Origin of the sequence: Paenibacillus sp. VTT E-133291 (genome assembly GCF_002264395.1) — a bacterium.
Taxonomy (GTDB): domain Bacteria; phylum Bacillota; class Bacilli; order Paenibacillales; family Paenibacillaceae; genus Paenibacillus_AQ; species Paenibacillus_AQ nitricinens.
The window spans coordinates 1-40,457 of record NZ_NFVA01000064.1; the positions used below are offsets into that span (position 1 = coordinate 1).

Genomic DNA, 40,457 nt, shown 5'->3' on the forward strand with positions numbered 1-40,457 from the left:
AAAGCTTTCCGTAGGAAAGCTCACTTCGTAAGCATAAGCTCTACGGATTTCAACCACGAATAGTGGTTTTAATCGAAGAAATCTGGAGACAACAGCGGCCGGAAGTCCAAACACTCCTCGTAGTTACGACCGATCCCTAATTGTGGAAATGAAAATTTTATTTCAAAGGAGAAGTGATAAATATGAATCAAACGAATACATGGGATAAAGTCGATCAGTACATTACAGAGCGGCTAATTCCGCAGGACTCTGTGCTGGAGGAAGTATTGACCGCTAATCAATTGGCAGGGCTGCCGCCCTTTGATGTCTCACCTAGTCAGGGCAAATTCCTTAACCTATTGGTTCAAATGAAAGGGGCACGCCGGATTCTGGAGATTGGCACTTTGGGTGGGTACAGCACAATTTGGATGGCAAGGGCGCTCCCGTCTGACGGACATATCGTTACTTTGGAGCTAGATCCGTCGCATGCTCAGGTGGCTGGGGCTAATTTCTCGCTTGCTGGGGTGGACGATGTGATAGAACTGCGTATAGGAGATGCGTTGGGGCAATTGTCTCAGATGAAGCAAGAGGGTGTGGAACCCTTTGACTTTATATTCATTGATGCCGATAAACCCAACAACCCTAACTATTTACAATGGGCGCTTCAATTTTCCCGGCCCGGTACGGTGATTATAGGCGATAATGTGATCCGTGAAGGTGAGGTCATTAACAAGAATAGTAAAGATCCTCGTGTTGTAGGCGTTCGCGAATTTTATGATCTGTTGGCTAAAGAGCCTAGGATTTCGGCTACTGCCCTTCAAACGGTGGGGAGTAAAGGGTATGACGGATTCGTATTAGGGATTGTGAATAGCTAAGTTATGTATTGCAATATCCAACAATTGTAATATAATCTATGGAAAATCTAATAGTGAGAGGTACTTTCTATGCAACCTATATTTGAAACACAAAGGTTAACGCTAAGACCGTTTCAATCTACAGATGCAAGTAAAGTGCAAGACCTTGCTGGGGATATAGAAGTAGCTAGAACAACCCTGTCTATTCCCCATCCCTATCCGGATGGAGCGGCTGAATCTTGGATTAGTGCCTGTAGGAGGAGTGCAGCCGAAGGGGATGGGTTTCCATTTGCTTTAATTAGTAGAGAGAGTAATGCCTTACTAGGCTGTATGAGTCTAAATATAGACAAATCGCATAAAAGAGGGGAACTTGCCTATTGGGTAGGCAAACCTTTTTGGGGGAATGGTTATGCGACTGAAGCGGCTAAGAAGCTGATTGATTTCGGATTTGAAGACCTGTCATTAAATAAAATATGGGCAGCGGCAATGACTAGAAATCCAGCTTCCTCTAACGTTATGAAAAAAGCTGGAATGAGATTTGAAGGGGAATTTAAACGGCATATTTTAAAATGGGATAAATTCGAGGATATAGTCTTCTACGGGTTAACTAGAATTGAATATGAAGATAGGAGATAAGTGGTATGATAACAACAAGGGGTTCCTAAGCCATGCTGGCTTGTGGAACCCCTCCTTTTTTAAAGTGACTCTTTAATCACCTTTTTATAGTAGAAAACAGACAGCACTGCAAAGATCGAATACAAAGCCGTGTATAAGAGCATTACCAGAATCATCGGTGTCCAAAGCTCAGTGCCGAAGAAGAACCAGCCTGACTTGACGGCAAAGTAGCTGTGAAGCAGGCCTATAACTAATGGAATCCCGAAATTGAACAATTGTTTCATCTGAATCCCTCTAAGCAAATCACCCTGCGTGAATCCAAGCTTTCTTAGGATCGTATAGTTAGGCTTTTCGTTCTCACTCTCATCCATTTGTTTGAAATAAAGAATACATCCGGAGGTAATTAGGAACGTTAGCCCCAGAAAAGCAACGATAAACATGATCAGTCCCATAGTTTCCTTTTGATTTTTTTTCGTCTCCAGTTGAGAGTCATGCCGGTTGTCTTTTTCAAATTTCATGTTCTGAAAAAGATCATTCGCCTGCTCAACGCTTGACCGATCTTTCATATCGATTCCGATATTAAGAGAGGACTTTCTTTGAAGGGCTGGATCTAGATCGTTTTGTAAGCGTTCGAAGATCGTTTCGTCTACAATAGCAACGGGTAAGCCGCCACCTGTGAAAGATAATAAAATAGGTGCATCCATATTTATTTTTTCATAAGCTTGTGGAATAACCTCATGCAATCCCTTCAATTCAATGGGGCCTTTGTCTTTCATAGCAATCATATTATCCAGTGCACTACTTGTCTTTGTAAAATAGGTCTCATCCGGCGATACATCGATACCTTCAAGTGCCTTTTCACTAATCACAGGAAGGGTCATGATATCAGAGATTATACTAGAGTCCTTTGTATTTTCACCCAGAATCTTCTTCACATTTACATCTACCTGAATGACCTCGGTCTTTTTTTCTGTAAACACTAAGTTCTTCGCAGTTAATACCTCTTTAAATCGTTCGGCTTCATGGATATCGGTAAGAATAAAATCTGACGGAACGTACAGCTTTGCATTTTTCTCAGTAGAGTAGAATGAGATGTAGCTCAAGGATAATAGACCTATTGCTAGTGCCGACACCGTTGTAATGACGGTCAGTAATACGGCGTTTGACTTCATTCGGAACATAATGGAGGAGAGAGACAATACCTCTTTAATGTTCAGATACCCATTTTTCTGTTTACGAATGAGATGAAAGATAAAGCTTACGGAGCCTTTATAGAAAAGATAAGTCCCAATGATAACCGAAGCCAGAATAGTAATCATGGCTATAGATAGCTCAGTCATTGATGTTAAATCTCCACTAAATAATCGAGATGAAATCGAATAGCCAAGTATAATGAATCCAATACCAGCGATCCCGATGATCATTTCGAAGAAGGACAGCTTTTTCACGGTACCTTCTGTGGTTGAGGTCACTCGGAATAAGGACAAAATGCTTTGTCTTTTAATAAAGCTATAGTTCATCAGCATGATTAAGAGATAGATTATAAAAAATACAATCAGCGTTTGGACTAAAGCCAGATTAGAGAAACGAAGGGAAGCAATCGCATCGACCCCAATCGTTTTAAAGAGAATCATTAGAATTAACTTTGAAACAGAAAAACCTACGGCGATTCCTAGAATTAAAGAACCGAAATACAGGATAAAGTTCTCTGCCGAAAGAATCCGGAATATTTTACCTTTGGTCATTCCAATTAACTGGAACAAGCCAATTTCCTTGCCCCGGCGTTTGATGAAGATGGTATTAGCATATAACAGGAAAATGGATACAATCCCGACCAGTAAGACCGAGGCAGCCTTAATTGCTGCGCCCCCTTTGACCGAGCCTTCTACCGCATCCATCGAGGGATCATATTGCAACGTAACAAAGGCGAAATATAAGGCCACGCTAAAGACGAGAGCAAACACATACAGGTAGTAATTTCTGATGTTTTTTCGCAGATTTCGCAGCATCAATACATTAATGCTCATTCTGCACACCACCTAATACACCTTGTGTTTTTATGATGTCGTTGAAGAAGACTTGTCTGGATTGTTCCCCTTTATTTAATTGCGTATAGATCGTACCATCCTTTATAAAAATAACTCTACTGCAATAGCTAGCTGCCACTGGATCATGGGTAACCATAACGATCGTTGCTTTTCGTCTTTGATTTAGTTCACTTAGCTTGTTTAACAAATCAGAAGCAGATTTAGAATCCAAGGCCCCTGTAGGTTCGTCAGCAAAAATGATACTCGGCTCATGAATGAAGGCCCGAGCTGCAGAGGTACGCTGTTTTTGCCCCCCAGAGATTTCATTCGGGTACTTATTTTTTAATTCTAAAATCCCCAGCTCCCTCGCGACGTTTTCGAATTTCTCATTGGCAATTTTCTTAGGGGTGTTGGTAATGGATAGAGGTAACAGGATGTTCTCCTTCACAGTCAGCGTATCCAAGAGATTGTATTCTTGAAAAATAAATCCTAAATGATTTTTCCGAAACTCAGCTAATTGCTTTTCTTTCATAGTAGAAATTTCATTACCTTCGATGGTAATTGATCCATTGCTGATCTTATCTATAGAGGAGAGAACGTTAAGCAGGGTGGTTTTTCCTGAACCGGAAGATCCCATAATGCCAACAAATTCTCCTTCTTCAATAGAAATATCCAGTCCGCTCAACACGGATTGTTTGTTTAATTTGTTTCCGTAGCTTTTATGAATTTTAGTGGCTTCTAGAATTGCCATATTGATTCACTCCCTTTTTATACTCGTTCTTTTTGTATAGCCTTATTATAAAAGGCTTTGCCGTTCTTATCCTTCGATTGCCCGAACAAAATAAAAAAGCATGTGACATTGTTGTCACACGCTTGAGAGCTTCACGAATTCATTTTTAAGGGGAAAGGTTAAAGTGAACGTCGTCCCTGATCCGAGCCTCGACTCAACTCCGATGATGATCAACAAGGATTGTGCTGCTTTTTTGGCTAAATATAAGCCCATACCTGTGGCGGCATTGTCGCGATGCACGGTGGTGGAAGTAAATCCTCTATCAAATATTCGAGGCAAATCCTTTGGATCTATCCCGCGCCCACCATCCTTCACCTCAAGAACGATATGCTCAGCTTGCTGATAGCTACTCACTGTAATATCTGAAGCCTCACTATATTTCACGGCGTTGGTTAGTAGTTGTCGGATAATAAAAGCCAGCCATTTGGCATCACTAAGCACTTCAGCTACTTCCAAGTTCAGTTCAAAGCCGAGTCCCTTCTGAATACACCAGGATTGCAACGTCTTAATCTCCCCGAAAATAAGCGTTTCTAAATCGATATGTTCTATATACAAATCATTCTCAATAAAGGGAATCCGCCTTTGATGGAGCTGCTGGTCCAGTAAGAGATGTATTCGCAGCCATTCATAGGTCAGATTTTTCTTCATTCCGTCATCTTCCATACGTTCAATCATTAGGTGCATCGCGGTCAAAGGGGTCTTCACCTCATGAATCCACGACAAAAGCTCGTCTTTCTCCTGCTCTAGCGTCATTTGATTATGTGAAGCAGTCTGTTTCAACCATCTGGCTTGATTGGTGATGCTCTCTTCAATCATTTTCTCAAATGGACTTTCGGGGGAGGCGATACTGGTTAAATCCAGATCATCCTCTCGCTCCGCCAAGCTTTTATAGAATCTGGTTTCCCTGGGATAGCGAAGGATTAAGAACATTACGAACAAAAACATCGACAAGGAGACCAGATAGAGGACCGAAGAGAATGGAATCGACGGGTCCATATAGGTGACAAAGAGTATAAACAGGTTGGTAAAGAGAACAAGGAGGATCCAGCTGCTTCTTTCCAAGAGATATTTCTTAATCATAGGGTTTCCTCTTCGATGGCCATATACCCTTGTCCCACTTTCGTTTCAATGAAATTACCTAATTCAAGCTCATCCAGCTTCTTGCGCAGCCGATTTACGTTGACGGTAAGGGTGTTGTCACTAATAAAACGTTTATCATCCCACAAGCTATTGATTAATTCCTCGCGGGTGACGATTTTATTCTTTTTTTCAATAAGTAGTTTTAATATATAAATCTCGTTTTTCGTAAGCTCAATCGATCCCATTTCATTCGTCAACAGATTTCTCTCATAATCCACGGTTGCTCCGCACCATGTTTTGAGTTCAATGTTCTCTGTGTTGTAATTGTAGACGCGTCGAAGAATCGCTTGTACTTTGGCAATGAGTACATCGAAATGGAAGGGCTTTTGAATATAGTCATCGGCTCCAAGCTGCATGGACATCACCATATCCGTAGGATGATCGCGTGACGATAAGAAGATAATCGGAAGGTTGGAGTGAGAGCGAATCATTCGACACCAATGAAAGCCATCAAATTTAGGTAATTGGATATCGATGATGACTAAATCAGGTTTGATCTCTATAAATTCCTGCGTGACATTGCTGAAATCTTGAATGCCATACACATCGTAAGACCACTGGGTAAGTCGCTCCTTGATCTCATTAAACAGCGTTGTATCATCTTCTATTAATAATAGCTTGAACACATCTTCACCACACTTTTAGTTAGCTTTACAGCATTTTGGATAATACATCCTGATAATGCTTGAACTCTTTGGCTTCATTTAGATTAGGGCATGTTCTTAAGGATAGCAGAGCGCTTTCGATTAAGAACGCTCTCGGTTCCTTATTATTCATGATTTCTTCTTGGATAAAGTACAACAGCTTTAGATAATTAGTGCGGTTCGTATCACCTGGCGCGAAGGATCTCTCTATTATTTTCTTCAGGCTGATTGTCGCAAAGGATAGATCATTATTGAAAAAATCACTGTATTCCGCTGCGGGCAATAACTTGTCCACATGTTCTGGTGAGATGAGTTGAATGCCCATGTCACTTACTTCTTCAACAACCTTTTGGATAAGAGTAGTGCAATAATCAATGATTTGTTTAGAGGTGATGACTTCATTCATAGCACTGTTGATTTGCAGCATATTCTGCAGAATCCCGTTAAAAATAATGGCTCCATCCAGTAAATAAGGTTTTTTATCCGCAGGAAAAATATGAAGAAAACGTTCATATACCCAAGTGAGCAGGTTGAACTTCGTTTTTTTGATAAATGTAATTAAGTCTGGATCATTGGAGACTAAAGCATCTTCAACGAGCTGTAATAATCTATTTTTTTTATTGATTTTCATGACCAGCTGAACCTGCTCGGCAAATATCTTAATGTCAGAGGGGTCTTGACCAATGAGCATTGAATTTCGCCCTTCTTCAAGCTGAATGTGAATAGATGTGAATACAGCCTTGAAAAGATCCCCTTTGGAAGGAAAATAGTTATAAAAAGACCCTTTGGAGATCCGGCTATGATTCAAAATATCCTGAATGGAAGTGGCGTGGTACCCTTTTTCAATAAATAATTCATGTGCCTTATGAATCACTTGCTCTTTTCGTTTATTAATCATCTGAGATGCCCCTTTAAGCTGGACTCTTTGTTCCAATATAGACTAGCTTATATTTCCTCTTATTACAATTTCAATTTTAAATGAATTTTGTCTTGCCAAGCAGTAAATAAGGGAGTAATATATTCTACACTGGTTTGTAACTAGAGTTCAAATTTGAACCAATAGTATGATTATAGAATGGAGGATTCCAAAATGAAAGCAAAAGAAAATAAAGCGTCCTACGGGATATTGGCAATCCTTATGATTGGTGCATTTGTTGCTTTACTGAGTAATACCCTACTCAATATAGCTTTACCATCGATTATGAAGGATTTTGATGTCAGTGCCTCAACAGTGCAATGGCTATCTACAGGTTATATGCTCGTGAACGGGATCATGATTCCCTCGACAGCATTTTTGATTCAAAAGTATACCGCGAGACGGTTGTTCCTAATCGCCATTGGATTATTTGCGATAGGAACCTTTATCGGAGGGTTCGCACCTAGTTTCCCTGTGTTATTGATCGCCAGAATGGTTCAGGCTTCCGGGGCTGCAATCATGATGCCATTATTAATGAACGTATTGTTCACTACCTTTCCGCCTGAGAAACGTGGTTCAGCTATGGGGATGTTCGGGTTGGTTATGATTTTTGCACCAGCGATCGGACCTACATTATCTGGATGGATTATTCAGCACTATGAATGGCCTGTTCTATTCTTTATGATTGCCCCAATCGCTGTATTGGTGTTCATTCTGGCCTTCTTTAAATTACATGATCCTAAAAAAGATGTGGCGATTAAGATCGATTTCCTATCTGTGCTTTTATCCGCAATTGGTTTCGGGGGTCTTCTATATGGCTTCAGTTCCGCTGGGAATAAAGGATGGGATGATCCAATGGTCTACTCCGCTCTTATTATCGGGGCGATTGGATTAGTAATATTCATTATGCGCCAATTGAAGATGAAGGAGCCTATGCTGAATTTCAGAGTGTACAAATACCCGATGTTTGCGTTATCCTCAGCGATTTCGATTACGCTTAATATGGCAATGTTCTCGGCGATGATGCTGATGCCGATCTACCTGCAAAATATTAGAGGGATTTCACCACTCGATTCAGGACTTCTAATGTTGCCTGGTGCGTTAATTATGGGTGTTATGTCACCAATCACAGGTAAATTGTTCGATAAATTCGGAGGTAAAGTATTAGCACTAGTCGGTCTAGCAATCGTAGTGATTAGTACGTATTTCTTTAGTGATTTGACTGAAATGACTAAATATTCTACACTCATGATTCTATATTCTGTAAGAATGTTCGGGATCTCTATGGTGATGATGCCAGTGATGACTAATGGACTAAATTCTATTCCAGCCAAATATACGCCGCATGGTACAGCGATGAACAGTACGATTCAGCAAGTATCAGGAGCGATTGGTGGGGCACTGCTCGTAACTATTATGTCTAACAGTACCACTTCACATGTGAAGGATATGGTCGCTGATGCTGTAAGTAAATTAACGACTAAACCTTCGGCAGACCAATTGCTTGGTATACAAAATCAAGTTATTGCGAAAGCTACTATTGAAGGAATTAACGATGCATTTTTAGTCTCTGTAGGCGTAGCGATTATTGCATTTATTCTAGCCTTCTTTATTAAAAGAGGCATTCAGCCTAAGGAAACAGCAGAAGAGAAAGTGACTGCGAAGCCAGTAGCTGCCAAGCAGGTTACAACGCATTAATCTATATTCAAAAAGGCGCTCACCTTATAGGTGATGCGCCTTTTTTTGCAAATATAAGAAAGTGTAGATTATTTATAATGATGGGTTAATCTTGGACCATCCTGAATGACTGTGATGGAATTATCGTTCGCGACATATAACCTATTTGTTAGTGGATTCAGGACAATATTTACGCCTGTTACGGAGGGGAATACCGCAATTCTTTTAAACGTGCTGGCGTTATAAACAGACATTCTGTTCTTATTGAAATTACTGACAAATAAGTGATTTGTAATCGGGTTGATGAATGTGCTGGAGGAGGAGGATAACACTCTAGTTGTGATCACCTTATTGGTATTTCCATTAAGCACAAAAAGCTTCCCTTGTTTAACCTGTTGAGCGCTAGACACGTAAACGCGATTGGTAAGCGGATTAAGGATGACCTCACTTTGTAACCTTCCAAGCTGTACATTCTTGAGGAGCTTGTTGGTTCGGCCATTGATCACGGAAAGAAAGCGGCTTAAGTTATTCGCTACATAAATACGGTTCGTAATCGGATTTAATGCTGGTATGGTAATGGGGTTCTTGCCAACCTTTATAGTTGCTATCACGGTTTGTGTACTGCCGTTGATGACAGATACGGAGTTGTTTATCGTATTCGTTACATAAATGCGATTGGTACGTTTATTGATGACGATAGCGGAAGGACGGCCGCCGATGTGGATAGTGGTTCGAATACAGTTCGATCTGCCATCGATCACAGTTACGATGCCAGAGGCACTCGACACATAAATCAGGTTCGTACGAACATTAACGTTAACACTATCAGGGTTTCTGCCTACTTGGAGGGTCTTGATTACACGGTTTGTCCGTCCGCTAATTACAGATACCGTCCCATCGCGGAAGTTGGTGACGTACACACGGTTTGTTCTTGGATTGATGGCTAGCTTGAGCGGAAATCTGCCTACTTGTATGGTTGCAATGATCCGATTGGTCAGGGTGCTTAATACACCAACAGATCCGGCTGTAGTGTTAGGATTTACGAAGTATACCCGATTGGTGATGGGATTTACCTCAATATCTCCGACAGGTACAGATGTAGGAACTGTGGTTATGATGGTGGGTAACGCCATGATATAACCCCCTCTTCAAATGACTAGATGATTCATTATATTTGGGCAAGGGCAAAAGGGTACTACATATATCGTTGCAAGATGTAACTCCGGGGTGTAGAATAATTTTCCTATATACATTTGAAATAGTGTGTAAGCGCTATATTTTAAAGGGAAATGAGATGCACTGGAGGTTGGAGGATAAGATGATGAAATCAGTGTTGTCGGATATTTTACTAACACCTGATAAGTTACAACTTCATAGCGAATTACTTGAGGAGATTGGAAAATACATTACGCAAGAGATCCTAAATCATCCGTTATTGCAAGAAGTTCGTCAGAGGGTAAGCATTATCCTTGATGGATCGACCGCACTAGGGGTGGTAGATGGGCAGTCGGATGTAGATATAATCATTATTTGTGAGGATGAGTCTTACAACCGTATTAATCATCGGTTCGAGGAAGCAGGCCTGATTCCGGAGCATAGTAGTTTTTTTATGGATTTAAGGCTTCCGTGTGGGAAGACAGGGCATTATACACTCCATAAAATATCTGATATCAAAGAAGCTTTAATGAGCGGGGATATGAAATGGCTGTGGAATGCATCAGTGTCCTATATTTACTACGATCTGCTGGATCTGAACTCACTTTTTCATTCCTATGTTCCACTCCAACCTGAAGTGCTAATGAAATTTCGTAAGAATTCATACATACAGCTAAGAAGCTATGCCAGAAGTCTAGATAATCCTGTAGTTCGTGGCGACGCCTTTCCCATCATGTTCTTAGCGGTTTCCCTTTATAAAGAGGCTTTACGCTGTGCAATCACTATTGAAGGTTATCCGTATCCCTATGACAAATGGCTTGTTCCCGTAGCGCAGCAAACGGCCGTGGGACAAAGAATTTTAGAATGTGCAGGAGATTTTTGGAGTTATCTAAGAGAGGATGGATCCTTTGCTCCGATGTATCAGGAGGACAATAATTTTGTCAAAATGGAAAAACTATTTCGAAAGATACTTTTGGAGGAATTCCGCCTGAGAGGGATCGATGAACCTTGGTTAATAGAGTGGTGGAAATTTTCGGATGAATAAACGGAGTAATGAGGGTGACTATGCTTATGGATTACGGTAAGGTATACTGGAATGAACTTTTCAGTAAGAGGTGATTAAATGGCTGGGACAGTCTCTATATTAGGCGTTCCTTTTTCAAAATTAACACTACACGAGACAACACTTCATCTAACAAAACATATTCAAGCCGGAGAACCAAAGCTATTTCATTTGATTACGGCAAACCCGGAAATTACGATAACAAGTCAATCGGACGAGCTGCTTCGAACCATACTCCATGAGGCAGATCTGATTACTCCTGATGGGATTGGCATTGTGCTGGCATCGAAAAGAAAAGGTGACCCTATAACTGAACGAGTTACGGGGTATGAACTACTTCTTGAACTGCTCGCACAAGGGAATAAGCTGGGCTGGAGCTTTTATTTCTTAGGCACGGATGAGTATACCAGCTGTAAAGCGGTTGAAAAGATTACAGAGCTATATCCGAATGTGAAAATTGCCGGAAGACATAATGGTTTTATTACTAAAGAAGAGGAACCGGCCATTGTGGCAGAGATTCAGCACGCACAGCCAGATTTCCTGATTGTCGCGATGGGGGCTCCATACTCTGACAAGTGGGTTTATAAGCATAAACAGGCGCTTTCTCAGGTTAAGGTTGTTTTTGGTGTCGGGGGAAGCTTGGATGTTATAGCGGGAAAAGTGACTCCAGCCCCTGCGATATGGAAGAAACTCAATTTGGAGTGGTTGCATCGGCTGTTATTTTCCCCTGTAGCCAAAGGACAAAAGTCGCGCTGGCGCAGACAAGCCGTTCTTCCTAAATTCGTGTATCGAGCAATGATAAGGAAATGAGGTATAGCAGTAAATAGATAGTCTTTCACGATTTCTGCAATTTGTAGAAGTAGTGAAGGACTTTTTTTTTGGTCGCTTACAGGAAATATGCCCTAAGTATTTAAGGGAGAATATCGACTGATGAAATTCCAATATATTCTTGATTGCTTTTTTAAGAATGTTGTAATAAAATATTATCAAGATAATAAATTATTATCAAAAATAAATTAGACGCAAAACGAAAGGAGTGAAATGCTCACATGATAGAAGATCGCAGCTGTCTAGAGTCCTATTTTCCAATCGCTTCTTTTATTGCTTCAATTATAGGTTCAAAATGTGAGGTTGTTATTCATGATATAAGCAATCCAGAGCGTTCAATTATTTTTATTGAGAACGGATACATTAGTGGGCGTAAAGTAGGAGATAGTTCAACAGATCTCGTGCTTAAGCTGTTGAAAGATGAGTCCTACCGTGAGCAACCGTTTATTGCTAACTATAAAGCGCGTGGTTCGCAAGGTCAGGTATTTCGCTCCGCTACTTATTATATTAAAAACAGCAGCAGCGAATTGGTCGGTATGATGTGTATTAACATTGATGTCACACATATGGAGGTTGCAGCTGAGTGGATACAAAACATTTTGCAAGGAGGATCAACACTTCCACCAGTACCGTTAATACCACAACAAGAGGTTGTAGAGAAGCAGACGGAAGAGTATTTACAAGGAAACGTAGATGACCTACTCCAGCACATGATTGATTCGGTGCTCGGTAAAATTAATGTTCCGGCAGAGCGATTGTCCTCGAAAGAGAAGATTGAACTTGTGAAAGTACTTAACGAGCAGGGCGTGTTTCTACTTAAAGGTGGAGTTTCTCAAGTCGCTAAGACCTTGATGATATCTGAGCCAACCGTTTATCGTTATTTGCAAAAAATTAAGTGAGAATAAACAGAACTCTCAAGAGAGGAAGTGGGCTAGATGACAATAGACTTTGATAAGGTTGTTAGCCGATATGGGACCAATTGCGCGAAATGGGATGGTATGGCGCAAGTTTTGGGCAGAGAAATGATAGCGCTTTCTGTTGCGGATATGGATCTTCAAGCCCCTCCACAGGTGATAGAGCGAGTAACGGAGATGGCGAAGCATGGCATATATGGATATACCGATCCTTTTCCACCTTATTATGAGGCAGTTCAGGGATGGATTAAAAAAGCTTACGATTGGGAGGTTCCGCAAGAATGGATCGTGTTTTGCCCTCGTATTGTGCAAGCGGTTTCTCTGATCATTCAGAACTTCACTCAACCCGGTGATCAAGTGTTAATCCATACGCCAGCCTATCAGCCGGTTGCTAAATCAGTAGAGCTAAATAACCGCGTATTAGTGGAAAGTCCACTTCGTGAAGTGAACGGGCGTTATGAGATCGATTTTGCTGATATGGAGTTGCGGATGCAAGCAGGGGTTAAAATTGTACTGCTCATCTCACCGCATAATCCGGTTGGACGGGTATGGACACGAGCTGAACTAGAACGAATCGTTAGCTTGTGTACAAAGTATGATGCTTATATTGTATCGGATGATATTCATGCCGATTTTATCCATGAAGGTCATGGGCATACGATAATCGGGAAGATATCGACCGAGGCTGAGCAGCGATCCTTTATCTGTACTTCCCCAGGGAAGACCTTCAATCTTGCAAGCCTTGAAATTGCTAACATCGTGATTCCGAATGATCAGTTGCGGGAGAAATTCAGACGTTGTTTACAGCAAGCAGGCTGTCATAACCCCACCTTTTTTGCAGTACCTGCATTAGAAGTGGCTTATACGGAATGCGATGAATGGCTGGAAGAATTACGAGGATATATCACAGCCAATATCGCTTGGGTGAAAGCGTATATAGCTGAATCTATGCCTGAACTTCGTGTGATCGAGTCAGAAGGAACCTATCTGTTATGGGTGGATTGTAGGGCAATCAGTACCAACGAAGCAGAGCTAAAGCAGTGGATCGAGTCGGATGCGAAGGTTAGCGTGAGCTTTGGGACAGGTTTTGGGACATCAGGTGAAGGCTTCATTCGCTTAAATATTGCGACGCCACGGCCCTTGTTGCAGGAAGCTTTTGAACGGCTGAATCGAGCTTATCCATTAAAAAAGTAAAAATAGTAAAAAACAATTGATTAATGACCTTGAAAGACCTCATTAGTAGCTTTTCTCAGATCCATATCAAGGGGGAGAATAACCATGTCCAAATCAGAAACACCAAGAGTCAAGAAACAGCCGACGATGTTCTTAGCACTATTACCGATTATTACAATGATTGTGTTACTTAGTTTAGGGTATGTGTTGTTTGAATTACCACCTGAACCACTTATCATTACCTCTGCGGTTGTTGCTGGTATTATCGCGATTATTCTTGGTTATAGCTATAACGACATACTAGAATCTATCGCTGGCAAGATCGCGAAAACGATGCCTGCCATTCTTATTCTGATCATGGTGGGTTTCATGATTGGGGCATGGATGGTTGGTGGAACGATCCCAATGATGATTTACTATGGATTGAATATCATTAATCCACAATTTCTGCTTATCACCGCATTTATTGCGACAGCTGCCGTTTCACTTTGTACGGGCACGTCTTGGGGGTCAGCGGGAACGATCGGGGTCGCCTTTATGGGTGTTGGCGCGGGTATGGATGCGAACCTAGCAGCAGTAGCTGGTGCTGTTGTTGCAGGTGCTTATTTTGGTGATAAATTGTCACCGCTTTCAGACACAACGAATATTGCTGCGTTAGCAACAGGTGTCAATCTTTATGAGCATATTGGACATTTACTATATACCACACTTCCTTCATTTATCGTTGCAAGCGTTGTCTTTATTATCACAGGCCTAAACACAGATGCTGCCGGTGCTATTGTTCCAGAAAAGGTTGGAACGATCATGGGAACATTAGATACCATTTACGACTTTAATCTGCTGCTATTAGTACCTGTACTAATCATCTTGTATGGTTCTATTACGAAGAAGCCGACCATACCAGTCATGCTGATCTCTTCCATGTTCGCTATGGCCAACGCACTTGTATTTCAGGGATTTACGTTGAATGATGTCGTATCTTCTGTTGTTAATGGATTTAATATTTCTATGGTTCACGTAGCTGGATTTGATTCTGCTAACATTATTGAAGATGTACCCCGTCTCCTAAATCGTGGCGGGATGAACTCCATGATGGGTACACTTCTCATTTGCTTCTGTGCAATCACGTTTGCTGGAACCATATCTCTGACGAAATCCTTGGAATTGATTGTTAATAAGCTTTTGAAGTTCGTCCATTCCACAGGTTCAATGATCGTAGCAACCATTGTTACAGGTCTTACGATGATCGGGGTTACAAGTAATGGTCAGGTATCCATCTTAATGCCAGGTGAAATGCTGCGTGAAGCATATATCCGTCGGGGCTTGCATCCGAAGAATTTGGGACGTACGATCGAGGATTCAGCGGCGATTACCGAGCCTATTCTGCCTTGGACAGCTGCAGGTGCTTATATGGCGGGAACGCTGGGTGTTGCAACGTTAGACTATTTACCTTGGGCTGTTCTCTGTTGGACAGGAATAATCTTTGCGACGATATGGGGCTTCACGGGATTTGGTATCGCGAAGTTAACGCCAGAGCAACAGGCAGAAATGCTAAAGGAATATGACGGTAAAACTAATGAATAAGTTGGATAAAGGAGTCTTTTAAAATGAAAAATATGCATAAAGAAACTGTAATAACAACGGATGCACCAGGTGCAATTGGACCTTATTCTCAAGCTGTAAAGCTTGGGAACGTCCTATATACTTCAGGACAACTCGGACTAGACCCGGTTAGTGGGACTTTTCCTGCTACGGTTGAGGAACAGACGGAACAGTCGTTGCTGAATGTCAAAGCCATACTGGGAGCGGCGGGTACAAGCATGGACCAGGTAATAAAGACGACCGTTTTCCTAAAGGATATGAATGATTTTCTTAAGGTAAATGAGATTTATGGAAGGTTTTTTGCTCAGCCATATCCTGCTCGCAGCGCAGTTGAAGTAGCACGTCTGCCTAAGGATGGGCTCGTAGAAATTGAAGTTATTGCTTATATACCATAAGTGACTAGAAAATAAGGCAGATGGCCGCCCTGAAAAGGGTGGCTTTTTTTGAGTAGTAAGTTGCGGAAATATTGAAAGCAAGAATTTTTATGAAAATTTAAATGAAAATATTCATGAAAATGTAACAGTAAGTATAACTAATTACTAAAAAACCTTCACAAAACAGCATCCTTGCGTTATCATAAATGTGAAAACATTCACAAAGGGGCGTTATAAAGATGAAGAAGACAACAAGTACTGCTCTCATTCTCATTCTCTCTGTCATGCTCGTAATCGCAGGCTGCGGTAACAGTAATAGCAACAGCGCAGGTAATAGTAATGGCAATGAGAACAAAAGTAAGGTAAATGAGACGGCCAAAAATGATAAAGCTGAAGCCGTATCAGGTGCATCAGAAGCTAGTTACACACCACTGGATCAATTAAAAGATAATTATGATATCGTTATTGTCGGTGCTGGTGGTGCGGGAATGTCTGCTGCACTGGAAGCTAAGGCTAAGGGCTTGAATCCGGTTATTTTAGAAAAAATGCCGGTTGCAGGTGGGAATACAAGTAAATCCTCCTCAGGGATGAACGCTTCCCAAACGAAATTTCAAAAAGAGCAAAGCATTGAAGATAGCAATGATAAGTTTTATGAAGAGACGCTAAAAGGCGGTCATGACACGAATGATAAAGAGATGCTTCGTTTCTTCGTTGACAATTCCGCAAGTGCGATCGATTGGTTGGATTCGATCGGAATCAAGCTGAACAATATTACAATCACAGGCGGCATGAGCGAAAAACGCACCCACCGTCCAGAAGACGGCTCTGCGGTAGGCCAATACCTTGTCAAAGGATTGGTTAGAAACGTACAAGAAAAAGAAATTCCACTGTTTGTGAACGCGGATGTTAAAGAAATTACTCAAAAAGACGGTAAGGCTAACGGCGTCAAAGTACTCTTTAACCAAGCTGATGAAAAAACCATTACAGCGAAGGCAGTTGTTGTAACAACAGGTGGTTTTGGATCCAACATGGATATGATATCAAAAGTTAGACCTGATCTGGAAGGATACGTTACGACTAACCAAATCGGCAGTACCGGCGACGGCATCAAGATGATTGAGGCACTTGGCGGAACTACCGTTGATATGGATCAAATCCAGGTTCATCCAACAGTTCAACAAGAAAAATCTTATCTGATCGGGGAAGCTGTACGCGGCGAAGGTTCTATCCTCGTAAATAGCGAAGGTACACGGTTCGTAAACGAATTGACTACACGTGATAAAGTTACCGAAGCGATCAATGTACTTCCTGAAAAAGCGGCAACGCTTGTCTTTGATTCCGGCGTCAAATCACGCGTGAAAGCAATTGAACAATATGACAAAATGGGCTTCGTAATCCAAGCGGATACCATCGAAGCATTGGCGAAAGAAATCGGTGTTCCAGCCGATAAGCTAAAAGCGACACTTGATACTTGGAACAGCGCAGTAAAGAACAAGAACGATGCTGAATTCGGCAGAACAACCGGGATGGACAACGATTTGTCCGTTGGTCCTTACTACGCTATTAAGATCGCCCCAGGGATTCATTACACCATGGGCGGCGTGAAGATCAATACGAATACAGAGGTATTAAATAAAGACGGCGCTGCTATTCCTGGCCTGTATGCGGCTGGTGAAGTTACAGGTGGATTGCACGGTCAAAACCGGATCGGCGGTAACTCTGTAGCAGAAATCATTATTTTCGGCCGTCAAGCAGGGATTAAATCTGCTGAGTTTGTACAAGCACAATAAGATTTAACTGTTATTCTGATTAAAACAAAAGAACCGCTTGGGCTAATTGAAGCCCGGGCGGTTCTTTGTTTAATCTCTTGTTTAAAGTGAGTGGAGTGACCTCTATTCAAAAAGCTACTTCCCGCTCTTAGCCTGTTCTTCGCGCATCCACTGTGACAGCTGGCGTTTGAGCTTAAGGAATTCCGGGGAATCCGTAATCTCATCGCGGCGTGGCCGTGGAAATGGCACGTCAACAGTATGTAGGATGGAGCCGGGGCGGCCCGAGAATACATAAATACGATTCGAGAGCAGCAACGCTTCTTCGATGTTGTGGGTGATGAACAGCACAGAGCGGCGATTCTCCTCCCACAGTTCGAGCAGCCAGCGCTGCATTTCACTGCGAGTTAGGGCATCCAATGCGCTGAAAGGCTCATCGAGCAGCATCAACTCCTGCGGAGCTAGCAATGCTCTGAGAAAAGCCGCACGCTGCTGCATCCCCCCAGACAGCATATGCGGGTAAGCCTGTTCAAACCCGCTCAAGCCAACCTTGTCGAGCCACTGGCGCGCTTCTTCACGAGCTCCATCCTGCAGAGCACCTTTGATTTCCCCGGCGAGCAGCACATTATCCTCAATCGTACGCCAAGGGAAAAGCGCGGGCTGCTGCGGCATATAACTGATTTCACCACGTTGACCTGTAACGACCTTGCCGTTCATGAGGATCGTTCCTGCATCAGGCTTCACTAGTCCGCCGATCATATGGAATAAGGTGCTTTTTCCGCAGCCGGAAGGACCGACGATCGAAACGAACTCTTGCTGCTCTACCTTAAGAGAGACGTTGTTCAGCACGTTCGCCTCGCGGCGGCGATGGGTGAAAGACTTGGAGATGCCGCTTACTTCAAGAGCAGGTGGTGCAGTATGAGCTTCAGGAGAGCTTATGATTTCAGTTGTTCTTTGCCCTATTTGCGTCGCTTGAGACATACAGGCATCTTCCTTTCTATGAATTACGGCGTGGTTTCCAGCGAACTAACCATTTTTCGAGCAACGCGATAATAGCAAAAAGTACAAGACTAAGGAGCACAATAATAACAATAGCGACAAACATCCGATCCGTACGATAAGCGGATTTCTGGAGGAGCATATAATAGCCAATCCCTTTATCTGCGCCAATCCATTCAGCGACCACGGCTCCCATAACCGCATAAGTGGCGGATATTTTCACACCGGAAAATAGTGCCGGTATAGAAGACGGAAGCTCCAGCTTGGTGAAGATTTGCCACTTGCTTGCGCCCGCCATTTTCATATAATTCATCATGACCTGATCACTTTGAGACAAGCCGCCCATTGCAGCGACAGCTACCGGGAAGAAGCATACCAGTGTAATCAGTACGATTTTGGGCAAAAGACCAAAGCCAAACCAGATGATAAGCAGTGGTCCGAGTGCGATAGAGGGAACATTTTGACTCAGAATAATCAGTGGATAAAAAGCGCGTCTAGCCCAAGGCAAAAGATGCAAAAGTAGAGCGACGATCAAGCCTACACCTGTACCAATAGGAAAACCGATTAATGTGAGTCGAAGCGTAGCCATCGTATGAGCCCAAAGACCAGAAGCATTACTGGTGGATTCGCGGGCAATATCAGCAGGACTTGGCAGAATCCAGGATTCGATATGGAATAGAGAAACAGATAACTGCCATACGGTTAAAAAGAAGACGACCGCCACAAGGGGCGGCCATATTAGCTTCCAGGTCGATCTCACGGCCGATATTTCTCCGTCAATTTATCCATGCTGATTCCGTTAGGGTTATGAGCAATTTTGATCTGTGAGATCACGCTTGGACTACCAGCTTCGATCAGCGCCTCCTGCATTTGACGAACAACCTCAAGCAGCTCGCTAAGTTCACCTTCCATCGTGGTTTCCAGCGGGTTCACCTGATGTTTAACGCCGGATTTTTGAATAACTTCAATTGCTTTATCGACGTATGGGATGGAATCCTCATTGTTTGGAGTCTTAGGAATTACTTGAATGCTGAGCAATGTGTTAGCCACAATAATCAATCCTCTCAATTTGTATAGGTAAGTTCAAAAAGCCAACTTTGATAACGAAGTAACGAACTTGGGAAGTCCGGTCTACTCCGCCGGTAAAAAATCATTCGTGAATGCACTAGCTGCATCCAGCGGTTTGTCCAGCAGCTTCAAATCATACATCCAGTCGCCGTAATTCTGCCAGACCTCGGTTTTTTGCTCTCCCCAGCGGGGGGCGTCGTCTTTATATTTCGGGCTAAGCCATTTTTGGCTGGCTAGGACAAGCTCGGCATCAAGGTCAGGCACAGCTTTGGATAATGTAGCGGCAGCCTCTTCTGGATGATCAATCGCATATTGATAACCCTTCGATGTGGCTTTCAGGAAAGCCTTCACCAAATCTGGATTCTCAGAAATCTGCTTCTCGCTCGTGGTCAGCACAGGGGTGTAATAATCGAGCTGAGGCGCATAATCCTTCAAGTACAGCATATCCAGAGGCTCTCCACGCAGTTCGGCTTCAATACCGGTCCAAGCGTAGAAGATCCAAGCGAAATCAATGTCACGTTTGACTGCGGTAAAATAGTCAGCTTCACCAATACTGATTAGCTTCACCTTTTTCACATCGCCACCAACAGGGTCCATGATCGCCTTCATGGCTGCTTCCTCGGCGGGAGAGCCCCAGCCTCCGTAAGTTTTACCCTCAAAATCTTTTGGCGATTTAATATTGCGATCCACTGGAGCGGCGAATCCCGACGTATTATGTTGAATAATGGCTGCAATCGAGACAAGGGGAACGCCTTGTAGACGAGCTAGAGTCAATCCTTCCTGAGCGCTGATCCCAAAAGCAGCTTCCCCAGAAGTAACCATGGTATCGGAGCCTGCTGCGCCAGGTTGAACGATTTCTACATCCAGACCTTCTTCCGCGTAATAACCAAGATCCTTGGCTACGTAAAGACCGGTATGATTCGTATTCGGTGTCCAGTCCAGTGCAACCTTAACTTTGGTAAGCTCTTTTGGAGCATTTGATCCGGTCGCTGCATTCGATTCCGCAGCAGTCCCTTTGTTTCCGGTTGTATTCCCGTTGTTGCTGCCGCATCCGGCAATCGCAAGAATGAGCATACAGATGAGGCTAAGCATGAGTGCTTTTTTGACATGCATGTCTTCTTCTCTCCTTTAAGGTTGCCAGATCCCGTCATCCAACATGAACCATAAAGTGTAGTATGTACATTTCTTCTACATCTTTTGTGATCTACACAAAAAAAGCGCCCCGAGTGATCGGGACGCTGGCTTGGCGCAAGGTTAGTAAAGGTCACAGGGACCAAAACCAATTGGCAATTCCTACGCTGGCATTATCCAGATCAGGTATAAGGGTCAGTATCTTGTGGGATACAATCTCAGCCGGCCAATTCCAGCACCCCTGGTTCTATGAAGTTAACGGGTATTTCCACGTGAAATATAAGTAAGTACAAGCTTTCATCTATACTTTATGTCTTATATTTCTCGCATACGCTGTATTATAGACGGCTGTTCTCGGAATGTCTAGTAGCACGTTCCTAGATTTTTCAAATTTATCTGTCTGATTTCATTCATCCAGATCCTTATGTTTCTTACGATGACGCCGCTTAAGCTCAGTAACCAGAGCACCTAGCGTAAGGACAACACTGACCATGATCCCGCTCATAATCACGAAGAGAGCAAGAAATTCAAAGGGGGAATAGTTAACCATTTTACTCCACTGAATCTTTCCATCCAGATCGTCAATGACTTGATTCATGCCATAAATCCCACTTACCACCGTAAATACAGTGAGGATCATCAGCAGATTATCCCGGCGCTTCGACTGGAATTTATCTTGATACTGAAACAGGTCAGTCAAGGTTTCTTTTACTTCCTCGAATAGAGCGTCGTTCCCGTATACTTTACGCAGCTGAAGAAAAATCTCCCGTCCTTGCGACTGTGAGATTAGCTCTAAGAAATAAAACTTTGCCGAGAATTTATTAATCGAGTAGATTAAATTATCGATCTCATCATAATCGTGGTTTATGCGTAGTCGGGAATGCATATTTGCCAGCTTTAGCAGAACGATTTTGTGGAAAATATTGAGTAGAAATCCGTAATAGTATTGCCCGTACATCTGGTCGGCCAGGCTAATGGCGATCTTTGGTTCAGCTCGGGTAAGGCAGCAAAAGGTCTGCTCATTCATCATATAATACGTGTCTGGGCCCCATCGATTATAAGAATGCTCATGACAATAATTCGCAATATACGCTGGGTCGCTGGCACTGGCATAGGGCTTGCCGTTCAGATCAATTCCATCAAGCTGAGAGGCGCGATAGCGGATATTTACACTAATCTCATCAGAATCTCCTTCATTCTGAAAGCCATAAAAGGCTTGCACCTGCATTCTTTCATCTACGAAAAAGGGAAGGGTCTCGAAATAAGCCCCATTGATATCCGAGTGATCCAGAAAAGGCTCCAAGCCATCTACCAGATTTCGAAAGACAAAATCCTCTACCATCTCATAGGTCTGTTCCCCGCAATGGATATAGGTATAATCATCCTGTACGAAGGTATTCTCAAGCGTCCGGAAGCGGTCCGCGAATTCCAGTGCAATACTAAAGGGAATCGAATCCCCCTCAAGCTGGACACGCATGGTCACAAATCCAAGCTGAAAAGGACATATGAATATATCCGTCGAGAGAATTTTAAAAAATATAGACTGCTGAGGAATCTCTAGGATACAGTCCAGATCATTGACTCTGGAAAAGCGGCGGAAAGAGTCCACATCCTTCTTGCGTGGAAAAAGAATATGTGCAGCAAACGGTAAATAGGTACGCTCCAGCCGTTCATGGGAAACACAGTAGCCTTCTCCGTAATAGGCATTTTCTAGCTCTTTATTATCCAGAAAAAAACGTGTGAAGCCATCATCCTGCAATTGTTGGATGAGCTTCTTAGAATCACCCTTTTTTATTGAAAAGGGAAAAATAAACTGCATAAGCGCAGTATGTAATAAAGGTTCAGTTGAAAGCTTATCCATTCATCGTCCATCCTTGTGCTCAGAATATGCTTATAGATGACATTACCCTAAAAAGATTAGGTTGATACCATGCTAACATTCTAAATACTGGAACTCTTTCTTTGTACTGCTTGCCTGGATTGGAATCTCCATGCGGCAATGCTCAGCAAAAACAGGAAGGCGGCAAAGCCGGCAAGTACCCCAGCAGTTTGTGCTACTTTTAAATGGTCCATAGACCAGCCCATAAATAGGGGCAGCAGAGCTCCACCGACACCTCCAGCAGCGATCATTATGCTGGGTGTTGATTCTTCGGCTCCTGGCAGCATCTTGCTGGAGAAGACTAAAGCTATGGAGAAAATACCGGACATAAATAGCCCAAGTAGCATAATTATGATGAATGCAGCTAATCGATTTTCTGTGAACGGAAAAAGAGCCAACAGTAACAAGGTCAGTAAACAGCTACTTAAAATGTATACACGGTAAGAAATTTTCTCTGCAATCACTCCAGCAAACAATCTTCCCGTAGACATAGCTAGCCAAAAGAAAGTGACTGTCAGCGCCGCCGCAGATTCTGTCATTCCTAGCTTGGCGATAAAGATGGCGGGCATAAAGTTGACCAGACTCATCTCCGTACCTACATAGAGAAAGAAGAAAAGAATGAAGATACCCAGCAGAATCCATTGTTTCCCTCTATACGGAAGCTGTGTGCTGGACTGCGAGGAATGAGGGGATGCTGAGACTTTGCGAGGTGCTCGCTCGTCTAGTATACGTTGCAGATTCCCGAAATGGCCTCTTCCCCAGAGAATGAGGGAAAGTAATGAGAAGCAAGCGACAATTAGAAATGTCAATCTCCATGCTCCGGTAGCAATGAGCGGACTGGCGATAAGAGGCATTAGGAGTGCCCCTACCCCAAAAAGGACTTCAAGTCGGCTCATCGCGATCGCGGTTCCTTCTGTCACAGCTCCGATAATGATGGTGCCGATGACGGCTTCGATCATACCGAAACCAAAGCCAGCCGCAACAGCAATGACATACATCCACTCCCAAGGTGGTAGAAAAGCATACGCAATTTCAGCAGTCAGGAGAAGAGCGGTGGCGATAATGATGCCTCCTCGTTTCCCAAAACGGCGATTGAGTAGGGGAGAGACAAGCACACCAGCCAGAAAACCAGCGAATTGACTAAAGATTAATTGCCCGCCGGCACTATAATTTTGGTCATAATGCTGTAGCAGAACGGGAAGAATAGATCCCAGTACGACATGAGCAAGTCCAATGACAAAGTAGGAAAGACAGCCGATCCAGATCAGTTTTTTCACGAAGTAAGCCCCTTATATTGAAAGTAGTTTATGGAGTAAGGTCGGATTCAATGTGAACCTGAAGGGTACATTATAATAAGCACCATTGTTATGATAAATCCAAACGGTGAGCTTGGATATATAAACTTTTGTTTACATGCTTGAAGGGAGAGATTTACGTAATGGATAACAAACAACTGGAGCAACTCATTATTAAAGCATTGGATGCCAACAAGTTCGGTTCCTTTGGTACGATCGAAGAAGGAAATAAGCCGAAAGTACGTTATATGGCTATTTTCCATGAGGGTTTGAAGATTTATTTAGCTACGAATCGCAAAACTCATAAGGTGGAGGAATTATCGAATAATCCGAACGCCTTTTTGCTGCTTGGATATGAGTCAGGCGGAAGCAAAGATGTGCTGGAGATTGAAGCCACCGCTGCCGTTTCTAAGGATGAAGGGCTGCGCACAAAGGTATGGAACAAAGAGCTGGAGCCATGGTTTACAGGACCCGATGATCCTAATTATGTGATTCTTGAACTTACTCCAACGCGTATTGAGTATGTTGGCAGTAATAAAGAGCACGGCGTGTGGACTCCCTAAACCAATTTAAAATCGTTTCCGAGAGCCTTCCTATCCCCCATGGGTTTAGGAGGGCTTTTTTTAAAAGATAAGTCCCTGAGTATCCTGTTAAAACATGTTATAATGACTTCAACTTTTTACGTAATTTCTCAGGGGAGGACTTAAAATACATGACCGTCACTCTGTTATATATTGAAGATGATCATGAAATCGGCAGCGTCGTGTCTGCGGATTTAAGTGAGCGTGGTTATAGTGTGCGTTGGCTGCGGAGCGGGGAGGGAGCGACGGAGGAAGCTTCGCCTTGTCAATTGGCCATTCTGGATGTAATGCTTCCGGGCCTGGATGGCTTTACTGTCGGACAACGATTGAAGCGGGCGTACCCTAAGCTTCCGATCTTGATGCTCTCCGCACGAACTTCCATTGATGATAAACTGCAGGGGCTTGAATTCGCGGATGATTATTTGACGAAGCCTTTTCATCCGGATGAATTGGCAGCCAGAATTGAAGTGCTGCTCAGGCGGAATGGGGCATCTGTTCAGGATTCGCTCACGCTTAAGCACCTAATCGTATATGAAGGAGATAACCGAGTAATAAATGCTCAGACTCAGGAAGAAGTCATGCTTACGGGTAAGCAATTTCAGATTTTTTCTTATTTGCTGCGTCATCTCGGCCAGATTATGACGAAGGAGCAGATTTATGAAGCCGTCTGGGGAGAAGCCTATCTCGAAGGGGATAAAACTTTGATGGTACATATACGATATTTGCGCGAAAAGTTAGAACTTGATCCGGGCAATCCGGAAATTATAGAAACTGTCCGGGGGATTGGATATCGGGTAAGAGCATGAGGGGGTTAGGGCGCATTCGTAAGCAGCGCAACTCCTCTTTGCTGTCGGGATATTTGCTTATTATCGTTTCTGCACTGCTTTTTATCCCTGTGGTTCTGCCGTTATCTTTTGTTCTCTACAATATGGTTAATGAAGTGACTAAAGGGGCTCCACCTGTAGATACCTCTTTGTATTCGAGTGTTGCAGCGCTGGAGGCCATGTGGCATAAAGAGGCGCTTCAATTGGAAGATGCTTCTTCGGAAGGCATAAATAAGCGGTTAGATGAACTGAGCCGGAAATACACTGAGGCTACTATGTTTTGGGTAGATGGGCAGGGAATGACCCGATTGATTCTCACACCTGATAAAGGCAATCCGGATCATGGCAGCGGAGTTCCGGAGCAGTGGACTGCGGCTGAGGCTATTTATTTTATGAAAGAAAGTACAAAGCGTGATCCTTTAGCCATCGTCGCCTTCATGGGAGACCGAGTGGATGCGGGTAAAGGGTTTATGGTAATGCAAATTCCAAACAAGCTGCTCAACAAAGGCGCTTATGGGGGAGTCGGGGCTTGGGCTTTGTATTACTTTGTGCTCTTTGTACTTTTTGGAGGGTTCGCACTGGTTTCTTTGCTGTTCTTTAGAAAAATACGCAAACGGCTACTACAGCTGCAAACCGCGATGACAATTACGGGACCGGATAGAATGCCTAAGTCTATTATGACGGGCAAGCTGGATGAGATAGGCAGACTGGAGGAAGCTTTTAATACGATGGTGGCGAAGCTTGACGAAAGCCGAAAGAGGGAAATCGAAGAGGAAGAGCTGCGTAAGCGTCTAGTATCCAACTTATCTCATGATTTACGTACACCGCTAACCGTTATCCGCAGCCACATCCATGTAATGACTAAGGAGAGCTTAACCCCAAAAGGACAACAGTCCCTAGAGCTAATGGATAAGCGTATAGCAGATCTTAGCGTCTTGATTGAGAATCTTTTATCCTACAATCTTCTCAACAGCGGACGGATCACTTTGAAGCGAGAGCGTAAAGATGTCTTGCGCTTGTTGCGGGAAAGTGCTGCTGCTTGGTACCCCGTATGGGAAAAAGAGACCTTCGAGATCGATATTGAACTGGAGGCTGAACCGCTGTTCTGGATGGTGGATGAGGTCTGGTTCCGCCGTATTCTTGATAATCTATTTCAGAATATTGTACGTCATGCCAGCAGTGGTCTTTATGTAGGGATTTCTACGGAGTCCCGTAATGGGAAACGTGTTATTTTGATTACGGATCACGGCAGAGGTATCCAGAGTCCATCCGATTACAAAGGGGCAGGATTAGGGCTGTCCATCGTGGATCTGTTAATGAAGCATATGGAGTTAGAGTGGGATATGGAGAGTAGAGGAGATGGTACCTCTATTGTAATCTTCAATCCACGGGATGAAATTTAAACAAAACTTAAACTTCGTGCCGCCTTGTTCTTAACCTTGGGACGTTATGCTAATTACCGAGGTGAGGAACATGAAAGAAACAGTGATTGAAACGAAGGATTTATTAAAAAAATACCGTGGCCGGGCTGCGGTAGAAAATTTAAATTTGAATATCCGCAAGGGAGAAATCTATGGTTTTCTAGGCCCAAACGGGGCTGGAAAAACAACGACGATTCGTATGCTGCTTGGACTGATCACTCCGACATCAGGAGGGATTGAGGTGTTCGGCCAGGATCTTCGCAAGCATAAGCTGCAAATTTTGCGGAAGGTAGGGTCGCTTGTCGAATCTCCATCCTATTACGGGCACTTAAGCGCTGTGGATAATCTTGAAGCCATCCGCCGTATTCTTGGTGCTCCGAAGTCACGGATTGCTGAGGTGCTTGATATTGTTTCCTTAACAGGGGAAGAGAAACGTCCAGTGAAAGGGTTCTCTCTCGGGATGAAGCAGAGACTAGGTATTGCTGCTGCCTTGCTCGGGGAACCGGAGCTGCTTATTCTGGATGAGCCGACGAACGGACTTGACCCGTCAGGGATTCAGGAGATTCGCGGACTGATTAAACGATTGCCGCAGGAGCAAGGGATTACTGTCGTAGTATCCAGTCACTTGCTTAGTGAAATTGAGCAAATGGCGGATACCGTAGGGATCATTCGTCAAGGGCAAATGGTATACCAAGATAGTATAACGAATCTGCAGCGGCAAGCCGGGGGAGAAATGCGGTTAGCAGTCTCGGACCCGGAGGCCGCGCTGCGCCTTGCTGAAGAACGGGGATACACAGGGATACTTCAAGACCAAAAGCTAGTCTTCTCCCGGATGATCGATGCAAGAGTTGCCTTGCTAGTCAAAGCCTTGGTAGAGAACGGGCATGCTATTTATCGTGTAGAGGAGCGGAGACAATCACTTGAGGACTTCTTCCTGCAGGTTGTAGGAGGAGAGGAATCATGATGTGGCGGGCACTGTCGGCGGATTGGCTCAAAATCCGTGGCAAGGGACTCTGGTTTCTAGTGTTTCTTGGACCGCTTGGAATTGTAGCCATGCAAGGCCTAAACTTCGGCCTTCGTTATGACTATCTTCGTGAGCAGTATGGCGCGGATCTATGGGGTGGGCTTCTGAACAATGTGGCTGCCTTTGTGCCCATTGCTCTTTTTCTCGGAGGGACCTTAGTATGCTCGTTGATTGCAAATGTAGAACATCAGATGAGCTCGTGGAAGCAGCTCTTGGCGCTACCTATCTCACGTACTTCAGTATTTATGGCTAAGCTGGTATTATGTTTGGCGCTAGTGGCGGTTTCTTGTTTGCTGCTCTCGGTGGGTACAGTTGGTTTAGGGCTTGTTTTAGGCTTCAAGGTCGAACTGATACCATATTTGGATGTATTACGAATTGGCTTTATGTCCTTTATTGCAGCGTTGCCGGTTATCGCTTTGCAGCTGTGGCTTTCTCTGGCTAACCGTAATCAGACATTGCCAGTTGCTCTTGGAATAACCTTATCTCTGGTGTCTATCTTCTCCATGTTACTTTCGGAGTGGGTTCCTTTAACATGGCCATATATGGCTTGGGAATCTTCGCATCGTCTCTTATTTAGCGGTGCAGGGTTGCTGCTGGGGCTGCTGATTCTTTTGCAGGGTGCACTGCACTTCGCACGAAAGGATGTGGATTAACGATGAATACATTTTGGAGAGTGTTGTCGGCAGAACGATTAAAAATGTCTAAATCATATGTCTGGATTTTAGTTATAGGCAGCCCGATTTTAGCATTACTTCCCGGGGCATTGGCAGATAATCAAGGGGAGAAGATGAGTTGGGAACTGCTGTTAAATGTGATGTCCATGATGCATGCCTTGCTGTTTCTACCTGTGCTCTCGGGTATTTTTGCAGCGCTGATCTGTCGTTATGAGCATCATGACGGGGGCTGGAAGATGCTGCTGTCTCTGCCTGTGACTCGGTTATCAGTGTACCTCTCAAAATATGTGATGATTATCGGATTGCTGGCTGCGGTTCAACTAACGTTTCTGGTGATGGTACTAGGGATGGGCTTATTCCGAGATGTTCCAGGATCAATTCCCTGGTCGCTGCTACTAAGTTCGGTATTTGGCGGCTTTATTGCCTGTCTGCCACTCGCTGCACTGCAGCTGGCAATCTCTCAAGGCTGGAGCAGTTTTGGCGCACCGCTGGCGCTTAATGTGAGTCTGACCATTCCTAATATGCTGATCGCCAATTCTTCAACCTTTGGCCCCTATTATCCTTGGGTACAGCCGATGTTGGCTATGATGCCGTATGGTGATGACACGTTTGGTGCTTTTAATTTACCGTTCGAAACGCTGATGATAGTAGTGGGCGGTAGTTTTATTGTGTTTTTTGCGGCAGGACTACTCTCCTTTTATCGTAAAGCGGTCTGATTTACAGCGATTCTTATAAACGCCTTCTCGATGGACATCCAGAGCTGGTTTTCATATAATTGAGGAACACAATCAGCAAAGCTGACTAGCTGGTGGAGGAGGCGATAGCATGGAGCCAACGGCATTAGAAGATTGCGATAACACATGCAAGGGTTCGGAGCTTGAACCGGAATCCATTGCATTGATTTTGCCTGACCGAGAAATAACGGATAAAATGGCAGAGATGTTCAAAGCGTTGGGTGATCCCACACGAGTGAGGCTCATTTACGCTTTGTCCCAGCAAGAATTATGTGTACACGATTTGTCCGTGATCCTTGATATGGGACAATCTGCGATATCCCATCAGCTCCGTTATTTACGGAATTTACGAATTGTGAAGCGTCGTAAAGAAGGAAAGACGGTATTCTATTCGCTCAACGATGCGCATGTAGAGCAGATTTTTCTGCAGACCCATGAGCATGTCCGTCACGAATAGCTGGGTATTAAGTATTTTTTTACATCAAAAAAGGGAATCTCAAAAGCCATGTAATGGCTGACGGGATTCCCTTTTCTTATAGATATCGTGAAGCAAGGGTTTAGTTTGTTAACTAGATTGATTTAGGTTGCTCGATACGGTTGGTTTTCTAAAGGATAGAGCCAGCCAGAGACAATGCACAGCGAGTACGAGAAGAATGAATAGATCGATCCCCATATATTCGCTTGTATTATCGTTACCAACAAACTGAATCAGATTATGTACAAAATGAAACAATATCAGCGGTAGAATATTATTATTTTTCAGCATCAACAAAGAAAGCACAAAACCGATCAGAACAGAATATACGAGCTGTAGGAGGATTTGCGTCATGTCTGTACCGGATAAAGCATTAAGTAAGTGGGTAATAGAGAAGAGTATGCTTGAATTAATCACAGCCGTTTTAGCGCCCTTAGTGAGTAAAGTCTTGAAAATCAATCCGCGGTAAATACTTTCTTCTACAAAGGCTACAAGCAGGGTGAAGAAGATAAAGAACAACACCTCAGACGTACTGATCTCACGAAAGCCTTTAAAGGAAATGGTAATCAGGATAACCACTAGAGGTGCATAATAGATCCAATTCCCTGAGGATATGGTGTTCAGAGGACGGAAGCCAAGATCACTCCATTTGTTCTTAACCGTGAAGTAGACGATCAGTACAAGTGCGATTGGAATAAAGGAAATCAGTACTGGGGCGGTATACGAAAGCTCTTTGATTGTAGCGTAAGTTCCGGCGGCAGATACCGCTAAAAGTAACAGCACCTCAATAATAACAACGGTCCAAACAGGGTGTTTCTGTGAAAAAGAAGACGTCTTGGCTAGCTTTGACATGGTATATATTCATCCTTCCTTCTGTGTAATTTAGTTGCCAATCCATCTCGGATGCAATCATACATGATTTACCATATTTTCACGAAAAGGTCAATTTATTTAATTTTTATGGGAGCGGAGAAAAATGGTGTATATCCCGTATTGACCTTCAAAAATAAAGGGAATATAATAGCAATAAGAAAACATATGAACAAGTGCTCATATATGGTTTTTATTTGAGGAGATGTGCCGTATGGATACGATGCAAGGAAAAGTAAAACGTCAGTGGGAATTAGAAGGCTTAGATTGCGCCAATTGCGCAAGGAAAATTGAAGATAAAGTGAGTAAAATCGAGGGCGTATCGTCTTGTTCCGTTAATTTTGTTACGAAGACAATGACGATGGAAACCGCCGCAGGTTATGAGGAATCGGCGATTGTAGAAGCAAAGAAAACGGTGAAGGCACTTGAGCCCCATGTAAATGTAAGAGAGAAGGCTCAGGGCAGTCGCAAGCTGCAGAATAACAGTAGTCACAAGCATGGGGAGGATCACAAACATGGCCATGAACATGATCATCAGACTGCAGACGGACATAAGCATGATGATGCGGATGGTCACAGCCATGGCCACAGCCACGAGCATGGAGTAGGTGATACCCGTAAGATTCTACTGCGGTTAGGTGGCGGTGGGATACTTGCGCTTGCCGGAATATTCTTACCGGTAGAGGGTGTAGTAGAACTGCTGATTTTCTTAGCAGCCTATCTCATCGTGGGCAGTGAAGTTGTCTGGCAGGCGGTTAAAAACATTATCCGGGGTCAGGTGTTTGATGAGAATTTCTTGATGGCTCTTGCAACCATCGGTGCTTTTGCGATTGGTGAGTATCCAGAGGGCGTAGCGGTTATGCTCTTTTACCAAATCGGCGAGCTGTTCCAAGGTCTAGCAGTAAACCGCTCACGCCGATCTATCACAGCACTTATGGATATCCGTCCTGAATTTGCTTATCTTAAGCTTGGAAATGATCTGAAAAAAGTCTCTCCCGAGGAAGTAGCGATCGGTGATTTGATTGTTGTGAAACCGGGTGAGAAGGTACCTCTGGACGGAACGATCCTTGAGGGTAACGCTATGATGGATACATCAGCACTTACCGGGGAATCTGTGCCGCGTTCGGCTGGACCAGGAAGTACGGTATTAAGTGGGTTTATTAACCGGAACGGTGTTATTACGATGCAAGTCACTCAGACCTTTGGAGAATCAGCGGTATCCAAAATTCTGGAGCTAGTGCAGAATGCTTCGAGCAACAAGGCCAAAACGGAGAACTTTATTACTAAATTTGCACGGGCTTACACCCCTGTAGTAGTGATCACAGCAGTACTGCTAGCTGTCATTCCTCCACTAGTGATTAGCGGGGCGACCTTTTCAGATTGGATTTACCGGGCGCTTGTCTTTCTAGTGATCTCCTGCCCATGTGCGCTTGTGGTCTCGATTCCACTTGGTTTCTTCGGAGGGATTGGTGCAGCTTCACGCAGTGGGATTCTGATTAAAGGAAGCAACTATCTTGAAGCATTGAATGATGTGAAAGTAGTTGTCTTTGATAAGACCGGAACATTGACTAAGGGGCAATTTAAGGTTACAGGAATTTATCCGTCAGGTGGCAAATCTAAGGATGAATTGCTGCAGACAGCTGCTTATGCGGAGAGCCATTCGAACCATCCGATTGCCGAATCGATTAGGGCGGCTTATGGAGAACAGATTTCTAAGGAAGCGATCTCGAATTACAATGAAATCTCCGGTCATGGGATCGAGGTTTCGATTGAAGGTAAGACCGTACTTGCAGGTAACGCGCGTCTGATGGAGCGAGAAGGCATAGCTTATGAGGTGCCAGAGCAGAGTGGTACAGTTGTTCACATCGCGGTGGATCATCAGTATGGGGGTTACCTGGTGATTGCTGATGAAGTGAAGGAGGACTCGCAGCAGGCTATTCAGAGCCTCAAGAAGCTTGGCATCCGTAAAACGGTGATGTTAACTGGCGATGCTTCTTCTGTAGCTGAAGATGTTGGGAAGCGGTTAGGTGTAGATGAGGTACACGCGGAGCTTTTGCCGCAGCATAAGGTAGAGGCCATCGAGAAGCTGGATCGTGAAAAGTCACATCGCGAGAAAATTATTTTTGTCGGTGATGGAATTAACGATACCCCAGTACTAGCTAGAGCAGATGTTGGGATCGCAATGGGCGGACTGGGCTCCGATGCTGCGATTGAAGCGGCAGATATTGTAATTATGACGGATGAACCTTCGAAGATTCCTGTTGCTATCGGAATTGCCAAGCGTACACGGATGATCGTATGGCAAAATATTATTTTCGCTTTAGGTGTTAAAGCTATATTTCTTATTCTCGGCGCATTTGGGATTGCCACGATGTGGGAGGCTGTCTTCTCTGATGTTGGGGTAACCGTGCTGGCTGTACTGAACAGTATCCGAGCATTAAAGGTTAAAGATCAAGGATAAAAAAATCGCTCTTTAGGGTATTGGTGTTATCTACTGATCCCTAAAGAGCGATTTTTCCGTTTGCAGGAGATTAAATGCTGTCTTCCAAATGTAGGCTCTCAATGCCTGAGCGAACAATGCTGCAGGAGGCGTTGAATTTCTCCGCTTCTTCGGTGTTTAGGTTAAGCTCCAGTAGTTCTTGAATTCCAGTGTTGCCAATAATGGCAGGTACGCCGGTACATATACCACTTTGCCCGTACTCTCCATCCAGAATTGCGGATACGGCAATGATCTTATGCTCATCATTCAGAATGGAACGAGTAATGTAAGCCAGTGCGCTGCCAATACCGAAATGTGTGGAGCCTTTTTTGGTGAATATCTCCCAGCCCGCATCTTTGGTCTTGCGGGAGATGTCCTCCAGATCCAGATGGTGGAAGCGTTCACGATGCTGATCCATAATTTGCAGGATGGGCTTGCCGCCAATCGTCACATGTGACCAAGCTACAAACTGGGATTCACCATGTTCTCCAAGTGCGTAGCCGTTAACGCTGCGCGGATCTATGGAGAACACATCAGACAGTAGTGTCTTAAGGCGCGAGGAGTCAATGGAGGTTCCTGTACCAATAATTCTATGGCGAGGAAGCCCTGATATTTTCCATACCATATAGGTGACAATATCGACCGGATTAGCGGCGACTACGAATATTCCATCGAATCCCCCAGCCATAATGTTGGTAATAATTTCTCTAGTAATAACTGCAGAGGCTTCCAGGACGTCAAGTCTTGTCTGACCAGCCTTTGGATTAGCGCCAGCGGTTAAGATAACTACATCCATTCCTGCGCAGTCGCTATGGGTTCCGGCATACACCTTGGTGCGTGTGCTTGTGAAATCCATGCAGTGTGAGAGATCAAGTGCTTGTGCCATAGCGCGGTCATAGGTGCGGTCGATCATCATGATCTCGTCGCAAATGGCCTGATTAACCATGGAGTAGGCGCAGCTGGAACCGACCATTCCGGCACCGACGATGGCAACTTTTCTTGATTTGCTTTTCAATTGCCTTGACCTCGCTTTCTATTGTTAGTATGCATATATTTTAACGTATCCCTCCAGAAGTTACCTAACATCGGACATAAAAAAATGTTGTTTACTTTAAGGTATTCATCCGCGTAAGAAGCCATCTCAATCGTATGAATTGAGATGGCTTCTTAGAATATCAATATATACTTATGACTGTAGGGACTGTGCCTCCGAGGAGGTGATAGCTTTATAACGTTTGTACATAAAGAATCTCCAATGAAGAATCATTCCGAAGGCCAAGATGAAGAATAATCCACCGGACTGAGGGATACTAACATAACTATTAATAAATTCATGGAGTAAGGTGCGAACTAAAAGGAGGCCGAGCAGAATGAAAGCAAAGCTCTTTGAACGCTGAGCATAAATTTGTCCATCCCGTTGTTCGAAGTTTGTGCTGCGTATTAGAGGATACGCAAAGATGAACCAGCCAATTAGAAAGGCGAGCGCTGCCCACCACCAAGGGAACCTAACTTCAGGTACAACGAACATGGCAAAGCCAGTCGACATCCCGAGAGGTGGAATCCATATTTTTCGAATGGTAACCGGACGTGCGCTAGCTTTTAGCCGAATAAAAATAACCATTAGCGCCATGAGCAAGGTCCCTATAGTGGAGCCGATATGTAGGAGTGAGGGGTTGATGCTACCCATGATTCACGACCTCTCTATGATTTGAGTCACTTGTATCTTCATTATAACAGAAAAACGATGGCAGAACATTGAAGTGTAGCCGCTGTATGGAGGTAGTAGCTCCATAAAAAGCACTGCATACTACTTTAAGTAGAAAGAGGCCGAAAACACCAAATAGCAGGTCAAGGTAGTTAACCTTGACCTGCTATTTTTAATAATATAAGTAGTCCAATAGTTATTGGTTCAGCCTAAGCTTATGAACGGCTACGTCCACTTGTCGAGCGAAGAATAAGGCTGACGATAAAGATCAGGACAATCGCACCGATCAAAGAAGGGAAGAAGTAGAAATCACTTACTTTAGGTCCCCAGCTTCCCAGAAGCACGCCGCCGAGCCATGAACCGATAATACCAGCGATAATGTTACCAATAACCCCGCCTGGAATATCTCTGCCCATAACCAGACCCGCTAACCAACCAATAATCCCACCAACAATTAACATCCATAAGAAACTCATGCTACTTCAACTCCTTCGTTTTGTTGTTATCGATGTCTACTATTAACCTTGCCAATCATGTTTAAACCACTTGTAAAAACTTACATGTTCCGGGATAGTTAGGAAATGGCCTTAAAATACGCGTTCGATAATGTATTACAACTATAAACATGCTATAGTGAAAAAATATTATGAAATACTGCGTAAGCTGCTATTAGTAAAGGGTAATTAAGAAGTAAATACACTATATACAAACAAAGGAGTCGCTACTATGGAACGGCCTAATGAAGTATTGTTTTATGTGGGAACATATAACCCTGAAGGTGAGGAAGCTATTCTACTATGCTCACTTAGTCCTTCATCAGGGGAAATGAAGATTCTAGAGGGTACTAAGGGTATTGAGAATCCATCGTTTTTAGCAGTAAACAGCACAGGCAGCGTGCTCTATGCGGTTAGTGAGAAGGATGAGGGCGAGGTCTATGCTTTTGCTGTTAATCCTGTTACTAAAGCGCTGAGTCCACTTGGAAGTCGTCCTACGGAAGGTGGCGCTCCTTGTTATGTCTCGATTAGTCCTAAGCAAGATTACATATTCGTCTCTAATTATTCCGGTGGCAATGCCAACGTATTTCCTGTAAATGAGGATGGTTCGCTTCAGGTCATGTCTGACCAAGTGAAGCATGTGGGTTCAGGAATTCGTGAAGACCGTCAGGAAGCTCCGCATCCACACTCTGTTATTCCGGATGGAAGCGGTAAGCATATCTTGGTTTGCGACTTGGGATTGGATCAAATTCTGATTTATCGCCTTGAAGAAGGTAAGCTGTCTAAGCATCGGGAGATTGATCTCCCACCAGGTTCAGGCCCCCGCCATCTGGCAGTACATCCTTCAGGACAATGGATTTACCTGGCGAATGAACTAAACTGTACAGTTACGGTGTTTGCTAATGATGAGCAGAATGGAAACCTCAGCATTTTACAGCATGTCAGCACGCTTCCAGAGCAATATAATGCGGGGAGTGACGATACAGCTTCCGATATTCATGTATCGCCATGTGGTAAATTCCTGTATGTCTCAAACCGGGGACAAGACAGTATTGCCTTGTTCCATATTGAGGGTTCAACTGGTCATCTTGAAGCGGTAGATTGGCAGGTTACAGGCGGACGTACTCCGCGTAATTTCGCCATTATTGGTGGCAAGCTGCTCGCTGCGAATCAAAATAGTGATATTATTACTTCGTTCTCCATCGATAGTGACAGTGGCAGATTAATTCCTACAGGGAATGAGTTGAAGATTAAGACACCGGTTTGTATTCAAGCCTTGTAGGCTGGCAATAGGTTATTGTATGTTTCAATATTAGGGGCTATTCCCCGAAATTCATCAAAATAAAAGGCCTTCCAATCAGCTGTACATGTGCTGAGGGGAAGGCCTTAAAGGTATAATAGCAAGTTACCTTAAAATATATTTCGAATTCCTAGATCGTAAAATCCGATGTCATCTAGCATGATTTTATCTCCCTCGGCTTCAAGGTAGAAGGTGATTTCCGTCAGGTTCTCAGGCTCTAGCTCAGGTTCCTCCTCTTGAAACTGTTCGAACGGCATCTCATAGGTTTGAAATACAGCTTCGGACAGATCACCGTACTTCCCATCATTAATCCGTTCTTCAAGCCATGGGAATAACGTGAACTGAGTTTGCGGCAGTGGCAAAATATCCATTACCACACTTAACGGCAAGCGTGCTGAGGTATCATTTTTGTCGGTTAACTCAACCTCTACATTGGGAGGTAGCGGAATACTTAGTTCATCTTTGATATCACCATTGAGGTTTGCTAAGGAAAATGTAAGGCCATCTGCGTCTGAAAGAGCCATTTCAGTAACAACACTATCTTTAAGCTTAATGTTGTAATAAGCTTCCTCGTCTTTTTTGGCTGTACGTTCAAGAACGACACCATATGTGGCTTTGCTCTTCGATTCACGATCCTTCGCGAGCTCTTCCGACCAGGATAATCCGGATGCTTCTGCTGTTCCGAGATTAACGGTATTCTTGTTGCGATCCTCGTCAAATGTGGCTACTGGACGATATCCCCAATCCTGGAATCGATTGTAGTAAGTGGTCTCCGGCAGCCATTTCAGTCCGCTGCGGTAATCCCGGAATAAGCTCTGGTATTCGTCTTTTCCATGCAAAGTGGTCTCCAGAAAAGCTGACACATACACTTTAGCGATTTGCCGCTGCTTGTCTGCATCCATAATTTGCGCTCGATTTAAAAAGAGGCCAGCAGGTAATGTCTGATCATACGCGCCCCAATCGCTGTTGAATTGACTGTGATTGGCGTCCGCAATATACAGCGAGCTTTTGAAAGCAGCGGACCCTTGGGAATAGGAAGTACGTATATACTGCCGGTCACCATAGAAATCATGTACATCCCCATCACGAGCCCCTTGGAGCGTCAAATAGTTGACATCCTTGAGACGGGCTTGCTGATCGTCTATCGTTTTGTCCGTAGGGGCAAGGGCGATTACAGAGGCTATATTAAAACGATCTGCTGCCTTCATCACGGGATCATTTTTGAACCAGCGATCGGCATCTGCTGCCATAGCAACAGCTTGTCCTCCACGGCTATGGCCGAGCAGGGCGGTTTTTGTGAAATCTATCTTTTGATAAAAAGGATTGTCTGGTTCATCCGAGAAAGCTGCTAGCTGCTCCAGGTGTTTTAGAATGATCCAGGTCCGTACTTTGAAATCATTGTCCGGAATACCGGACCAAGCAGAATAGTTCAGAAAATTCTCATCCAGGGAAATTGCGATAAACCCCCGGCTGGCCAAGAGTTCACCGAGATAAGCATAGCCTCCGTCAGAGTAATCCTCCATCATATGATTTCCGTGCACCATCAGAACTACCGGATAGGGACCTTCGCCCTCAGGCATCCATACTCGGCCGTTCAGTGGAAGTGCATTATAATTGAAACCCCAGAATAAAGTGCGGAGTTTTGACCAATCCTTAATATAAGCAGAAGCATCTACTGTAGAAGAGATCACATTGGTATCCTTGCCGTATTCGGTCCGATGCAAATCCTTACCGCTGGCATAAGTGAAGGTCTGATAGGTTTGATTGCCAGGTTGTGACGGACTTGCGGCTGTTAATGGAATTACATCGAAATCACTGATATCAATGGGTTCTAAAGTAGGTAGTTCCTGCACTCCGTTTGCCAGAGCAAGTTGGGAAAAAGTCACCGTAATAGTAAGCAGAAGTCCCATAGTTATTCTTTTACTGCGCAGCAGACCGATGGCTAATCCGCCCAAGGCACCTAATACTGATAGTAGAACAGCAATGACAGCCGCAGCTTCAATCTCAAAATCTGCATAATATAAGATTAGTAGAATCGCTCCAACATCGCTCAATACACAGCCTGCGAATAGACGCGGGATGCGCAGTCCGGTCAACGCGATCAGGCCAGCAATGATATTGCTGGCAATGGCCAGCAGAATAGTACTCGTCCCTGCAGCAAGTGCAATATCTGTTGGCACCCCTAATCCAGTGGGGATACCTAATACGGCAGTGGTGAAGGCCAAAAAGCAAACGATCCAAAGACCAGCGATTGCTGTCCTCCAGACCGTTGTATCATAACGGTAAGTTCCCCTAATCCTTCGACTAATTTCTTGAGTCATTCTCCTATGAAGCCGTGGTCTTATCGGCGCAGGGGCGTACTCTAAATCCATACCCATGATATTCTCACTCCCGACATTAAGCGGTAATTTCTCTAGACCATAAGCTGTAGCAATAATATTACTTTATAGCATCAATAACAAGTGGATCTTACAGGAACCCACACCATTGCCTGTATAGCGAGGGGAATTGAAAGATTCCTTTGTCATTGGTTGGAAAAAAAGGTTTGACACGGTTAAAGGGTTTCAGTATTATATCCATATAAACCAACTAAGTAGATAGGAATAATTGAAGAAAGTTCTTACCGTACAGACGGAGGAACGCCTGCATTAGGCTCGCAGACACGTGTCATAGGACCGGTTTGACTTGCCATACGTGGGCTTTCCTCCGTTCTTTTTTTACGAAAGAAATGAAGGCAAGAAGAACATGGGGGAGTGGGAATGATGAAGAGAGCTATGAATAAAGGGCTTCTTGTAGGATTTACCTTGTTGTTGACGGCAGGACTTACTGCTGCTTGCGGCGGCAATAACAATAGCGGAAATAGTGCTAGTTCGGCAACGGACACACCGGCAACAACCAACACAGCGGAGGCCACGAATGCTGCTGAAGCTACAAAAGCGCCATCCAAAGATCCAGTAGAACTACTGAACGTATCTTATGACCCTACTCGCGAATTGTACGAGAATTATAATAAAGCTTTTGCTGCCTATTGGGAGAAAGAAACAGGACAGAAGGTCACCATTAAACAATCCCACGGTGGATCGGGGAAACAAAGCCGTGCTGTGCTTGATGGTCTGGAAGCGGATGTTGTGACATTAGCACTTGGTTATGATATTGATGCATTGCAAGAAAAGGGCCTTATTAATGAAGGTTGGCAAAGTAAATTTGATCATAACAGTTCACCGTACACCTCGACGATCGTATTCTTAGTACGCAAAGGAAATCCAAAAGGAATCAAAGATTGGCCAGATCTGCTTAAGGAAGGCGTAGAAGTGATTACACCGAATCCGAAAACATCAGGTGGCGCACGTTGGAACTACTTGGCGGCGTGGGGTTACGCGCTAGACCACAACAATAACGACGAAGCTAAGGCTGAGGAATTTGTAAAAGAATTGTTCAAACATGTTCCGGTGCTGGATACGGGTGCGCGCGGTTCTACGACTACTTTTGTAGAGCGTGGAATTGGCGATGTGCTGATTGCATGGGAGAATGAAGCTTATCTTTCTGTAGAAGAGCTTGGTCCAGATAAATTCGATATCGTGAATCCATCTGAGAGCATCCTGGCCGAACCGCCGGTAGCAATAGTAGATAAGGTTGTGGATAAAAGAAATACGCGTGAAGTGTCCGAGGCTTACTTGAAGTATCTCTATACGGAGGAAGGACAAAAAATCGCAGCTGAGAACTACTACCGCCCGACGCTAGAAAGCGTGAAAGTACAATATAAAGATAAGTTCCCGGAAATAAAGCTCTTCACATTGGCTGATAAATTCGGAACCTGGAAAGAAACGCAAGAGAAGCATTTTAACGATGGCGGGATCTTTGACAAGATTTATGTGCCGGGTGCTAAATAACAGATTAATAAAACGGAAATTATATTTTTCTTTAAGTGCGTGTTCAAAAAGTACGGTTTTCAGTACCGAGAAGATTGAAAGAAGGTAGAAACTGAGG

Annotated in this window: 37 protein-coding genes and 1 riboswitch; of the genes, 20 read left to right on the forward strand and 17 right to left on the reverse strand. The window is 43.8% G+C overall.

Going from position 1 to position 40,457, the window contains the following annotated elements:
* The first annotated feature begins 182 nt into the window (after nucleotides 1-182).
* Nucleotides 183-854, forward strand: coding sequence for an O-methyltransferase (locus CA598_RS21960; RefSeq protein ID WP_094869674.1), 672 nt, complete (start codon nucleotides 183-185; stop codon nucleotides 852-854).
* 69 nt (nucleotides 855-923) lie between these two features.
* The gene (locus tag CA598_RS21965) at nucleotides 924-1,469 is read left to right on the forward strand and encodes a GNAT family N-acetyltransferase (RefSeq protein ID WP_094877889.1); all 546 of its coding nucleotides are present in this window, start codon (nucleotides 924-926) and stop codon (nucleotides 1,467-1,469) included.
* 59 nt (nucleotides 1,470-1,528) lie between these two features.
* Here the strand turns inward: CA598_RS21965 and CA598_RS21970 are convergent, their stop codons facing one another.
* The 5 genes from CA598_RS21970 to CA598_RS21990 all read right to left on the reverse strand — a co-directional run bounded on the left by CA598_RS21970 (nucleotide 1,529) and on the right by CA598_RS21990 (nucleotide 6,947).
* Nucleotides 1,529-3,475, reverse strand: coding sequence for an FtsX-like permease family protein (locus CA598_RS21970; RefSeq protein WP_094877890.1), 1,947 nt, complete (start codon nucleotides 3,473-3,475; stop codon nucleotides 1,529-1,531).
* A complete protein-coding gene (locus tag CA598_RS21975; RefSeq protein WP_094877891.1) occupies nucleotides 3,465-4,226 on the reverse strand; it encodes an ABC transporter ATP-binding protein in 762 nt (253 codons plus the stop codon). Before CA598_RS21975 ends, CA598_RS21970 begins: the two co-directional genes overlap by 11 nt.
* Before the next feature lie 114 nt (nucleotides 4,227-4,340).
* A complete protein-coding gene (locus tag CA598_RS21980) occupies nucleotides 4,341-5,345 on the reverse strand; it encodes a sensor histidine kinase (RefSeq protein WP_094869678.1) in 1,005 nt (334 codons plus the stop codon).
* Nucleotides 5,342-6,031: a response regulator transcription factor gene (locus CA598_RS21985; protein ID WP_094877892.1), complete on the reverse strand. Its 690-nt coding sequence runs from the start codon at nucleotides 6,029-6,031 to the stop codon at nucleotides 5,342-5,344. Before CA598_RS21985 ends, CA598_RS21980 begins: the two co-directional genes overlap by 4 nt.
* A 25-nt stretch (nucleotides 6,032-6,056) precedes the next feature.
* Nucleotides 6,057-6,947: a TetR/AcrR family transcriptional regulator gene (locus tag CA598_RS21990; RefSeq protein ID WP_256990593.1), complete on the reverse strand. Its 891-nt coding sequence runs from the start codon at nucleotides 6,945-6,947 to the stop codon at nucleotides 6,057-6,059.
* Nucleotides 6,948-7,139: 192 nt separating this feature from the next.
* Between CA598_RS21990 and CA598_RS21995 the strand changes: the two genes are divergently transcribed.
* Nucleotides 7,140-8,663 carry a DHA2 family efflux MFS transporter permease subunit gene (locus tag CA598_RS21995; protein WP_094877893.1) on the forward strand — a complete coding sequence of 508 codons (1,524 nt, stop codon included), beginning with the start codon at nucleotides 7,140-7,142 and terminating at the stop codon, nucleotides 8,661-8,663.
* A gap of 68 nt (nucleotides 8,664-8,731) precedes the next feature.
* On the opposite strand, the gene CA598_RS22000 is transcribed toward CA598_RS21995, so the two are convergent.
* Entirely contained in the window at nucleotides 8,732-9,775 is a 1,044-nt protein-coding gene (locus CA598_RS22000) for a YncE family protein (RefSeq protein ID WP_094877894.1), read from the reverse strand.
* Between the two features lie 185 nt (nucleotides 9,776-9,960).
* Here CA598_RS22000 and CA598_RS22005 point away from each other — a divergent pair, with 185 nt between their 5' ends.
* The 7 genes from CA598_RS22005 to CA598_RS22035 all read left to right on the forward strand — a co-directional run bounded on the left by CA598_RS22005 (nucleotide 9,961) and on the right by CA598_RS22035 (nucleotide 17,541).
* Nucleotides 9,961-10,842, forward strand: coding sequence for a nucleotidyltransferase domain-containing protein (locus CA598_RS22005; protein WP_179283730.1), 882 nt, complete (start codon nucleotides 9,961-9,963; stop codon nucleotides 10,840-10,842).
* A gap of 78 nt (nucleotides 10,843-10,920) precedes the next feature.
* Nucleotides 10,921-11,670: a WecB/TagA/CpsF family glycosyltransferase gene (locus CA598_RS22010; protein ID WP_094877896.1), complete on the forward strand. Its 750-nt coding sequence runs from the start codon at nucleotides 10,921-10,923 to the stop codon at nucleotides 11,668-11,670.
* Nucleotides 11,671-11,909: 239 nt separating this feature from the next.
* The gene (locus CA598_RS22015) at nucleotides 11,910-12,587 is read left to right on the forward strand and encodes a helix-turn-helix transcriptional regulator (protein ID WP_094877897.1); all 678 of its coding nucleotides are present in this window, start codon (nucleotides 11,910-11,912) and stop codon (nucleotides 12,585-12,587) included.
* 36 nt (nucleotides 12,588-12,623) lie between these two features.
* The gene (locus CA598_RS22020; protein WP_094877898.1) at nucleotides 12,624-13,796 is read left to right on the forward strand and encodes a MalY/PatB family protein; all 1,173 of its coding nucleotides are present in this window, start codon (nucleotides 12,624-12,626) and stop codon (nucleotides 13,794-13,796) included.
* A gap of 84 nt (nucleotides 13,797-13,880) precedes the next feature.
* Nucleotides 13,881-15,359, forward strand: coding sequence for a Na+/H+ antiporter NhaC (gene nhaC, locus CA598_RS22025; protein WP_094877899.1), 1,479 nt, complete (start codon nucleotides 13,881-13,883; stop codon nucleotides 15,357-15,359).
* Between the two features lie 23 nt (nucleotides 15,360-15,382).
* On the forward strand, nucleotides 15,383-15,772 hold the full coding sequence (locus CA598_RS22030) for a RidA family protein (protein ID WP_373455842.1): 390 nt from the start codon (nucleotides 15,383-15,385) through the stop codon (nucleotides 15,770-15,772).
* Nucleotides 15,773-15,990: 218 nt separating this feature from the next.
* Nucleotides 15,991-17,541, forward strand: coding sequence for a flavocytochrome c (locus CA598_RS22035; RefSeq protein WP_094877900.1), 1,551 nt, complete (start codon nucleotides 15,991-15,993; stop codon nucleotides 17,539-17,541).
* Nucleotides 17,542-17,655: 114 nt separating this feature from the next.
* Here CA598_RS22035 and CA598_RS22040 read toward each other — a convergent pair whose 3' ends face one another.
* The 6 genes from CA598_RS22040 to CA598_RS22065 all read right to left on the reverse strand — a co-directional run bounded on the left by CA598_RS22040 (nucleotide 17,656) and on the right by CA598_RS22065 (nucleotide 23,871).
* Nucleotides 17,656-18,498 carry an ABC transporter ATP-binding protein gene (locus CA598_RS22040; protein ID WP_094877901.1) on the reverse strand — a complete coding sequence of 281 codons (843 nt, stop codon included), beginning with the start codon at nucleotides 18,496-18,498 and terminating at the stop codon, nucleotides 17,656-17,658.
* A 16-nt stretch (nucleotides 18,499-18,514) separates the two neighbouring features.
* Nucleotides 18,515-19,276, reverse strand: coding sequence for an ABC transporter permease (locus CA598_RS22045; protein WP_076300092.1), 762 nt, complete (start codon nucleotides 19,274-19,276; stop codon nucleotides 18,515-18,517).
* Complete coding sequence (locus CA598_RS22050) at nucleotides 19,273-19,566, reverse strand: thiamine-binding protein (protein ID WP_036682688.1); 294 nt, start codon at nucleotides 19,564-19,566, stop codon at nucleotides 19,273-19,275. Before CA598_RS22050 ends, CA598_RS22045 begins: the two co-directional genes overlap by 4 nt.
* 81 nt (nucleotides 19,567-19,647) lie before the next feature.
* Entirely contained in the window at nucleotides 19,648-20,697 is a 1,050-nt protein-coding gene (locus CA598_RS22055; RefSeq protein WP_179283731.1) for an ABC transporter substrate-binding protein, read from the reverse strand.
* Between the two features lie 160 nt (nucleotides 20,698-20,857).
* A riboswitch (TPP riboswitch) is annotated at nucleotides 20,858-20,968 on the reverse strand.
* A 153-nt stretch (nucleotides 20,969-21,121) separates the two neighbouring features.
* Nucleotides 21,122-22,576, reverse strand: a complete 1,455-nt coding sequence (locus tag CA598_RS22060) for a hypothetical protein (RefSeq protein WP_094877902.1) — start codon at nucleotides 22,574-22,576, stop codon at nucleotides 21,122-21,124.
* A gap of 80 nt (nucleotides 22,577-22,656) precedes the next feature.
* A complete protein-coding gene (locus CA598_RS22065; RefSeq protein WP_094877903.1) occupies nucleotides 22,657-23,871 on the reverse strand; it encodes an MFS transporter in 1,215 nt (404 codons plus the stop codon).
* A 161-nt stretch (nucleotides 23,872-24,032) separates the two neighbouring features.
* Between CA598_RS22065 and CA598_RS22070 the strand changes: the two genes are divergently transcribed.
* From CA598_RS22070 to CA598_RS22100, 7 genes are all read left to right on the forward strand, one after another.
* Nucleotides 24,033-24,452 carry a pyridoxamine 5'-phosphate oxidase family protein gene (locus CA598_RS22070; protein ID WP_094877904.1) on the forward strand — a complete coding sequence of 140 codons (420 nt, stop codon included), beginning with the start codon at nucleotides 24,033-24,035 and terminating at the stop codon, nucleotides 24,450-24,452.
* Nucleotides 24,453-24,601: 149 nt separating this feature from the next.
* A complete protein-coding gene (locus tag CA598_RS22075; protein WP_094877905.1) occupies nucleotides 24,602-25,276 on the forward strand; it encodes a response regulator transcription factor in 675 nt (224 codons plus the stop codon).
* Complete coding sequence (locus CA598_RS22080; protein ID WP_094877906.1) at nucleotides 25,273-26,697, forward strand: HAMP domain-containing sensor histidine kinase; 1,425 nt, start codon at nucleotides 25,273-25,275, stop codon at nucleotides 26,695-26,697. The genes CA598_RS22075 and CA598_RS22080 overlap by 4 nt, the downstream gene beginning before the upstream one ends.
* A gap of 70 nt (nucleotides 26,698-26,767) precedes the next feature.
* Nucleotides 26,768-27,679 (forward strand): ABC transporter ATP-binding protein, encoded by a 912-nt coding sequence (locus tag CA598_RS22085; protein ID WP_094877907.1) that lies wholly within the window; start codon nucleotides 26,768-26,770, stop codon nucleotides 27,677-27,679.
* The gene (locus tag CA598_RS22090; protein WP_094877908.1) at nucleotides 27,676-28,392 is read left to right on the forward strand and encodes an ABC transporter permease; all 717 of its coding nucleotides are present in this window, start codon (nucleotides 27,676-27,678) and stop codon (nucleotides 28,390-28,392) included. The genes CA598_RS22085 and CA598_RS22090 overlap by 4 nt, the downstream gene beginning before the upstream one ends.
* Before the next feature lie 2 nt (nucleotides 28,393-28,394).
* Nucleotides 28,395-29,129: an ABC transporter permease gene (locus CA598_RS22095; RefSeq protein ID WP_094877909.1), complete on the forward strand. Its 735-nt coding sequence runs from the start codon at nucleotides 28,395-28,397 to the stop codon at nucleotides 29,127-29,129.
* A 109-nt stretch (nucleotides 29,130-29,238) separates the two neighbouring features.
* The gene (locus CA598_RS22100; RefSeq protein WP_094869696.1) at nucleotides 29,239-29,604 is read left to right on the forward strand and encodes an ArsR/SmtB family transcription factor; all 366 of its coding nucleotides are present in this window, start codon (nucleotides 29,239-29,241) and stop codon (nucleotides 29,602-29,604) included.
* 108 nt (nucleotides 29,605-29,712) lie between these two features.
* Here CA598_RS22100 and CA598_RS22105 read toward each other — a convergent pair whose 3' ends face one another.
* Nucleotides 29,713-30,474 (reverse strand): CPBP family intramembrane glutamic endopeptidase, encoded by a 762-nt coding sequence (locus CA598_RS22105; protein WP_094877910.1) that lies wholly within the window; start codon nucleotides 30,472-30,474, stop codon nucleotides 29,713-29,715.
* Between the two features lie 232 nt (nucleotides 30,475-30,706).
* Between CA598_RS22105 and CA598_RS22110 the strand changes: the two genes are divergently transcribed.
* Nucleotides 30,707-32,953 (forward strand): heavy metal translocating P-type ATPase, encoded by a 2,247-nt coding sequence (locus CA598_RS22110; RefSeq protein WP_094877911.1) that lies wholly within the window; start codon nucleotides 30,707-30,709, stop codon nucleotides 32,951-32,953.
* 70 nt (nucleotides 32,954-33,023) lie between these two features.
* On the opposite strand, the gene CA598_RS22115 is transcribed toward CA598_RS22110, so the two are convergent.
* The 3 genes from CA598_RS22115 to CA598_RS22125 all read right to left on the reverse strand — a co-directional run bounded on the left by CA598_RS22115 (nucleotide 33,024) and on the right by CA598_RS22125 (nucleotide 35,152).
* Nucleotides 33,024-33,986, reverse strand: coding sequence for an L-lactate dehydrogenase (locus CA598_RS22115; RefSeq protein ID WP_094877912.1), 963 nt, complete (start codon nucleotides 33,984-33,986; stop codon nucleotides 33,024-33,026).
* 171 nt (nucleotides 33,987-34,157) lie between these two features.
* Complete coding sequence (locus CA598_RS22120) at nucleotides 34,158-34,658, reverse strand: CcdC family protein (RefSeq protein ID WP_094869700.1); 501 nt, start codon at nucleotides 34,656-34,658, stop codon at nucleotides 34,158-34,160.
* A 233-nt stretch (nucleotides 34,659-34,891) separates the two neighbouring features.
* The gene (locus CA598_RS22125; RefSeq protein WP_094869701.1) at nucleotides 34,892-35,152 is read right to left on the reverse strand and encodes a GlsB/YeaQ/YmgE family stress response membrane protein; all 261 of its coding nucleotides are present in this window, start codon (nucleotides 35,150-35,152) and stop codon (nucleotides 34,892-34,894) included.
* 250 nt (nucleotides 35,153-35,402) lie between these two features.
* Between CA598_RS22125 and CA598_RS22130 the strand changes: the two genes are divergently transcribed.
* Nucleotides 35,403-36,452, forward strand: a complete 1,050-nt coding sequence (locus tag CA598_RS22130) for a lactonase family protein (RefSeq protein WP_094869702.1) — start codon at nucleotides 35,403-35,405, stop codon at nucleotides 36,450-36,452.
* A gap of 128 nt (nucleotides 36,453-36,580) precedes the next feature.
* On the opposite strand, the gene CA598_RS22135 is transcribed toward CA598_RS22130, so the two are convergent.
* Nucleotides 36,581-38,848 (reverse strand): alpha/beta hydrolase family protein, encoded by a 2,268-nt coding sequence (locus tag CA598_RS22135; protein ID WP_094877913.1) that lies wholly within the window; start codon nucleotides 38,846-38,848, stop codon nucleotides 36,581-36,583.
* 384 nt (nucleotides 38,849-39,232) lie between these two features.
* On the opposite strand from CA598_RS22135, the gene CA598_RS22140 reads away from it, so the two are divergent.
* Nucleotides 39,233-40,360 (forward strand): sulfate ABC transporter substrate-binding protein, encoded by a 1,128-nt coding sequence (locus CA598_RS22140; RefSeq protein ID WP_094877917.1) that lies wholly within the window; start codon nucleotides 39,233-39,235, stop codon nucleotides 40,358-40,360.
* The last annotated feature ends 97 nt before the right edge of the window (nucleotides 40,361-40,457 follow it).

What these genes read in the sequence shown, in the direction of transcription:
- CA598_RS21960 (WP_094869674.1), top strand. Translation starts at nt 183, where the DNA reads ATGAATCAAACGAATACATGGGATAAAGTCGATCAGTACATTACAGAG.
- CA598_RS21965 (WP_094877889.1), top strand. Translation starts at nt 924, where the DNA reads ATGCAACCTATATTTGAAACACAAAGGTTAACGCTAAGACCGTTTCAA.
- CA598_RS21970 (WP_094877890.1), bottom strand. Translation starts at nt 3,475, where the DNA reads ATGAGCATTAATGTATTGATGCTGCGAAATCTGCGAAAAAACATCAGA.
- CA598_RS21975 (WP_094877891.1), bottom strand. Translation starts at nt 4,226, where the DNA reads ATGGCAATTCTAGAAGCCACTAAAATTCATAAAAGCTACGGAAACAAA.
- CA598_RS21980 (WP_094869678.1), bottom strand. Translation starts at nt 5,345, where the DNA reads ATGATTAAGAAATATCTCTTGGAAAGAAGCAGCTGGATCCTCCTTGTT.
- CA598_RS21990 (WP_256990593.1), bottom strand. Translation starts at nt 6,947, where the DNA reads ATGATTAATAAACGAAAAGAGCAAGTGATTCATAAGGCACATGAATTA.
- CA598_RS21995 (WP_094877893.1), top strand. Translation starts at nt 7,140, where the DNA reads ATGAAAGCAAAAGAAAATAAAGCGTCCTACGGGATATTGGCAATCCTT.
- CA598_RS22000 (WP_094877894.1), bottom strand. Translation starts at nt 9,775, where the DNA reads ATGGCGTTACCCACCATCATAACCACAGTTCCTACATCTGTACCTGTC.
- CA598_RS22005 (WP_179283730.1), top strand. Translation starts at nt 9,961, where the DNA reads ATGATGAAATCAGTGTTGTCGGATATTTTACTAACACCTGATAAGTTA.
- CA598_RS22010 (WP_094877896.1), top strand. Translation starts at nt 10,921, where the DNA reads ATGGCTGGGACAGTCTCTATATTAGGCGTTCCTTTTTCAAAATTAACA.
- CA598_RS22015 (WP_094877897.1), top strand. Translation starts at nt 11,910, where the DNA reads ATGATAGAAGATCGCAGCTGTCTAGAGTCCTATTTTCCAATCGCTTCT.
- CA598_RS22020 (WP_094877898.1), top strand. Translation starts at nt 12,624, where the DNA reads ATGACAATAGACTTTGATAAGGTTGTTAGCCGATATGGGACCAATTGC.
- nhaC (WP_094877899.1), top strand. Translation starts at nt 13,881, where the DNA reads ATGTCCAAATCAGAAACACCAAGAGTCAAGAAACAGCCGACGATGTTC.
- CA598_RS22030 (WP_373455842.1), top strand. Translation starts at nt 15,383, where the DNA reads ATGAAAAATATGCATAAAGAAACTGTAATAACAACGGATGCACCAGGT.
- CA598_RS22035 (WP_094877900.1), top strand. Translation starts at nt 15,991, where the DNA reads ATGAAGAAGACAACAAGTACTGCTCTCATTCTCATTCTCTCTGTCATG.
- CA598_RS22040 (WP_094877901.1), bottom strand. Translation starts at nt 18,498, where the DNA reads ATGTCTCAAGCGACGCAAATAGGGCAAAGAACAACTGAAATCATAAGC.
- CA598_RS22055 (WP_179283731.1), bottom strand. Translation starts at nt 20,697, where the DNA reads ATGCATGTCAAAAAAGCACTCATGCTTAGCCTCATCTGTATGCTCATT.
- CA598_RS22060 (WP_094877902.1), bottom strand. Translation starts at nt 22,576, where the DNA reads ATGGATAAGCTTTCAACTGAACCTTTATTACATACTGCGCTTATGCAG.
- CA598_RS22070 (WP_094877904.1), top strand. Translation starts at nt 24,033, where the DNA reads ATGGATAACAAACAACTGGAGCAACTCATTATTAAAGCATTGGATGCC.
- CA598_RS22075 (WP_094877905.1), top strand. Translation starts at nt 24,602, where the DNA reads ATGACCGTCACTCTGTTATATATTGAAGATGATCATGAAATCGGCAGC.
- CA598_RS22080 (WP_094877906.1), top strand. Translation starts at nt 25,273, where the DNA reads ATGAGGGGGTTAGGGCGCATTCGTAAGCAGCGCAACTCCTCTTTGCTG.
- CA598_RS22085 (WP_094877907.1), top strand. Translation starts at nt 26,768, where the DNA reads ATGAAAGAAACAGTGATTGAAACGAAGGATTTATTAAAAAAATACCGT.
- CA598_RS22090 (WP_094877908.1), top strand. Translation starts at nt 27,676, where the DNA reads ATGATGTGGCGGGCACTGTCGGCGGATTGGCTCAAAATCCGTGGCAAG.
- CA598_RS22095 (WP_094877909.1), top strand. Translation starts at nt 28,395, where the DNA reads ATGAATACATTTTGGAGAGTGTTGTCGGCAGAACGATTAAAAATGTCT.
- CA598_RS22100 (WP_094869696.1), top strand. Translation starts at nt 29,239, where the DNA reads ATGGAGCCAACGGCATTAGAAGATTGCGATAACACATGCAAGGGTTCG.
- CA598_RS22105 (WP_094877910.1), bottom strand. Translation starts at nt 30,474, where the DNA reads ATGTCAAAGCTAGCCAAGACGTCTTCTTTTTCACAGAAACACCCTGTT.
- CA598_RS22110 (WP_094877911.1), top strand. Translation starts at nt 30,707, where the DNA reads ATGGATACGATGCAAGGAAAAGTAAAACGTCAGTGGGAATTAGAAGGC.
- CA598_RS22120 (WP_094869700.1), bottom strand. Translation starts at nt 34,658, where the DNA reads ATGGGTAGCATCAACCCCTCACTCCTACATATCGGCTCCACTATAGGG.
- CA598_RS22125 (WP_094869701.1), bottom strand. Translation starts at nt 35,152, where the DNA reads ATGAGTTTCTTATGGATGTTAATTGTTGGTGGGATTATTGGTTGGTTA.
- CA598_RS22130 (WP_094869702.1), top strand. Translation starts at nt 35,403, where the DNA reads ATGGAACGGCCTAATGAAGTATTGTTTTATGTGGGAACATATAACCCT.
- CA598_RS22135 (WP_094877913.1), bottom strand. Translation starts at nt 38,848, where the DNA reads ATGGGTATGGATTTAGAGTACGCCCCTGCGCCGATAAGACCACGGCTT.
- CA598_RS22140 (WP_094877917.1), top strand. Translation starts at nt 39,233, where the DNA reads ATGAAGAGAGCTATGAATAAAGGGCTTCTTGTAGGATTTACCTTGTTG.